This window comes from Bordetella tumulicola, from assembly GCF_054779135.1.
On the sequence record NZ_BAAGYU010000011.1, the window covers coordinates 1 to 57,671 of the forward strand.

Genomic DNA, 57,671 nt, shown 5'->3' on the forward strand with positions numbered 1-57,671 from the left:
CAGTCGCCGTGCTCACCGTCTCGTGGCCTGAGGTCTCCAACGCCCACACCCTGTGGCGCTCAAACCTCACTGCTATCTCCATCCCCGATCTTGCGTCTTTGTGCGGTAAGATTGGCTAAATCTATTCGATGGAGCGGTTATTGTGAGCGATCCCCAGATCTCGTCCTCTAATACTTCGCTGGACCTGCGTACGCTGACCCATGTGGCCTATGGCCTTTTTGCATTGGGTTTTGTGACCAGCGGGTTCTTGGGTATTGCGACATTGGCAGCGGTCGTGCTGATGTATCTCAAGCGCACGGACGCCGCGGGCACCATGTATGCCGCGCATTTTGATTGGCTGTTGCGCACCTTCTGGTGGGCTTTGCTGTGGCTGGCGATCAGCGCTATAGGCACGCTGATTTTCATTGGCTGGCTAGGTGTTGTTGCCACCGTGATTTGGACGCTCTACCGGCTTATTAAGGGCTGGCTGGCGCTCCTGAGTGGTGCTGCCCCTACCCCGTATGCCTAAGCGCGCTACGGTCGCCTCAGGGCGGCCGTGTGCCTGCGATAAACCCCCTCCTAGTCTTGGGTGTGGGCAGGGCGGCTGGGTAAATACAAATCCAGGATAAAAAACAAAATAAAAACGGCTGACTTTCGTCAGCCGTTTTTATTTGGGCTCGCATCCATAAATGCACGCCATGATAAATGCATGCCAAGCGTAGCAAGCCCAGGGCGTATGGGCCGGGAAAACGGCCCATTGGGCAAGAAGGGGTTGGGACGTACGGCGTACGTGCCCAGCTCCTGCTTACTTCAGATGGACGTTGACCAGCTTGGTCAGTTCGAACATCGTGACCTGGTCTTTGCCGAAAATCGGGCGCAGCTTGGCGTCAGCATTGATGTTGCGCCGGTTGCTGGCATCTTGCAGATCATGCTTTTTGATGTATTCCCAGATCTTTTTGGTGACCTCGGTACGCGGCACTGCGTCGGCACCGATGACAGCGGCCAGTTCGGGACTGGGGGTCAGGGGCTTCATGAATGCCGCATTCGGCTTGCGTGCGGTCGCGGGTTTGGAGGTTGTAGCCATGCGGCGCTCCTTCTCTGGCTGTTAGAAAAATTGTCCTGCGGGCGGAGCATAACGTGTCTCTCTCTCAAAGACAAAGTCATTTATGCTCTGTAGCAACTAAAATAGGGACTTGACCCCCTTAATGTACAAGGTGCGTAACGTCTTATGTACGCAAGATCAGCACTAGATTCTATACGGCTATTCCACGACGAGTTGACGGCAATCCGTCGAGATTTACATGCGCATCCTGAATTGGGCTTCGAAGAGGTGCGTACGTCGGGCATTGTGGCGGGTTCGCTAGAGGCCTTGGGCATAGAGGTTCATCGCGGTATTGGCAAGACCGGGGTCGTGGGTGTGATACGCGGCAAACGCTGTGATAGCGGACGCATGATCGGCCTGCGCGCCGACATGGATGCGTTGCCTATGACCGAGGATAACAATTTTTCGTACAAATCCAATAAATCCGGGCTGATGCATGGTTGTGGTCACGACGGGCACACGACGATTTTGCTCGGCGCGGCACGCTATTTGGCGCAGACGCGTAACTTTGACGGAACCGCCGTCTTGATTTTTCAGCCGGCCGAAGAGGGCCGCGGTGGCGCGAAGGCCATGCTGGAAGACGGATTGTTTGATACTTTCCCGTGTGATGCGATTTATGCGTTGCACAACTGGCCCGGCCTCAAGCCGGGCACCATTGGCATTAATCCGGGCCCCATGATGGCGGCGGCAGATCGTTTTGAAATTGTTATCACCGGCCGGGGTGGGCATGGGGCGCATCCGTATCAGACCATTGATCCCGTGACGATCGCCGGGCACGTCATTACGGCGCTGCAAACCATCGTTTCGCGCAATGTGAACCCGCTGGATTCCGCCGTGTTGTCCATCGGTTCGATGCAGGCGGGTCATCCGGGTGCGATGAGTGTGATTCCGCGCGAGGCCCGGCTGGTCGGCACGGTTCGTACGTTTCGCAAATCCGTGCAAGAGATGGTCGAGACGCGTATGCGCGAACTGGTCACCGCGGTGGCGGGTGGCTTTGGAGCCACGGCACAGGTGGATTATCAGCGCATTTATCCCGCCACCCTGAACACGCCGCAACATGCAAATTTGGTCGCTGATATTGCGACCGATATGGTGGGCCGAGAAAACGTGGTGCGCGATCTGGTGCCGTCAATGGGCTCCGAAGATTTTTCTTTCATGTTGCAGACACGGCCGGGGGCCTATTTTCGGTTGGGCCAGGGCGGCGCCGAATCTGGCTGCGTGCTGCATAATTCCCACTTCGACTTTAACGATGCTGTGATTCCGCTAGGTAGCGCCATGTTTTGCGCCCTGGCCGAGCGCGGCATGCCTTTGGCTGACTAGGCCGGTTGCACTCATGTCTGATCAAAATATTACTGAGCTTACGATTACCCGGCCGGATGACTGGCATTTGCACTTGCGTGATGGCGTGGCGCTTCAGGCGGTGGTGGGCCATACGGCGCGTCAATTCGCGCGCGCCATCATCATGCCGAATCTGCGCCCGCCGGTGACGACCACGGAGCAGGCGTTGGCGTATCGGCAGCGGATCGAAGACGCTTTGCGTCAACACGATGACTTACCTCTCTTTACCCCGCTGATGACGTTGTATCTGACCGATAACACCTCGGCGGACGAGATCGTGCGCGCGCACGAGTCCGGCCAAGTGTATGCGGTCAAGCTGTATCCCGCCGGGGCGACGACCAATTCCGATGCGGGCGTGACGGATTTGCTGGGCAAGTGTGGGCCGGCGTTGCAGGCGCTGGAGCGCTGTGGCATGCCTTTGTTGGTGCATGGCGAGGTCACGGATCCCGAGATCGATGTGTTTGATCGCGAAGCCGTCTTCATCGACCGCGTCATGCGTCCTCTGCGCCAGGCGTACCCGGGCTTGAAGGTAGTGTTCGAGCACATCACGACCAAGGACGGTGCGGAATATGTACGCGATGCCGAAGGGCCGATCGCCGCGACTATTACACCGCAACATTTGCTGTACAACCGTAATGCGATTTTTCAGGGAGGGGTTCGGCCGCATTGGTATTGTCTGCCGATCCTCAAGCGTGAAATCCATCGCCAGGCGCTGCTGGATGCGGCGACTAGCGGCAACTCGCGTTTTTTCCTGGGCACGGACAGCGCACCTCATGCGCGTGGCCTGAAGGAACATGCCTGTGGCTGTGCGGGTTGCTACAGCGCGCTGCATGCCATGGAGCTATACGCCACGGCCTTCGAGCGCGCCGGGCGTCTGGATCGCCTCGAGGGGTTTGCCAGTTTTCATGGGGCGGCTTTTTATGGTTTGCCGCGCAACACCGATACGTTGACGCTGCGCCGCGAGTCCTACACGATTCCCGCCGACGTGCCATTTGGGGACACGTCCCTTGTGCCTTTGGCCGCTGGCGAGTCGCTGGACTGGCGCGCTGAGTAAATATCGGTGGGGGGCAACACTGCTGCTTGCGACAAGCAGCAGTGTTGCCCGCTTCGCGATCAGGGGTTGCCGCGTCGCGCTTCCAGTAATTCCCAGCGCGCGAATTTTTCTTCGAGCTGGGTATCCAGCGTCGCCAGTTCGGCGTTGATTCGTTCGACTTCATCAGGCGCGTCGCGATATAGCGCGCCGTCGGCCAGTCGTGCCGAGAGCGCAGCCTGGCGCGCTTCGATCGTGGCGATCGTATCGGGCAGCTCCTGCAATTCGCGTTGTTCCCAAGAACTGAGCTTGGCGACTCGCGCGGGTTTGGCTGGTGGGGCCAGGGCGGCGGATTCGCTCGACGGATTGGTGGGGCGCACGGATTTGTTTGCCTCGGATGACGGGGTAGGCGCGGCAGGGCGTTGAGCGACCCACTCATCGTAGCCCCCCACGTAGTCGCGCCACTGGCCGTCGCCCTCGCTGGCAATGGTCTGGGTGACGACGTTATTCAGAAAGGCGCGATCGTGGCTGACGAGCAGCACGGTACCGGTGTATTCCTGCAACAGCTCTTCCAATAACTCCAGCGTTTCGATGTCGAGATCGTTGGTCGGCTCGTCGAGTACCAGCACATTGGTGGGGCGCGCAAACAGGCGGGCCAACAAGAGACGCGCGCGTTCGCCGCCGGACAGGCTGCTGACTGGCGACCCAGCACGTGCGGGCGAAAATAGGAAGTCGCCCAGATAGCTCATCACGTGTTTGCGGGTGCCACCGATTTCTATCCATTCGCTGCCAGGGTTGATGATGTCAACCAGGGTAGCGTTCTCGTCGAGTTGCGCTCGCATCTGATCAAAGTAGGCGACGGAGACGTTGGTCCCCATGCGGACGGTGCCTGAATCCGGTGCCAGTTCGCCCAGCATGATTTTCAGCAGCGTTGTTTTGCCGGCGCCGTTGGGGCCAATGATGCCGATGCGATCACCGCGCATCAGTGTCGTGCTGTACTCGCGAATCACGACGCGTTCGCCAAAGGCTTTTGAGACGTTTTCCAGCTCGGCGACCAACTTGCCCGAGCGTTTTCCCTCGGCAATGGCCAGGCTGACATTGCCCAGCCGGTCACGGCGTTCTGCGCGATCTACGCGCAGTTGCTCGAGGCGGCGCACCCGGCCTTCGTTACGGGTACGACGGGCTTCGACGCCTTTGCGTATCCAGACTTCTTCTTGGGCGAGCAGTTTGTCAAAGCGGGCGTTTTCCAGGCGCTCGGACTCGAGCCATTGCGCCTTGCGTTCTTGCCACTGGGAGAAATTCCCAGGAAAGCTCAGCAATTTGCCGCGATCGAGTTCAACAATACGCGTGGTGATGGCGTCCAGGAAGCGGCGGTCATGGGTGATGATGATGGCCGCGCCGCGCCAATTGCGCAGCAGGTCTTCCAGCCAGGCAATACCGTTGAAGTCGAGATGGTTGGTGGGCTCGTCCAGCAACAACAAGTCGGGCTCGTTGGCCAGGGCGCGAGCCAAGGCCACGCGCTTGCGCATACCGCCCGAGAGCTCGGAGATGCGTGCGTCGCCGGGCAGGCCCAGGCGTTCGAGTAAAGATTGGACAAGTGATGGCCGCTGCCAGTCTTCGTGATCGTCGTCACGGTCGAGCACGACTTCGAATACGGTGGCGTCCTCGTCCAGCTCGGGCTCTTGTTCGACGGTGGCGACTGTTAGGCCGGAGTTGCGCGCGATATCACCGTCGTCGGGGACGTTGCGACCATCGAGCAAGCGTAGCAGTGAGCTTTTGCCGGCGCCGTTGCGGCCGATCAGTCCGATGCGTTCGCCTTCTTGGATGACGAAGTCAGCGTGGTCCAGCAACGGATGGTGGCCGTACGCGAGTTGTACGTCCGTCAGGGTAATCAGAGTGTTGTTGGCCATGGGGTCTACAAAATTGCGGAGATTTGCTGCGATGACGCTATTGTCGCAGGTCGCGGCGGCGACGATCCCGATCCTGTGCCGTACAATGGCGCCCGCAAGGCAGATCGGGCAATCGCGGTGGATGCAAATCCATCGAGGAAGGTCCGGACTCCACAGGGCAGGGTAGCGGCTAACAGCCGTCCGGCCGCCCCGGGCTTATGTCCGGTCAGCGGTTGAGGAATAGGGCCACAGAGACGAGTCTGCGGCGCGGGCATGTTTCGGCATGCACCGATACGGCCATCTCCGTATTGCGTCCGTCGGCAACGGCGAGCGGCGCGGCAGGGTGAAACGCGGCAACCTCTATCCGGAGCAACACCAAATAGGCATGCGTACGGCTTTCGGGCCTGAAGGGCGGCTCGCTCTAGCATGCGGGTAGGTGGCTACAGCGGCTCAGCAATGATCCGCGCAGAGGAATGATTGCCCGCCGGGGTGACTCGGCGTACAGAATCCGGCCTATAGATCTGTCTTGCAGCTGAATACAGACGGCGTGGCCGGTCCTGCTCAGGCAGGGCCGAACGTAAAACATTGAAAGGGCGCTCTATTTGCCTCACTCCTGACGAAGGACTTTTAGTTGTTACTGCAACCCCCTGATTTATCAGGGGGTTTTTATTTTGGCTTTCCTGATAGGTGCTCTAAGTCCTTGTTGTGATTGAAAAAATTGCAACCGTGCGCTTGACCGGGTTAATCCATTACCGTAGAGTGGGAAAAAGTAGGAATTTGTGCAATTAAGTGGGGTAAATGTGGTGTTTCAAGGAAGCAACGCGCTGACGCTGGATGCGAAGGGACGGATCTCGATTCCGACCCGGCATCGTGACGCGCTCGTTGCGCAGGCCGAAGGCCGGTTGACCCTGACTCGCCACCCTGACGGTTGTCTGTTGGTGTATCCGCGACAAGAGTGGGAAAAAAAGCGCGAGCAGATCGCTGCGTTCCCCATGTCGGCGCGCGCGCTGCAGCGGCTGTTGTTGGGCAACGCCCAGGACGTCGAACTCGACGGTTCCGGCCGTGTGCTCATTGCGCCTGAACTGCGCAACGCTTCCGGTATGACGCGCGATGTGATGCTGCTCGGTATGGGCGCGCACTTCGAGCTCTGGGATGCCGCTTCCCTGGCCCGCCGCGAGGCGGAGGATCTTGCTCAGGGGATGCCGGACGTGTTGAACCAGTTTTCGTTCTGAAACCGAGTATGGAATTCGAACATCGGCCCGTGCTGCTGGCGCCGACGGTGGATGCGTTATTGCAGGCCAATTTTGGCGGCAAGGGCGCGACGCGGTCGGCTCAGGCGGATGACGAGTTGGTCGAGGTGCAAGCTCAGGCGCGCGCACAGTGCGGCGTGTTTGTCGATGGCACCTTTGGGCGCGGTGGACATAGCCGCGAGCTGCTCAGCCGCCTGGGGCCTGACGCCCGGCTGGTGGTGTTCGACAAGGATCCCCAGGCGATTGCGGTAGCGACTGAGTTGGCCGCTCGCGATCGCCGGGTGACGGTGGTGCATGACGGCTTTGCCACCATGCGCGACGCGTTGGCAGGACACGGTATCGAGAAAATCGATGGCGTGATGTTGGATCTTGGGGTGTCTTCGCCCCAATTGGATGATGCCGGACGAGGTTTTTCGTTTATGCGCGAAGGCCCGCTCGACATGCGAATGGATACGACCCGCGGCCCTACGGTAGCGGAATGGCTGGCGCAAGCCAGCATAGATGAGATGCGGGAGGTCATAGCAGATTATGGCGAAGAACGGTTTGCTTTTCAGGTTGCAAAGGCGATTGCTGCTCGCCGCGCAACACGGCCGCTGTGCACCACGCTCGAGCTTGCCGAGTGCGTCGCCAGCGCCGTCCGCACGCGCGAAAAAGGTCAACATCCGGCCACACGCACCTTTCAGGCTTTACGGATTTACATCAATCGGGAACTCGAAGAGCTCGCGCGCGCCCTCGCGTCAGCTTTAGGACTGCTTGCCCCAGGGGGGAGGTTGGCGGTGATCAGCTTTCATTCGCTCGAAGATCGGATGGTTAAACAATGCATCGCGGCGGCGGCCAGGCCGGCCGTCGCGCATGCGCGTTTGCCTTTGCGCGAGAGCGAAATGCCTCGGCCCCTCATGCGTTCGTTAGGGCGTGTGCTGGCCAGTGACGAAGAGATCGCCGGCAACGCGCGGTCGCGTTCGGCCGTGTTGCGGGTGGCCGAGCGTACAAGCACACCTTTGGGTGCGGATGGTGCCGAGGGCTTTGTGCCGGCCATGCGAGTGCCGGGCGAAGCGCAGCCTGCCCGGCGCGGTGGCAAGCGGAGGGCACGCTGATGGCACGCATGAGCCTCTTCTTTGCGATGCTGTTGATGCTGTCCGCGATTTCGCTGGTGACCAGCCGCTATCATTCTCGCCAGCTATTTATAGAGTTAGACCGCAGCAACACCTTGGCCAACACGCTGGATACGGATTGGCGCCGCCTGCAGCTTGAGCGCGCCGAGTTGGCGCGCAATGCACGGATTGACCACGCGGCGCGCGAGGATCTGAAAATGATCCCCGTCGTGCCTGATCGCACGCTGTACCTGCATCAGGCGCCGATTCCAGCTGTCGGGGGTGCCCAATGAGGCACGTGCCGTTCTTCGACAACCCAGTCTTGCGTGGGCAACTGCCGACCTGGCGGGCGCGGCTCGTGTTGGTCTTGTTGTTGGCCTCGTTTGTCGTGCTGGCCGGTCGTGCCCTGTTTTTACAGGGGCTTTCTACCGAATTTCTGCAGCAGCAGGGCGAGCGTCGCTACGAGCGTACCCTGACGCTGGCCGCGACGCGTGGCAAGATTTTTGACCGTAATGGCGTGGTGCTGGCATCGAGTGTGCCGGCGCGCGCGATTTGGACAATCCCCGAGGACACCAAGCCCGCGACGGCCGACCAGCTCAAGAAGCTCGCCGAGCTGCTGGGCTTGTCGATCGCAGATCTGCGTGCCCGCTTGGCCGACGTGGATCGCAATTTTGTCTATCTGAAACGCCAAGTGCCGATGGATATCGCCGAGCAGATCAAGAAGCTCGAGATCCCGGGCATTCATCAGCAAGCGGAATCCCGTCGGTACTACCCCGATGGTGGGGTCACGGCACATTTGTTGGGTTTCACCAGCGTCGAAGACACCGGCCAAGAGGGCGTTGAGCTGACTTTCGACAAGCTGCTTTCAGGTACGCCGGGCAGCCGTCGCGTGATCAAGGATCGTCTGGGGCGCGTGATTGAGGATGTGCAGGCCGTGACCGAGCCGGTCAACGGCCGTGACCTCAGCTTGTCTATCGATGCGCGCTTGCAGTATCTGTTGTACCGCGAGTTGAGCGAGGCGGTGGTGCGTCACAAGGCCGCTGCGGCCAGCGCCATCATCATGGACGTGCGTACAGGCGAGATCCTGGCCTTGAGCAGCCTGCCGACGTTCGATCCGAATCGTCGCGAGACGTTTCACCCGCCCAATCTGCGTAATCGCGCGATTACCGATACGTTTGAGCCGGGTTCGATCATGAAGCCCTTCACCGCCGCGTTGGCACTGGATTTGGGGCGCATCAATACCAATACTCAGTTTCAGACGGGTAATGGGTCATTTCGCTACCAGGGCAACACCATCCATGACGTGAGCCGCAACGGCACACTGAATGTGGCGGGGGTATTGCGCCGGTCCAGCAATATTGGCATGACCATGATCGCCGAAAAGCTGCAAGCCCGCGAGATGTGGGAACGCTTTACCGAACTGGGCTTGGGCCGTGCACCGCAACTGGGTTTCCCAGGCGCGGCGCCTGGCCGCCTGCGTCCCTGGGATCGGTGGCGTCTGATTGAAAAGGCCACGATGGCTTATGGCTATGGTCTGTCAGTTTCGCTGTTGCAGGTTGCGCGTGCGTACACCGTCTTTGCCCGCAATGGCGACATGGTGGCACCGACCCTGATCAAACGCGATAGCGATCCGACCAGCGTCAAGGTCTATAGCCCGCAAGTGGCGCAACTGGTTCGCGGCATGCTCGAAGCCGCCGCCGGTCCCGAAGGCACGAAGGCTGCCCAGGTGCAGGGCTATCGGGTTGCCGGCAAGAGCGGTACTGCGCGCAAGATCGTCGATGGCAAGTACAGCACCAAGCGCTACCGGAGCTCGTATGTCGGGTTTGCGCCCGTTTCGGATCCGCGTATTGTGGTCGCAGTGTCGATTGACGAACCCACGGCGGGGGGGTACTACGGTGGTGCGGTCGCCGCACCGATTTTCTCCACCATTGTGGGGGGTAGCCTGCGCCTGATGGGCGTGCAGCCGGATGCACCCTTCGAGTCGACGATTGTGGCGGGTGTACGGGAGGGGGCGCAATGAATACGACGCGTCCTTTGTCCGCTGAGGCCGTCGAGGCCTTGCGCTGGTTGCGTGAGCAGGCCACGATGGGCGCCGACTTGCGACTGGATTCGCGTGAGATCGTCACCGGCGATGTATTTGTGGCGTGCCCGGGCGGTTCGACGGATGGCCGACGTTACATTGGCCAAGCGATCACGCAGGGCGCTTCGGCCGTGCTGTGCGAAACACCCGTTCCGGCCGAGTTCCAAGAAGACGCTCGAGTGCTGGCAGTGCCGGCGTTGCGAGGGTTGCTGGGCGAGCTGGCTGACGACTGGTACGGGCAGCCGTCGGCGGCCCTGAGCGTGGTGGCCATTACGGGTACCAACGGCAAGACGTCTTGCGTGCAATGGATTTCGCAGGCGCTGACCGATGCCGGAAAGCCCTGCGGCAGTATCGGCACGCTCGGTGCGTTGTTGCCGGATGGCCGTTCCCTGGGCGGCAGCCTGACGACACCTGATGTATTGACGGTGCACCGCGTGCTGGCGCTCATGCACCAGGCGGGCGCCCAGGCAGTGGCACTCGAAGCCTCGTCGATCGGTCTGGAGCAAGGCCGCCTGGATGGTGTCCGTATCGAGGTGGCGGGATTCACGAACCTGACGCGCGATCATCTGGATTATCACGGCTCGATGGAGCAATATGAGCGAGCCAAGGCCCGCTTGTTCCAGTGGCCCGGTCTGGCCGCCGCCATTATCAATGCCGACGATGCGGCGGGCGAGCGACTCCTGCAGTCATTGCCCGACACGCTCGCGCTGGGCTATACCCAGCAGGATACGCCGGCGGCTTTCCGGGTGCAGGATTTGCAGGCCACCTCGCACGGACAAGTCTTTACCTTGCTCTCGCCCGCAGGCGGGGCACAGATCGTGACCTCGCTTCTGGGCCGTCATAACGTATCGAATCTGCTGTTGGTGGCCGGCGTGCTGTCCAAGCTCGGTTGGCCTTTGTCCCAGATTGCTCGCGCGTTGGCTGCGACGCGACCAGTGGACGGTCGTCTGCAAGTCGTGGAGCCCCTGGCCTTGACGAATGCCGTGACGGCTGGACGCGGGCCATTGGTCGTGGTGGATTATTCCCATACGCCGGACTCGCTGGCGCGTGCCTTGACCGCATTGCGCCCGATGGCGGATGCGCGAGGCGGACGCCTGGTGTGCTTGTTTGGTTGCGGCGGCGAGCGCGACTCGGGCAAACGACCGGAGATGGGGCGCGTTGCCGCGGACCTGGCCGACAAAATTACGGTCTCTAGCGACAACCCGCGCGGCGAAGATCCCGACGCCATCATTGCGCAGATTCTGCCTGGCATCCCGCGTGGTGCCCGCCTGACGGTCGAAGTCGATCGCGCCGGGGCGATCATGCACACGATCTGGGCGGCCGAGCCCGATGATGTCATCTTGCTGGCGGGCAAGGGGCACGAAACCTATCAGGAAGTCGCCGGCGCCAAACAGCCTTTTGATGATCGTGAATGGGCAAAACTTGCCTTGCTCTTGCCCCATGTCGCGGCCTTGTCGACGGATACCCGGCGTGTCGGCGCGAATGAAATTTTTCTGGCGCTAGTCGGTGAGCAGTTCGACGGTCATGATTACTTGTTGCAGGCTCAGCAAGGCGGCGCGTGCGCGGCCGTCGTGGCTCACCCGGTCCCGGGAATGTCGCCGCCGCAACTGGTACTGGGCGATACCCGTCTAGCCCTGATGCGGATTGGTGCGGCATGGCGGGCACAGTTTTCGTTGCCCGTGATTGGTGTTGCGGGCAGCAACGGCAAGACCACCACAAAAGAAATGATTTCCGCGATCCTGGCCGATTGGCAGGGCGAGGCGGGTCGGCTGGCGACGGCTGGCAACTTTAATAACGATATCGGCGTGCCGCTGACCTTGCTGCGCCTGCGCGCGCAACATCGCGCCGCCGTGTTCGAGTTAGGGATGAATCATCCGGGAGAAATCGCGGTGCTGGCCGTGATGGCCGCGCCGTCGGTGGCATTGATCACCAATGCGCAACGCGAACACCAGGAGTTCATGCATTCGGTCGAGGCGGTCGCTCAAGAAAACGGCGCCGTGATCGAGGCATTGCCCGAGGATGGTGTCGCAGTATTCCCCGGTGATGATCCGCATTGCGGTGTCTGGGAGGCCCAGGCCGGTGCGCGACGCGTGTTGCGCTTTGGTTTGCAGCCTGGGCTCGATGTCTATGCTGAACGCATCACGGCGACCGAGCAGGGCACCGCGTGCCATGTGGTGACGCCCGCCGGTAGCGTGGACCTGATGCTGCCGGTTCCGGGTCTGCACAACGTCCGAAATGCCCTGGCGTCTATCGCCGCGACGCTGGCCGCCGGGGCATCGTTGGCTGCCGCCGTCCGCGCACTGGCGTCATTCAGCGCTGTGGCCGGACGTATGCAGCGCAACGTATTGGCCGACGGGACGATATTGATCGACGATACCTATAACGCGAATCCAGATTCGGTGCGTGTGGCCGTCGACGTGTTGTCGCAACTGCCCGGCCCGCGCGTCCTGGTGTTGGGCGACATGGGCGAAGTGGGTGACAACGGCCCCGAAATGCATCGCGAGGTTGGCGCCTATGCGCGCGAGCATGGTATCGAAGCGCTCTACACGCTGGGCCAAGCCTGCCGCGATGCCGTAGCAGCCTTCGGAGACGGAGCCCTGGCGTGCGAATCGGTAGACGAGATTGTGGCGGCGCTGCATCGCATGCGTGCGGCGAGTGTATTAGTAAAAGGATCGCGCTTTATGCGCATGGAGCGGGTGGTGAAAGAGCTGTCTACTAACAATAACAATACGACGGCCGAACGCCAGGGAGATTCTCATGCTGCTTGAGATCGCCCGCTGGTTGTCTGACGATGTGAGCGCCATTGGCGTTCTGGAGTACATCACCATGCGCGCCGTGCTGGCATGCGCGACGGCCTTGCTCATTGGCCTGGTGGCGGGACCGCGCGTGATCCGCAAGCTGACCGAACTGAAGATCGGTCAGGCCGTGCGCGCTTACGGTCCGGAATCGCACCTGGTGAAAAACGGTACGCCGACGATGGGTGGAGCGCTCATTCTGATTTCTATCGCTATCAGCACCTTGATGTGGGCCGACTGGACCAACCGCTTTGTTTGGGTGGTGTTGATGGTGACCTTCGGCTTTGGCTGGATCGGCTGGATGGATGACTATCGCAAAGTCGTTCATCGCGATCCCGAAGGCATGCCCGCCCGGCAGAAATTCTTTTGGCAAGCCACCATTGGGTTGGTGGCTGCCGTGTACCTGGCCTTTGCTGTTTCAGCGCCCGCCAACACCGAGTTGTGGCCCTTGTTCAAGGAGTGGGTCGGCAGCGGTTTCAGCATGCCTCTGCCGACGCGGGCCGACCTGATCGTCCCGTTCTTTAAATCCGTGAGCTATCCGCTGGGGGTGGTGGGTTTTGTGGCACTGACCTGGGCCGTGATTGTGGGCACGAGCAATGCGGTGAACCTGACCGACGGACTGGATGGCCTGGCGATCATGCCCACCGTGATGGTGGGCAGCGCACTGGGCATTTTTGCCTACGTGGTGGGTCGGGTCGACTATTCCAAGTATCTGCTGTTTCCGTATATTCCCGGCGCTGCCGAGTTGATGGTGCTGTGCGCGGCGATCGCGGGGGCCGGGTTGGCGTTCTTGTGGTTCAACGCGTATCCGGCGCAAGTATTCATGGGCGACGTCGGGGCGCTGGCTTTGGGCGGCGCGCTGGGCACGATCGCCGTGATCGTCCGTCAGGAAATCGTGCTCTTCATCATGGGGGGCGTGTTCGTTGTCGAAACACTGTCCGTGATGATGCAGGTGACCTGGTTCAAGTACACCAAACGCAAATACGGGCAGGGGCGGCGGATTTTCCGGATGGCACCCCTACACCACCATTTTGAAGTCGGCGGCTGGAAAGAAACCCAAGTCGTCGTGCGGTTCTGGATTATCAGCATGATGCTGGTGCTGATCGGCCTTTCCACCTTGAAATTGCGATGACGAGTTCCGAAACCCTCCGTGCTGATGCACCGCTCGTCCTGATCCTCGGATTGGGCGAGACGGGCGTGGCTGCGGCTCGCTGGTGCGCTCGGCAGGGAGCGGCGTTGCGGGTGGCTGATACTCGCGTCGAGCCGGGTGGCCTGGCTGGGCTGCGTACCGCGTTGGAGGCCGATGGGATCGACGTCGATTACCGTCTTGGTTGCGGCGATGCGTTTGATCCTGCACTGCTGGATGGCGTGTCGCAGCTCGTACTCAGCCCCGGACTGTCTCCCATCGACGCGCCCGCACAGGCGTTGTTGCACCTGGCCGCCGAACGCGGTATCGAAGTGGTGGGTGAAATCGAATTGTTTGCCCGGGCGCTGGCGGATTTAGCGGTGTCGCGGGAATACCGTCCGCACGTCTTTGGGGTGACGGGCACCAACGGCAAGACCACGGTGACGGTGATGGCGCGGCAACTGGTCGAGGCTGGAGGCTTTAGCGCGCGGGCCGCGGGCAACATCAGTCCGGCGGCCCTGACCGCCTTGATCGACGCGCTGGATGCCGATGATCTGCCTCAGGTGTGGGTCCTGGAGCTGTCCAGTTTTCAGCTGGAAACCACGCATAGCCTGGCGCTCGATGCGGCGGTGGTGCTGAACGTGACGCAAGATCACCTGGACTGGCACGGTGACATGGAGGCCTACGCGCAGGCCAAGGCACGCTTATTCAAGCAGGCTCGAGTTTGCATCGTAAATCGCGACGATCCGCGGGTTGTCGCGATGGTGGATGCCCTGCCGGATATGAACGTACGCAGTTTTGGTCGTGACCTGCCTGAGTTGGTCGGCGACATGGGCGTCGACCTGGGTCAGGGCATGGCATGGCTGGTCGCTTGCGAATCGACGGGTTTCGACGATCAGGCCCCACCGGTCAAGCGCAAGAAAAATGCGCCGCCGCCGCAGCGCGAAACCGGACGCATGAGTCGACTGATGCCTTTGGATGCTTTGCGGATTCGGGGTCTGCACAATGGCTTGAATGCACTGGCCGCCTTGCAGTTGGCGCGTATGCTGAATATCGGCTGGGGCCCCATGCTGCGTGCTCTGCAGGACTACGCGGGCGAGCCGCACCGCGCGGCATTTGTTCGCAGCATTGGCGCAGTGGATTACATCAACGACAGCAAAGGCACCAATGTCGGTGCTACGGTCGCCGCGCTGGAAGGCCTAGGCCAACCGGTCGTGTTGATCGCGGGTGGCCTGGGCAAGGGTCAGGATTTCTCGCCCTTGGTGCCGGTGGTCGCACGTTACGCGCGGGCGGTGGTGCTGATCGGCACCGATGGTCCCGAAATTGGTCGAGTACTAGCCGAAACTGGTGTGCCCTGCGTGGCCGCACATGATATGCGTGAGGCGGTTCGGCGTGGCGCCGAGTTGGCCGAGCCGGGCGACGCCGTACTGTTGTCGCCGGCGTGCGCCAGCATGGACATGTTCCGCAATTACCCCCACCGTGGTGTGGTGTTCGTCGAAGAGGTCGAGGACCTCGCGCGTGATCAAGGAGAGGTGTGACATGAGTCTCTTCGCCGATCTCACGACCAGTGTCAACGCCGTTCGCCCGGGGCGTACCCGCATGCGCAACTACGATGCGCCGCTGGTGTTGGCGGCCGTGACCTTGTTGCTACTTGGCCTGCTGATGGTCTATTCGGCCTCGATCGCACTGGCCGACGGTCCGCGCTATGCCTCGTATGGTAGTTACTATTTTGTCATCCGCCATGCGCTTTTCCTGGTCGCCGGCTTGATGGCGGGCGCGGTGGCGATTTCGTTGCCCATGCGCTTCTGGCAACGGATGGCTGTGCCCATTTTTATGGTGGCATTAGCACTCTTGCTGGCCGTGCTCATTCCCGGTATCGGCCGAGAGGTTAATGGCGCACATCGCTGGATTCCGTTTGGACCGCTGAGTTTCCAGCCATCGGAGTTGATGAAACTTGCCGCTCTGTTGTATGCGGCGGATTACGCCGTACGCAAGCAGGAGTACATGCAGTCGTTCTCGCGCGGCTTTTTGCCGATGGCGTTCGCCCTGGGCGGGGTCGGGATGTTGTTGCTGCTTGAGCCCGACCTGGGCGCGTTCATCGTGATCGTTGCGATCGCGATGGGCATTCTGTTTGTCGGCGGTATTAACGGCAAGTACTTCAGCAGCCTGCTCGGCGTGTTGATGGGAACCTTCCTGGCACTGATCTGGTTGTCACCGTGGCGGCGTGCGCGCTTGTTCGCCTATCTGGATCCATGGGACGACGCCAATGCCTATGGCAGCGCCTATCAGTTGTCGCACTCTCTGATCGCACTGGGCCGTGGCGAATGGTTGGGCGTGGGCTTGGGCGCCAGCGTCGAAAAACTGCATTACTTGCCCGAAGCACACACTGATTTTCTGATGGCAGTCGTTGGCGAGGAACTTGGTTTTGCCGGCGTGTTACTGGTGCTGGGACTTTTCGCCGTCATTATTTATCGGGGTTTCGACATTGGCCGGCAGGCTATCGCGATGGAACGCACCTTCGCTGGTCTGGTGGCGCAGGGTGTCGCGATCTGGATTGGTGTGCAGGCATTTATCAATATGGGCGTTTGTCTGGGATTGCTGCCGACCAAAGGGCTGACACTGCCGTTGATGAGCTACGGCGGTTCGGGCATCGTGATGAATCTTTGCGCGTTGGCCATTCTGTTGCGCGTGGATATCGAGAATCGCATCATGATGAGAGGGGGGCGCGCATGACGACGCCGACCATTCTGATCATGGCGGGCGGCACCGGCGGGCACATCATGCCAGGGCTGGCCGTGGCGCAGGTGCTGCGTGAACGCGGCTGGCGCGTGCTCTGGTTGGGCAATCCCGACAAAATGGAAGGCCGATTGGTGCCCCAGCGCGGCATTGAATTGGTGCCTATGCACTTCCAGGGGGTGCGAGGGCGTGGGGTGGCGGCGTTATTGAAACTGCCATTCCTGTTGGCGCGCGCCTGCGTGCAAGCCTGGCAGCGCCTGTCGCAAGTCCGACCCGATGTGGTGCTGGGGATGGGCGGTTATGTGGCCTTTCCGGGGGGCATGATGGCGACATTGCGCGGCATGCCCTTGGTCGTGCACGAGCAAAATGCGGTGGCGGGTACAGCCAACCGTTGGTTGGCCAAGCGCGCGCGGCGTGTGCTGAGCGGTTTTCCTGGTGTGTTGCCCAGAGCCGAGGTCCTGGGCAATCCCGTGCGCCTTGATTTGTGTGATTTGCCTAAGCCAGCCGTTCGCTATGGCGAACGCAGCGGGCCGTTGCGTATCCTGGTCGTAGGCGGCAGTCTGGGCGCGCAAGCGCTGAATACCGTGTTGCCACGTGCGCTGGCGCTGATGGCGCCCGAGACGCGTCCGCAGATTACCCACCAATCCGGTGAGCAGCATCTACAAGCGCTGCGCCAGGCCTATGCCGAGGCCGGAGTACCAGCGGATTGTCGCGATTTTATTGATGACATGTCGGCCGCGATGGCACAGGCCGACGTGTTGGTCTGCCGGGCCGGTGCGATGACGGTGGCCGAAGTTGCCGCTGCTGGCGTGGCCGCGTTGTTCGTGCCTTTCCCGCACGCCATCGATGATCACCAGACGGCCAATGCCCGCTTTTTGAGCGATGAGCAGGCCGCTTGGTTGTGCCCCCAAACCGAATTCACGCCTGAATGGCTGGCCGATTGGCTGGGCCAGCGCACGCGTCCTGACCTCCAGTCCGTGGCAGAGCGCGCGCATCAACACGCGCGTCCGCAAGCCGCGACAGATATCGCCGATGTCTGCGTACAAGCAGCGAGGCGCTCAACATGAAACACAGAATCCAGCATATTCATTTCGTCGGTATCGGCGGTTCAGGCATGAGCGGCATCGCCGAGGTCCTGCTGAACCTGGGCTATACCATCAGCGGATCCGACTTGAGTGAGACCGCCGTGACCCGGCGGCTTGCCACGCAAGGCGCCAACGTCGCGATCGGCCATACGGCCTCGAACGTGGTCGGCGCTGACGCCATTGTGACGTCCACCGCCGTGGCCGGGGACAATCCCGAGGTGATCGCCGCTCGCGCCGCCGGTATCCCTGTCGTGCCGCGCGCCATCATGCTGGCAGAGTTGATGCGCTTAAAGCGCGGCATCGCCGTCGCCGGCACCCACGGCAAGACCACGACCACCAGTCTGATCGCCAGCGTGTTGGCAGCCGGCGATCTGGACCCGACCTTCGTGATCGGCGGTCGCCTGAATTCGGCGGGGGCGAACGCCCGGCTGGGTCAGGGCGAATACATCGTGGTCGAGGCCGATGAGTCAGATGCTTCGTTTCTGAATCTGCTGCCGGTGATGGCGGTGGTGACCAACATCGATGCTGACCATATGGATACCTACGGTCACGATGTGGCACGACTCAAGAGTGCTTTTATCGAGTTCACGCAGCGTCTACCCTTCTATGGCAGCGCTGTGCTGTGCGCCGATGATGCCAACGTGCGCGAGATCATGCCGTTCGTGTCGCGCCCGATTACTACCTACGGGTTGAGTGCCGACGCGCAGGTGCGTGGTGAAAACGTGCAGGCCGATGGCACCCGTATGCGCTTTACGGTGCAGCGCAAAGATCGTGATAGCACGTTGCCGTCGCTGGATGTGGAGTTGAATTTGCCCGGGCTGCACAATGTGCGCAATGCCTTGGCGACAGTGGCCATCGCCACGGAACTGGGTGTCTCCGACGATGCGATTTGCCAGGCGCTGGCCTCGTTTACCGGCGTCGGACGTCGATTTACGCAAACCGGCGACTTTGCGGTGCCGGCGGTTCACGGCGGCGGCACATTTACGTTGATCGACGACTACGGTCACCATCCCGTCGAAATGGCCGCCACATTGGACGCGGCTCGCGGGGCGTGGCCGCAGCGCCGTATCGTGCTGGCGTTTCAGCCGCACCGCTATACCCGCACACGCGACTGTTTCGAAGATTTCGTTCGCGTGCTGGGCAACGCCGATGCGGTGCTGTTGACCGAGGTCTATGCCGCGGGCGAATCCCCATTGGTCGCCGCGGACGGGCGTGCATTGGCCCGGGCCCTACGTGTGGCGGGCCGTGTCGAGCCGCTCTTTGTCGAAGACGTGACCGAGCTACCGCAAGCGATTTTGAATTTCGTACGTGACGGTGATGTCGTCGTTGTGATGGGAGCCGGTTCGATCAGCAAAGTGCCAGGTCAAGTAGGAGAACTTGTATGAACCAGACGACACAGCAACCTCTCCCCGATGTGAAGGCCTTTGGCAAGGTCGGCGTGTTGTATGGCGGCCGTTCAGCGGAACGCGAAGTGTCGATACAGTCCGGCAATGGCGTGCACCAGGCATTGTTGACGATGGGTGTGGATGCCCATTTGTTCGATACCGGTGAGCGCTCGCTGGCCGACTTGGCCCAGGCAGGTTTTGATCGCGTCTTCATCGCGCTGCATGGCCGCTATGGTGAGGACGGCACCTTGCAGGGGGCGTTGGAGTTGCTGGGCTTGCCCTATACAGGGAGCGGTCCCATGGCGTCGAGCCTGGCCATGGACAAGACCATGACCAAACGCGTTTGGTTGCAGCATGGATTGCCCACGCCGGATTTTGAGTTGCTGGATGCGCAGTCCGAGTTGCGCACCGTGCCTGATCGGCTGGGATTGCCCTTGATCTTGAAGCCGCCGCATGAGGGTTCCACGGTTGGTGTGGCCAAGGTAATCGGCTATTCCGACATGAAGGAAGGCTATGCGCAGGCATCGATTTTTGATGACGAAGTGTTGGCCGAGCAATTTATCGCCGGTCGCGAACTGACTGTCGCGGTGCTGGGCGAGGGGCGTGCGGCGCGCGCGCTGCCGGTCATCGAAATCGTGGCGCCCGACGGCAACTACGACTACGAGCACAAGTACATCTCTAACGATACCCAGTATTTTTGCCCGGCAGCGCTGCCCGAAGACGTCTCGAACCAGATCACCGATATCGCCGTGCGGGCCTATCGCGCGCTGGACTGCGCGGGCTGGGGTCGAATTGATTTCATGCTGGATGCCAACAATCAGCCGTGGTTGCTCGAGGCCAATACCTCGCCGGGCATGACCAGCCATTCGCTGGTGCCGATGGCGGCCAAGGCGGTCGGAATGAGCTATGCCGAATTGTGTGTGTCCATTTTATCCGGGGCTGCGTGCAAGGTGCACAGCCCTCCGCGTAACTCTTAATAGCAACTGGATCGGAATCATCCGTGTGGAACGACGCTCGCACCACCAACCTGATAGCCAACACGCTAGCCGTGCTGGCCGTGGTGGCTATTCTCATCGCAGGCCTGGTGTGGATGGCGCATCGTCCGTATTTTTTGCTGTCGAGCATCGAGTTGGTGCCCGCGCCCGATACCGAGTTGCACTACGTGTCGCCCGAATCCGTGCGCGCGGTGATCGCCAATCGTTTCGACGGGAATTTCTTCACAGTGGACCTCAACGAAGCCCGCGAAGTGTTCGAGTCGGTGCCCTGGGTGCGGCGTGCGTCGATCCGGCGTATCTGGCCCGGGACACTACGCGTGCAGCTCGAAGAAGAGCAGCCGCTGGCTTTGTGGAACGAAAACCAGATGATCAACACCTGGGGCGAGGCGTTCACGGCCAACACGGGCGAGCTGGACGACGATATGGTGCTGCCGCAGTTCTCCGGTCCGGAGGGTACGGAAGGGTTGGTCGTGCAGCGCTACGCCGAGTTGGCTCGCTGGTTTGCACCGCTGGATTTGCAGGTGCGCGAACTGAATCTCAGCCCTCGCTATGCCTGGAAGGCCACGCTCTCGAACGATCTCGTGCTGGACTTGGGGCGCGATCCGGGAGCGGACGCTCCCGATCCGCACGGCGTGCCTGGCGCCTTGCCGTTCGCCGCGCGTATTCAACGGTTTGTACAAGCTTGGCCGGCCGTCGTCAGCCGGCTGGAAGGCCGCAGTGTGACCCAGGCCGACCTGCGTTATCCCAACGGATTTGCCTTGGCTCTGGCACCGCTGCCAGAAGGGCAATCGAAATCTTCATCCACATCTTCAAGAAAGCGTTAACGCCATGACCCGTGACATCAAGGACCTCATCGTCGCCCTCGATATCGGCACCAGCAAAGTGGTTGCCGTGGTCGCCGAAATCCTGCCGGAGGGGCGTTTCGAAGTGCTCGGCCTCGGGCAGCACGAATCGCGCGGCATGCGCAAAGGCGTGGTCGTCAACATCGAAACCACCGTCAACTCCATTCAGCGCGCGCTCGAAGAGGCGGAGCTGATGGCAGATTGCAAAATCCGCGACGTCTATACCGGCATCGCGGGCAGCCATATCCGCAGCTTCAACTCCAGCGGCATGGTGGCAGTCAAGGACAAGGAGGTTACCGCGACCGACGTGGCGCGCGTGATCGAGACGGCCAAGGCGGTGAATATCCCGACAGATCAACAAGTCCTGCACGTGTTGACCCAGGAGTTCATCGTCGATGGCCAGGAAGACATTCGCGAACCCATTGGCATGAGTGGACTGCGCCTGGAAGTGCGCGTGCATATCGTCACGGGGGCCGTGAGCGCGGCGCAGAACATCGTCAAATGCGTGCGCCGCTGTGGCCTCGAGGTGCAAGACCTGATCCTGCAACCGCTGGCATCCAGCCTGTCGTGCCTGACGGCAGACGAAAAGGAGCTCGGTGTCGTCTTGGTGGATATCGGCGGTGGCACGACCGATGTGGCGATCTATACCGGTGGCGCTATTCGGCACACGGCGGTCGTGCCTATTGCGGGCGACCAGATCACCAATGACATCGCCGCCATGCTGCGCACGCCCACACCGGATGCCGAAGAAATCAAGCTGCGCTATGGCGTGGCCAAGCAGGTGCTGGCGCGCGCGGACGAGTCAGTAGAAGTACCCGGGCTGGGCGATCGTGGCCCACGCCAAGTCAAGCGCCAGGCATTGGGCGCGGTGATCGAACCGCGAGTCGAAGAACTGTTCACCCTGGTGCAGCAAGTGGTCCGCGAATCGGGCTACGAGGACTTGCTGGCCTCAGGGGTGGTGCTGACGGGCGGTTCCGCTCAGATGCCCGGCATGATCGAGTTGGCCGAAGACGTATTCCTCAAGCCCGTGCGCGTGGCGATGCCCGAGTACGAAGGCAGCCTGTCTGATGTGATGCGTAATCCGCGTTTCTCGACAGTGATGGGGTTGTTGCAAGAAGCGCGTATGCAACGGGTGCGGGGCCGCAAGGTTGCCGCGCAGACGGGCAATTTCAAGAGCCTGCTCACGCGCATGAAGGAATGGTTTATGAACTGATCAAGGGGCAGAACGGGGCCTGCTCCTGGCCTGATTCGTCGCAAGACGGCGCAGGCCGAATAGGGGAGACGTTTCAAACCCGTTGCGGATCATCCGATCGGCGGCGATTTTGAAGCGATTCACAAATATAAGTTGTTGGGGAATGATTTTGTCGAGTAGCCGCTTTCCAGTACGACGTTGCGGCGAGGGGACAAAAAATTTTGTGATTTGCGTATCCAGACTTGTGAGGGAGTCATCATGATGAATTTCGAAATGCTTGAGAACAACACCAAAGGGACCGTTATCAAGGTCGTGGGTGTTGGGGGTGCTGGCGGCAATGCCGTTGCGCACATGATCCGTAGCGGCGTCAATGGCGTGGATTTTATCTGCGCCAATACCGACGCCCAGGCACTGGCGGCAACTAATGCGCCGGTGCAAATTCGTCTGGGCCGTACCGGCCTGGGCGCGGGCGCCAAGCCCGAGCAAGGCCGCGCGTCGGCGGAAACCGCACGCGAGGAAATCCGTTCCGCACTGAATGGTGCGCACATGGTGTTCATCACTGCCGGTATGGGTGGTGGCACGGGTACGGGCGCGGGTCCGGTGGTAGCGGAAGTCGCCAAAGAGCTGGGCATTCTGACCGTGGGCGTGGTGACCAAGCCCTTTACCTTCGAAGGCAACAAGCGCCTGAAGATGGCTGAAGACGGTATCGGCGAGCTGGCCAAACACGTTCATTCCCTCATCGTGGTGCTCAACGAGAACCTCTATGAGTTGATGGACGAAGACGCCACGCAAGACGAGTGCTTCAAGTCCGCCGACGATATCCTGCACAACGCGTGCGCCGGTATCGCCGAGATCATCAACGTCGAAGGCAACGTTAACGTTGACTTCGAAGACGTCAAGACGATCATGGGCGAGCAAGGCCAGGCCATGATGGGTACCGCTACGGCCGGCGGCGCAGATCGTGCCCGCGTCGCTGCGGAGCAAGCCATTGCGTGCCCGCTGCTCGAGGGTGTGGACCTGAACGGTGCTCGTGGCGTATTGGTCAACATCACTGCCAGCCGCACACTGAAGATGCGCGAAACGCGCGAAATCATGGAAACGATCCGCAGCTATGCTTCGGACGACGCGACCGTGATCTTCGGTACCGCCTACGACGAATCCATGGGCGACAACCTGCGTGTGACGGTGGTGGCAACGGGCCTGGGTCGTCAAATGGCTGCGCCGAGGCTGGTGGAAACCATGGCCGAAAGCCTGCGTACCGGCACGGACAACATGCCGGTCATGGGCCACATGGCTCAGGGTGATTACCGCAACCTGGATACGCCGTCGGTGATGCGCAACCCGCGCACGCAGGCGTCGGCCCAAGTGCGTGCACTGGAAAGCTCGGGTATGGATCACTTCGATATTCCGGCTTTCTTGCGCAAGCAAGCGGATTGACGTTGCAGTAAACGGGCCGGGGAACTGGCCCGACTCCCTCAGTGCCGGCTCGTTCTCCCCGAACGAGCCGGGCACATGGGGCGGTTTTCGTCTGATCAGGCGCATCGTTTGCGCTCGATAACATCGACGATAGATGTCGGCAAATGTATCAAACGCGTGACGCCGGCCATTCGCCGAGGTTACAATATGCCCTTATGCTGGTGAAATTATCGTTTTTTACCGGCAAGTTCACATACAAAGACCATGTTTCGACAGCGTAGCATCCAGAATCTCGTCCGTACTACTGGCGTAGGCGTCCATTCAGGACGTCGGGTCGAGCTCACCCTGCGTCCTGCCGAAGCCAACACTGGCATTATTTTTCACCGTGTCGATCTGCCGCAGGTCGTTGACCTGCCCGCGCAGGCCAATGGTGTGGGCGATACGCGCATGGCGTCCGTGCTGCAGCAGGGCGACGTCCGTGTTTCCACGGTCGAGCACCTGATGTCCGCGCTGGCGGGTCTGGGTATCGACAATCTGCATGTCGACCTGACCGCCGAAGAAGTGCCCATCATGGATGGTAGCGCCGCGACCTTCGTCTATCTATTGCGGTCGGCCGGCATCGTGGAGCAAAACGCGCCCAAGCAATTTATTCGCGTGACCAAGCCCATCGAAATCCGCGAGGGCGAAGGCCGCAGCCTGAAATGGGCGCGCCTCGAACCGCACGAGGGTTTCTCTCTGGCGTTTTCCATCGATTTTCGTCATCCCGCCATCGACTCCACGGCGAACTTTGCCGAAATCGACTTTGCCACGCATTCGTACGTCCGCGAAATCGCACGAGCACGCACCTTCGGGTTCGTCAACGAAGTCGAGGCATTGCGCTCCATGGGTCTCGCCCGAGGCGGTAGTCTGGACAACGCCATTGTCATGGACGAGTACCGGGTGCTCAATAGCGATGGTCTGCGTTACGACGACGAGTTCGTCAAACACAAGATTCTGGACGCGATCGGTGACCTCTACCTGATCGGCAAGCCGTTGGTCGCGCGCTATGTCGCCTGCAAATCAGGCCATGCCCTCAACAACCAGTTGGCGCGCGCGCTGCTGGCCCGGCAAGACGCCTGGGAGCTCGTGTCCTACGAGTCCCAAGCCGCAGCGCCGCAGGCTTTCCGCCACGAGTGGAAACTCGCCTGATTCAGATCAGGCGGCGGGTTTTTTGCCGCCGGGCCGCCCCAAGGTAAAAAAGCCCCTTTGGGGCTTTTCCCGCTACTTGTCCTTGTGATGGGCCAGCAATTTGGCCACGGCATCTGCCAGTGGCCCGGGGCGCAAATTCCCCTGTAATGTCTCGAACGCATCCAGGGCGGTATCTCCCAGAGGTTGTGCTTCTTTTGGGGGACGGGGTGCTTTTGCACCAGGACGAGGCATCCCTGCTTGAACCTTGACCGCAATTTCGTTAAGGTTCCAACCTTGGGTATTGAGTGCTTGTGCAATCCGCGGGGCCAACTGACGCAGTTTGGCCGCGTGCGCCGCACTAGGTACCGCGACTTGCAGCCTGGGGGTTTCCAGCTTTGCCACGACACAAACGGCGCCTAGCGCCGGTGGCAACACGGCTGCGATCGCATGTTGTATTTGCAGATGCACGCGCGCCGTGGCCAGTACGCCAGCGCCGCGTGTATCGTGACCCAGCCAGTTCAGCGGAGTTTCACCTCGCCGGCTGCTAGACGAACGAGAGCGGTTTGAAGCAGGTCTGTTCATGCCAGCTCAGTAACAGGATTAGGTACTTTGAAAATAGTCATTATGCACGCCCGCGAGGGCCAGCCCGGACAGTCGGTCCTGGGCGGCTTTCGTCTTGGGTTGATGCTGGTCGCCTTGTTAGCCACGGCAGCGCTCATTGGCGCCACTGTACAACGTTACCTTACTCCTGTTGCGCCGCCGGCGTATGCCGTTGACTGGGCATCTTTCTCCCCAGGTAGCCAACCAGAGCGCGATGCCGCGTTCCTGCGGGAGAACGTAGGTTTGCTGGCCGCTAAAGTCGGCGAGTTGCAGGCCAAATTGGTGGGCATAGATGGCGTAGGGCGGCGTGTGGCCCGGGTGGCTGGCGTAGCCTACACCGATCCCGAGTTGGCGGCGGGGCTCAATACACCTGCAAAGGCCGACGAGGTCATGGACAATCTCTTTACCGATCGCCAGCCCCCCGAGCAGACGTCCGCCGAGGAACTGGGGCGGCAGCTTGATGCGCTGCAATCCCGTTTGATTCAGCAGACCGAAAATCTCCGCATGCTGGACGTGACACTGACGCGTCGCTCGGCCGACCAGGCCCGTCTGCCGTCGAGCATGCCGATCAGCGACTATCCCTTTTTGAGTTCCTCCTATGGCTGGCGTCGCAATCCGGTGACCCATCGCTATGCCATGCACGAGGGGTTGGATTTCGCGGCGCCGAACGGCACGCCGATCCTGGCGGCCTCGGGGGGCGTGGTGCTGGAATCGCGCTATATGCCGGGTTATGGCAACGCCGTCGAGATCGATCATGGCGACGGCATGATCACGCGTTACGCGCATGCCTCCAAATTACTGGTCAAACCAGGCGAGTTGGTCAGCCGTGGCCAAGAGATCGCCAAGGTGGGTTCCACCGGCCAATCTACCGGCCCTCACTTGCACTTCGAAGTGCGTTTGGCGGGTCAACCACTCGATCCGCGCCTGTTTCTGCAGTCACCCAGTGCGACGCCGCCTGTAGTGGCACAGGTCTCCGACGGGGTGTTGCATACGCGCGGTGATGCAGGGCCGTCGTCCGACGCCGTGGCCCGTGCTCCTAGTACGACGACCGGCCATTCCGTGACGCGTTGAGACGTCCGCACCCTGCGACGGCGGCTCGTTTTGTCTCCGGGCGGGCCGATAGGCTTCAGGTGCGTTAAACTCGATTGTTTCCCAGCGGGATTACTCCGCTCAACCACGTAACAATCCGCGCCGCGCGGGGCTTGGCCTTTACAGGGCAGGGGCCGTCGGCGCCGCCAACGACACGCATGGTTTCTCTGCTCAAAAAACTCATAGGTAGCCGCAACGACCGGTTGCTTAAGCAGTATCGCAAGCTGGTTACCCAGATCAACGCACTGGAATCCAAAATCGTCGCGCTTTCCGACGAAGAGCTCTCGGCCAAGACCGACGAGTTCCGCAGCCGGCACGCCCAGGGCGAGTCGCTGGACGATCTGCTGCCCGAGGCTTTCGCCGTGGTGCGCGAGGCCGGCAAGCGCGTCTTTGGCATGCGCCACTTCGACGTGCAATTGCTTGGCGGCATTGCCCTGCATAACGGCAAGATCGCCGAAATGCGCACTGGCGAAGGCAAGACGCTGATGGCGACGCTGCCGGTCTACTTGAACGCGGTTGCGGGCAAGGGCGTGCACGTTGTGACGGTCAACGATTACCTGGCCCGTCGTGATGCCGAATGGATGGGGCGCCTGTATCGTTTCCTGGGTATGAGCACCGGCGTGGTCGTGCCGCAGCAGCCCAACGACGAGAAAATCGCCGCGTACGCTGCCGATATCACCTACGGTACCAACAACGAATTCGGTTTCGACTACCTGCGCGACAACATGGAGTACCGTGTCGAAGATCGCCGCCAGCGTCAGTTGGCCTACGCGATCGTCGACGAGGTCGACTCCATCCTGATCGACGAGGCGCGTACCCCGCTGATCATCTCGGGCCAGGCCGAAGACCATACCGAACTCTACATTCGCATGAATGCCGTGCCGCCGTTGCTGACGCGCATGGCATCCGAGCCCAAGCAGCACGAGCCTGAGCCCGAGGGCGATTTCTGGCTCGACGAAAAATCCCAGCAAGTCTACTTGTCCGAACAGGGACACGAAACGGCCGAACGCCTGCTCTCGCAGCAGGGTTTGCTGCCCGAAGGCGAGTCGCTGTATGACCCGCGTCATATCTCGCTCATGCACCACTTGATGGTTGCATTGCGCGCCAACACGCTGTTCTTCCGTGATCAGCAGTATGTCGTGCAGGACGGCGAGGTCGTCATCGTTGACGAGTTCACGGGTCGCCTGATGGTGGGCCGTCGTTGGTCCGATGGTCTGCATCAGGCCGTCGAGGCCAAAGAGGGCGTCAAGATCCAGCACGAAAATCAGACGCTGGCATCGATCACGTTCCAAAATTACTTCCGCATGTACGGCAAGCTGTCAGGCATGACGGGGACGGCCGATACCGAGGCCTACGAGTTCCAGGAGATCTACAGCCTGGAAACCGTCATCATTCCGACCAACAAGCCGATGATCCGCAAGGATCAAAACGACCAGGTCTTCAAGACCGCGCAAGAAAAATTCAACGCAATCCTGAATGACATTCGCGATTGCCACGAACGGGGTCAGCCCGTTCTGGTGGGTACGACCAGCATCGAAAACTCCGAGCTGCTGTCCGGGTTGCTGCAACAAGCCAAGCTGCCCCACGAAGTCCTGAACGCCAAGCAGCACGCCCGTGAGGCCGAGATCGTGGCCGAGGCCGGCATGCCCGGGCACATCACGATCGCGACCAACATGGCCGGTCGTGGTACCGACATCGTGCTTGGTGGCAGCATCGAAAAGCAAATCGGCCTGATCCAGACGGACGAGACACTGTCCGATACGGAAAAAGACGCCCGCGTCGAAAAAATCCGCGCCGACTGGAAACCCGCCAACGAGCAGGTAAAGGCCGCCGGCGGATTGCGCATCATTGGTACCGAGCGTCACGAATCGCGCCGTATCGACAATCAGTTGCGTGGCCGGGCAGGCCGTCAGGGCGATCCCGGTTCGTCGCGCTTTTACCTGTCGCTCGAAGACCCGCTGATGCGGATTTTCGCGGGTGATCGCGTGCGCAGCATCATGGAGCGCCTCAAGCTCCCCGAAGGCGAGCCCATCGAAGCCGGCATGGTGACGCGTTCCATCGAAACCGCGCAGCGCAAGGTCGAGGGTCGCAACTTCGATATTCGCAAGCAATTGCTCGAATACGATGACGTCTCCAACGATCAGCGCAAGGTGTTGTACGCGCAGCGTAACGACGTGCTTGAGTCGTCGTCGATCCGGCCTTCCGTTGAAAACCTCAGCGAAGCCGCCGCCGCCGATCTGGTGCGCCAGTACATTCCCGCCGATTCTGTCGAAGAACAATGGGACGTCAATGGCCTCGAAAAAGCACTGGCTGCCGATTGGCAAGTAGAACTGTCGTTGACCGAGATGCTGGAAAAAGAATCCAGCCTGACGGATGACGATATCCTGACGCGTGTGACCGAAGGGGTTCGTGGCATCTATGCCGGCAAGATCGCGCTGGTTGGCGAAGAGCCCTGGGCCCAATTCGAGCGTTCGATCATGTTGCAGGCGATCGATACGCATTGGCGCGAACACTTGTCGGCGCTGGATCACTTGCGTCAGGGCATTCATTTGCGTGGCTATGCGCAAAAGAACCCCAAACAGGAATACAAGCGCGAGGCGTTCGAACTGTTTTCGGGCATGCTCGACCGCATCCGTGATGATGTGGTGCGTGTCCTGTTGACGGTGCGCGTACAGTCGCCCGAGCAGGTCGAGCAAGCCGAAGCCGAGACCAATCAGTCGCATGTCGAGAATGTGCAGTATCACCATTCCGACTACGACGAGGCCCTGGCCAATGCGGATGCGGCGACGCCAGACGCAGCAGAACAGCAGCCGGTGCGTAATGCCATGCCCAAGGTCGGACGCAACGACCCATGCCCTTGCGGGAGTGGCAAAAAATACAAGCACTGCCACGGCAAGCTGGCTTAACACACGGGGGATGGTAAATTGCCATCCCCTTTGTTTTTTAAGGCAGGCGCTATCATGTTACATCCCTCTGACGAGACCGAATTCGATCATGCGGTGATCATGGTGCGCGATCGGCTTGATGCACTCGCACCGCATTTCGAGGGGCAGGGGTTTTTATTGAGTGAGACCTCGGTTCACAACCTGGGCTCGTGCAATCGTCTCATCCCACTGGACGGCACGTACATGGAGCTGCTGGGTTGGCCACCTGGGGCGCCACCGGCCCGCAAAGAGATCGCCGACTCCCCCTTTGGGCTGGAGGCACTCGTATTTCGTACCTATGACGCCGACGCGACGTATGCACGTCTACGCGAAGAGGGCTTCGAGGTCAATCCGGTACAACTGCTTAGCCGTCCGGTGCAGATCGACGGTCACGAGAAGCAGGCGAGCTTTCAGACGGTGCGCTTTGCCGAGCAGCCCATTGCGGGCATCCGGATGTATTTTTGCCAACATCTGACGCCCGAGTGCGTATGGCGTCCATCACTGATGGCGCACCCCAACGGGGTGTTGCGTATCCATCAGATCGAAATACTAACGACGGATGTGCAACAAGTCGCATGGCGACTGGGTGTGGTAGCTGACGCACGAGTCGAAGAATCCGCATCCGGCTGGGACGTCGTGCTGGGCAATCTGCGATTGCACGTTGTGCACGACGATACGGCTCTCGTGCCTCGCCTGGGTCGGCTAGCCATAGAATACAAAGACGGAATACGAGAGCTCGACGTTGGCGTGTAATGGTCAATGCAGGGGCCTGGCGCGGCGGCATTCGCGCCCCTGAAAAATAAAGCGGATGTGTGGCGGAGAGTACGCATGAAAGTGGCTGTGCTGGGGGCAGGCGTCGCCGGGGTCGCGGCGGCCTATTACTTGTGGCGGGATGGCCACCAAGTGGTGGTGTTGGATCGCCAAAGCGGCGCGGCGCTCGAGACCAGTTTTGGCAATGCGGGCGGCCTGTGCCCCAGTTTTGCGGGCCCTTGGGCCGCACCGGGCATGATAGGCAAGGTCCTGAAAATGGCCTTGCAGCGCGAGGCGCCGATCCGGTTTTCCCTTTCGCCTAATCCCCGCAAACTGATCTGGCTGGCGCGCTGGATCGGAAACTGCAATGCCGAGCGTTTTCGGGCGAACAAGCTGCGCATGCAGCGCGTGGCGCATTTCAGCAGCGCCTGCTTGCAGTCCCTGGCGGATTCGGGATTGCCCATCGAGTTCGACTATCACCAAGATGGCACCCTGCAGCTCTTTCGCCATCAGTCCGACCTGAAAGTCGTCGCGGGCATTACGCGGGCGCTGGACGAGTTCGAGGTGCCATGGCGTTTGCTGGATGGTGACGAGGCCCGCCGTCTGGAGCCCGCGCTGGCGGCGTCTCGTGCGCCGATTGCTGGCGCTTTGTTCCTGCCGCGCGATGGTTCGGGCGATAGTCACAAGTTTGCGACGGGATTGGCCGCGTATTTGGTGCAACAGGGGGTGGCGTTTCGCTACGGCACGGCCATCACCGCGTTGGTAAAAGCCGGAGATCGCATCCAGGGCGTACAAATCGACGGCCAGGCGGCGTTGATCAGCGCGGATGCTTACGTGGTCGCCCTGGGGCAGCAAACCCCGTTCTTGCTGCGTCCGTTGGGGCTCTCGTTGCCGATCTATCCACTGAAGGGGTATTCCATCACGGCGCGTGTCGACGATCCAGGCCGCGCCCCCCGGGCCGCGCTCATGGACGAATACAACAAGGTCATGATTTCGCGCTTGGGTGGCCGGGTGCGAGCGGCAGGTATGGCCGAACTAAAAGGCTATAGCCTCGCGGTGGACCCCGGTCGTGTGGCCTTTTTAAAGAAGGTGGTGCGGGAGTGGTTTCCCGAGGGCGTCGGCATTGACGATGCGCAGGCCTGGGCGGGCCTGCGCCCAATGACGCCAGATGGCCCGGCGATCCTGGGCAAGACCCATTACGCCAATCTCTACTTGAACTGTGGACACGGATCGAACGGGTGGACGCAGGCGTGCGGCACTGGGAAGATCGTCGCTGATATCGTGTCGGGCCGCCCGCCTGAGGTTGATCTGGAAGGTCTGACGGCAGATCGTTACGCCTGAGTCGCGACGGGCGCCTTACAGCAGAAAGATCGTCGCCAATCCCAGGAAAATAAAGAAACCGAGCGAGTCGGTCGCGAATGTCAGCAACACCGACGAGCCAATGGCGGGGTCTTTGCCAAAGCGCGCCCGTAGCATGGGCACCATGACGCCGAACGACGTGCCGACGAGCATGTTGCAGATCATCGAGGCCATCATCACGATGGCGATGGCGATAGAGTCGGAGATCGCCCAGGCAAACAGCGCAGCGACCAAGCTGCCGCACAGGCCGACCAGCAGCGTGACCAGCATTTCGCGTTTGACCAATTGCCAGAGATTGCGTCCGGTAATGCGGCCCATGGCCAGTGCACGGATGATCATGGTCATGGTCTGATTGCCCGAGTTGCCGCCAATGCCTGCGACAATTGACATCAAGAACGCCAGGATCACGATATGGCTGACTGTGTCTTCGAATCGCGAGGCCACGAACGATGCCGTCGCGGCCGTACACAGGTTGAACAGCAGCCAAGGTGCGCGGTTGCGCAAGGCCATGGCGACCGGGGCAAAGATGTCTTCTTCTTGCATCCCCGCGCGCGACAGGGCTTGCTCTTGCGAGTCTTCGCGCATCACGTCGACCACGTCGGCGATGGTGACCCGGCCAATCAGGCGGCCCTGGTCGTCCATGACGGGCGCAGACACCAGATCGTAGCGCTCAAAGGCGCCTGCCGCGTCCGCATCGGAGTCGAGTGGGTTGAGCGTCAGGAAATCCGTGCTCATGACCGTGCTCACGTCGGTCTCGGGTTCGCTGACCAACAAGCGCGACAGGGGCAGGATTCCCAGTAGTTTGTCCTGTCGATCAACCACGAATATCTGGTCGGTATGATCGGGCAGTTCGTGCAGGCGACGCAGATATCGCAGCACGACCTCGAGCGTGACGTCTTCGCGTACGCGCACCATCTCGAAGTCCATGATGGCGCCCACGCTGTCTTCGGGGTAGCCCATGGCCTCGAGCAACTGCGCGCGCTCTTCTTCGGTCAGGCCTTTCTGGACTTCGGCCACCACATCGGGCGGCAGATCCGGTGCCAGGTCGGCCAGCTCGTCGGCATCCATGCTGCCGGTCGCGGCCACCAGGTCCTGGCGGTCCATGGTTTCGATGAGCGATTCGCGGACCCAGTCCTCGACCTCGAGCAGCACGTCGGCATCATGCTCCGGGCTGACCAGGTGCCAGACGGACTGACGTTCGTCCTTGGGCAGGGACTCCAGGATGAACGCGATGTCGGCCGGATGCAGGGCATCGACAAGCGTTTTGAGCTCGGCTTCGTGCTGGCGATGCACCAGGTCTTCGACCAGCGAGGCTTTACTGTCGCCTTGCTCCTGGCGATGGACGAGTACTTCGACTAATTGCTGCCGGCGCAGGCGCTCCTGGACCTCGGCCAGCGCGTGCTGGGCGTCTTCGGGATCCAGGCGGCGGGGCGTCGCGGGCGGCTTGGTCGCGGCGGCAGGCTGCGTCATAGTTCAGATTACAAAGAGGGCAGGGGGCGACTGCGCCGGGCTTCGTCAGTAGCGACGTAGGTCAGAACGGCCTCGGTGACTTTGACGACCTCCGCGTCCATGCGGTTGCGCTCGGCAAAGACTTCAACCGATACGGTAACCGAAGTCGTACCGGTCTTGACGATGGTCGTGTAGAAACTGAGCAAATCACCCACAAAGACGGGTTGCTTGAATTGAAAGGCGTTGACCGCGACTGTCGCGACACGGCCTGCGGCGCGACGTGCCGCGGGGATGGAGCCCGCAACATCGACTTGGGCCATGATCCACCCGCCAAAAACGTCGCCATGAATGTTGGCGTCGGAGGGCATGGGCATGACCCGGAGGACGGGGTCCCGGCCGGCAGGGAGGGCGCTGGGGGGACTTTTGATGCTAGACATGGGTCCGGCCTCCAATCCTGGATGAAAACGGGCCGATTATGCAGGAAAACGCGACTCCATGCGGCTGCACTCTGTGGAAAATTTGTCCCTGGCTGCCTTTCTGTTGTCGTGACGCAAATTTACATGGCGAGCTTGACGATTCCGTAGCCGCCGAACACCAGCCACACATACAGAATCAGGCCCAATAGCATGACCTTGGGACCCGCCTGGCGTATCTGGCTGAACCGCGTTTCGATGCCGAGCGCCGTCATGGCCATCGTCAAGACAAAGACATCCAGGCGACGGATCGCGGTGATGACATCGGGCGGGAGAACGCCTACCGAGTTGACGATGGCCAATGCCAGAAAGCCTACGGCAAACCAGGGGATGGGCAGGCGGGCTTTGGCCTGGCCCGGTTCCGTGGGCGCTGCGGCGCGACGAAGCCAGAGACCCAATATCAACAGCACGGGCACCAGCAGGGCGACTCGCGTCATTTTGACGATGGTGGCCACTTCGGTGGTGGCCGGGTCGATATTGCTGGCCGCGCCGACGACCTGAGCGACTTCGTGGATGGTGCCGCCGATGTAGAGCCCCAATTCCTGTGTGGTCAATGGCAGCCATCCTGCCTGATAGGCCACGGGGTACAAGAACATGGACAGGGTGCCGAATAGCACTACCGTAGCCACGGCCACGGCACTCTTGTGCGGGGCGGCGCGAAGCGTGGGTTCGAACGCCAGCACAGCGGCGGCGCCGCAGATGCCGCTGCCGGCGGCCGTGAGCATGGCCGTATCGCGGTCCAGGCCGAGCAGGCGCTGGCCGACGGTGGTGCCAATCACCAGGGTGCCCACCACGACGGCAACAGAGACTGCCAGTCCCGGCAAACCGATGGCAGCGATCTGCTGAATACTAATATTCAGGCCGTAAAACGCCACCGCGATGCGCAGCAGGCGGCGGGCCGTGAAATTCACCCCGGTTGCCCAATCGACGGGCATCGTGCCACGCAGGAAATTGCCGTACAACATGCCGCACACAATACCGATGATCAGCGGCGAAAACCCCAGTTTCTGGATGGGAGGCAGGCTCGTTAGCTGCATCACCGCGACGGTCATTAACGCGACAAATAAAACCCCATTTAGCCTGTCGCGCCAGGGGGTGGGCATGGGCAGGGCGGTAGAAGACGACACAGCAGTTCCGGAATAATTAAATAACTAAAAGAAATATTAAATCGGTTCAAGTTATTTGAAAAATCTTTAATTTTTATATTTAATATCTGCAAATACGATAATTGGTTTATCTATCATGACACCAGAACAACTGCTGACGTTTGCCTACGTGGCTGACGCTGGCAATATCAGCCGTGCGGCCGCGCTATTGCATCTCTCGCAACCTGCCGTGTCAGGACAGTTGCGCTTGCTGCAAGACTGGTTTGGCGAGCCCTTGTATCGACGCAGGGGGCACGGCGTGGTGTTGACCACCGCGGGCGAGAGTCTGGCGGAGCAGGCCCGTCAGTTACGGCAGGTTTACATGCAGGCCCAAGCTGTACGTGACGCCTGGAGCGGGCTGGAGACGGGCGTACTGCGTCTGGGAGCGAGCACGACGCCAGCCAGCTATTTGTTACCTGGGTTGGTGGCCGAGTTTCGCCGGCAGTTGCCGTCGATCAGTCTGCATCTGTCCGATGGAAATACCAGCCAGATTGTCGAGCGCCTGCCTACGCTGGATTTGGCCTTTATCGAGGGCGAGGTGCCGACGGGATTGCCGGGTGATACGGAAGTTCATCGTTGGCAGCAGGACGAGGTGGTGGCGATTGCGAGATCCGATCATCCGCTGGCACAGACGGGCGTGGCCCACGCACATGAGTTGGCGGCGTATTCGCTGATCATGCGTGAGCCGGGATCCGGTGTACGGCAATTGGTGGAGCGCGCGTTCGCCAATGCGGGGCTGGCGCCCGCAGTGGGATTGGAATTGGCAGGCGTCGAGGGCGTGAAACAGGCGGTGCGTGCCGGCCTGGGGATTAGTTTTGTATCGAGGATGTCGATGCGACACGAAGACGGTACGTTGGCCGTCATCAGGCTGGCGCCGCAGCCGCTGACGCGCACTCTCAGTATCCTGGTGCCACATGCGCAGGCGTCGGGACGGGCCGCACAACGCTTTCTGCAGGCCTGTCTGGCATTGCAGCCGTCAAAGCACGATTAGTGCCCATACTGCGGTCGCGCCGGGCGATGCACGCATCGTGCACCGCGAACCCGGCGGCGTCAGTCCTCAGGGGGTGATGGGGCGCTAGGGCCGCGCCAGCCATTGGTGCGCCAGTTCTACCCAATAGGTGGCCCCCAACGGCAACAATTCATCATTGAAGTCGTAGCTGCCGTTATGCAACATGCAGGGACCCATGCCGTGTCCCGCTGCACGGTGTGTGCCATCGCCGTTGCCGATCCAGACGTAGCAGCCAGGGACTGCTTGCAGCATGAACGCAAAATCTTCGGCGCCCATGGTGGGCTGGACGTGATCATTGACACTGTCGGCGCCTACGATGCCACGCAAGACGTCCGCACAGAATGCAGACTCGTCGGGATGGTTGATCGTCGGCGGATAGTTGCGATGAAACTCGACGGTTGCTTTGCAATCCAGCGCGGCACACGTATGCTGGGCAATCTCATTCATGCGCCGCTCGATCAGATCCAGCGTTTCGTACGTAAAGGTACGGACGGTGCCTCGCATCGTCGCGACGTTCGGCACCACATTGTCGGCGCTACCCGTATGGATCTGCGTGATGCTGAGCACTGCGGCATCCAGGGGATTGCGATTGCGGGTAATGATGGTCTGCAGCGACTGGGCCAACTGCACCGCCGTCATCACGGGGTCCACCCCCAGATGAGGCATGCCCGCGTGGGTGCCCTTGCCTTCGATAGTGATGATGAATTCGTTGCTCGACGCCATAATGGGGCCGGCCGTCAGGCCGAATTGCCCCACCTGCATGCCGGGCCAGTTGTGCATGCCGAACACCGCTTCCATGGGAAAACGGGTAAACAGGCCGTCATCGATCATGCGCTTGGCGCCACCACCGCCTTCTTCGGCGGGTTGAAAAATCACGTACACCGTGCCCGCGAAATCGCGGTGTTGCGACAGATAACGCGCCGCCGCCAACAGCATGGCCGTGTGGCCATCGTGGCCGCAGGCGTGCATCTTGCCGGCATTCTGGCTGGCATGCTCAAAGGTATTGGCCTCTTGCATGGGCAGCGCATCCATGTCGGCACGCAGGCCGACCGTGCGGGGGCTGTCAATGTTACCGCGGATAACGCCCACGACGCCGGTGCCGCCAAGCCCGCGGTCGATGTCAATGCCCCACTCCTCAAGACGGGCCGCCACCACGTCTGATGTGCGGAATTCTTCGAAACATAACTCCGGGTGCGCATGGATATCGCGCCGGATGCGGGCAATGTCTTGCTGCCATGCAACGATGGGTTCTAACAAGTTCATCGGATGTCTCAATTGAGTTAAGCCAAGGGCAACGAAGGTATTATCAAGCAAAATACCTCATAACAGATACCACGTATGGAGACTCATTATGTCGCGTCCCTGGCTTGCCCACTACCCCGCTGGCGTTCCTGAAGAGATATCCATTGAGCCCTATGCGTCGTTGCCTGCTCTGCTGGACCAGGCCTGCCACAAGCATGCTTCGCGCGTCGCGTGCACGGCCATGGGGGCCGATATCACCTATGCGGAGCTCGACCGTCAGGCGCGCGGGTTTGCGGGCTGGTTACAAAGCCTGGGCCTGGAAAAAGGTGCGCGCGTGGCGTTGATGATGCCCAACGTGCCGGCCTATCTGGTTTGCATGTTGGGAACCTTGCGCGCAGGCCACGTGGTGGTCAATGTCAATCCCCTATATAAATCCGAGGAACTGGAGCGGCAGCTACTCGACAGTGGCGCCGAGGTCATTGTCATTCTGGAAAATTTCGCACACACACTGCAAGCTGTAGGCGATCGCGGGGCGTTGCGGCATGTAGTGGTCACCGGTCCGGGCGATCTGTTGGGCGGATTGAAAGCACCTTTGGTCAATTTCGTGGTTCGTTACGTCAAGCGCATGATCCCCGCCTGGCATATCGATGGCGCGCACCGCTTGCCGCAGGTGTTGTCACAAGGGACGGCGAAGTCTTTCACGCCGCCGACATTGGGGCACGATGATGTGGCGGTGTTGCAGTACACGGGGGGCACGACCGGTGTTCCCAAGGGCGCCATGTTGTCGCATGGCAATCTGATTGCCAACGTGCTGCAGCTCGAAGCCGTCGCTCGTCCCGCGCTGGGTGATGTCCATGATACGCAGCTCACGATCATTAGCGCATTGCCTCTGTATCACGTGTTTGCCATGACGGTGAACGGCCTGTTCGGCATGTACGCTGGCATGCGTAATGTGCTGATCATCAATCCGCGCGACCAGCCCACTTTGATTGCCACGTGGCGCAAGACGGGGATCAATATTTTCCCGGGCGTGAACACCTTGTTCAACGCTTTGGCCAATAACGCGGATTTTGCCCGGCTGGATTTCTCGGGGCTGCGTTTGACGCTGGGCGGCGGCATGGCCGTGCAGCGCCACGTGGCCGAGCGCTGGCTGGAAATCACCGGACATCCTTTGGTCGAGGGGTATGGCCTGTCGGAAACCTCGCCAGTGGCGACGGTGAATCCTACCGATACGACGGCCTACTCGGGTTCCATTGGTTTGCCGCTGCCGTCGACGGACGTGGCGATTTTGGATGACGCCGGCAACCCCGTTCCTATGGGCGAACGTGGCGAAGTATGCATCCGTGGCCCACAAGTCATGTTGGGTTATTGGCAAAAGCCCGACGAAACACGTCAGAGCATGACCGAGGACGGATTTTTTCGCACCGGCGATATCGGCATCATGGATGAGCAGGGCTACACCCGTATCGTCGATCGCAAGAAAGACATGATTGCAGTATCCGGCTTCAAGGTCTATCCGAACGAAGTCGAGGCGGTGATTGCATCACACCCCGGCGTACTCGAGTGCGCCGTGGTGGGGGTGCCTGACGAACACTCCGGCGAAGCCGTCAAAGCATTCGTGGTCAAGAAAGACCAAGCGTTGACGGAACAACAGTTGATTGATTGGTGCCGGGAAAAACTCACGGGCTATAAGCGCCCGCACAGCGTCGAGTTTCGTGACGAGTTGCCCAAGAGCAATGTGGGCAAGATTTTGCGGCGCGAATTACGACCGGAATAGGTCGGGCTAGGGGCGGCAGGCGTCGCGAATCCGCGACGCCTGCCGCCCGCCGTCATGCCGAAATCACTCTTTGTGCAGATGCGGCGCAACCATCTCGTGCAGGGCGTCGACGATGGCCGGGTTGCCGGCCACGACGCGTCCGCCCACGGGCCAGGGGTCATGTTGATGCATATCGTGACAGACCCCGCCGGCCTCGCGCACGATCAACGTGCCCGCAGCCACGTCCCAGGATGCCAGGCCCATTTCCCAATAGCCGTCATAGCGGCCGCAGGCGGTCCAGGCCAGATCCAGCGCCGCGGCACCCATGCGCCGCACACCGCGGGTGGTGCAGATGGCGTCTCTCAGCATGGGCATGTACTGCTCGGCGAACGAAAAATCGCGATACGGAAAGCCCGTGGCCAACACGGCATCATTAAGCGACTGCGTGCGCGAGCAACTGATGCGACGACCATTCAACCATGCGCCAATGCCGTGCACCGCCGTAAATAACTCTTCGCGGCAGGGGTCATACACGACACCGATGACGGGTGTGTCTTCTTGTAGAGGGTCTGCGCCGGGCACCCGGGTGCCCGCATGGGCAACCAGTGCGATCGATACGGCATAGTGAGGAATGCCGTGCAAAAAGTTGGTAGTGCCGTCCAGGGGGTCGATATACCAGGTGGCCGGACCGCCGGGCGTGCCGCCCGTTTCTTCGGCGACGATGCCGAACTCGGGGGTTCGGGCACGCAAGACGTCGAGTATTGCGGCTTCGGCTTCGCGATCGGCTTGCGAGACCAGGTCGTTGTGGGCCTTGCGGTCAATGACCAGGTCGCTGCGATGATGGGCGTACGATTGCAGAATCGCGGCGCCTGTATGAGCCGCCGAAGCGGCGGCATCAATTGCAGCGCCCAAGTCCAGCGCCGCAGGCGCGTTCGTCGTGGTACGTTCGGTCTTCAACATGAGGCCAGTGTAAGCCTTTGAGGCGACGGTTCTACGGATTGTGACTAAATCGCGCCAGTGGGCGTGGCTTTCAGCCAACGTCATGACTTTGTCGCTTTGAGTATGCTGTGCGCCGTGTCGCGATGCGCATCATCGTGTAAATCCGCCTAATCCGCGCAAAATTCAGGCGTAGATGGCCAGTATTTTGGTTTATGTCTTACTCACCACTTATCGCTCCTGACGTTGGTCTGAATGCCAATGGTCACTTCAGTAATGCCTCGTATGGTGATGTTTATCATTCGATTTCTGGCGCGCTTGGGCAGGCGGAACACGTATTTTTGCGTGGCAACGGACTGCCGCGACGGTGGCGAGGTCGGCGCGGTTTTACCGTATGCGAAACGGGTTTTGGGCTGGGGCTGAATTTCCTCGCGCTGTGGCACGCCTGGCGTAGTGACCCAGCGCGTTCCGCGCGACTACACATGCTCTCTATCGAGGCGCATCCGTTTTCGCGCGACGCCTTGACACATTGGTTGCGCCAATTGGCGCCCGAACCGCTGCGGGCATTGGCGGATGAACTGGCCTCTCAATGGCCCACGTGTTTGCCGGGCCTGCATCGAATCGAGTTCGATGACGGCGCGGTGACGTTGACGCTGGCTTTCGGGCGAGCCGCGGCCGTCGTGCCGCAATTGCGCGCGTGCGTCGATGCGTATTTTCTGGACGGCTTTGCGCCTGATCGCAACCCTGACCTGTGGCAGCCTGCATTGATGCGCGATCTGGCGCGCCTGGCGGCACCCGATGCCACGCTGGCGACCTGGGCCAGTGCGGGTGCGGTGCGTCATGCGTTGAGCGAAGCCGGATTTCACGTCAGCAAGCAGCCCGGCTACGGGGGCAAGTGGCACATGACCGTTGGGGTGCGGGCGCCGCAAACGTCGCTTGCATCGCCATGGGGAGCGGCCTGGGCGTCCGCACGCGAGGCGGACGGTGCCAGTAGCGACGAGGTCGTTGTGATCGGTGGTGGCCTTGCGGGGGCGGGGATTGCCCAGGCCCTGGCTTTGCGAGGCCGGTCGGCCGTGGTGATTGATCCGGCCGGCGTGACGGGCGAGATGGCGCATGCCGGTCATGTGGCGGCGGCACTGACACCCGTCATTGCTCGTGACGACAATCCGCGTGCGCGATTGTCGAGAGCCGGCAGCCAGCGCGCGCAAGTGCGCTGGGCTAACCTCACGTCAGCCGCGTCGCCGCACCGTTGTGGCACGGTGCAGCTCGAGCGGGACGAAGGCCGCATGGCCGCACTGGATGAAACCCTCCGGCAACTGCAGTTCCCGACCGAGTGGGTCAGGGCCGTCGATCGCGACGAGGCCTCGTCGTTGGCTGGCGTGCCAGTCGCACGGGGCGGCCTGTTTTTTAGCCAGGGCATGCTGCTGCGGCCCGCCGCGTTGATTCCCGCGTTATTGAGCACCCCCGGCGTGCGCCGAGTCACGGGTCAGGCGACGGCCTTAACCCGCAGCGCATTGGGTTGGCAGGTCAGCGGACCCGACGGTCGCGTGTTGGCCCAATCCGCGACGGTGGTCGTCGCCAACGCGTTTGGGGCGCAGGCGTTGTTACGTCAAAGTGGCTTGTTGGACCCCCTGCCGCGCCTGGCGCAAATGCACGCACTGGCGGGGCAAGTCAGCTTGTTACCGAGCGATAGGGCCAGCGGCGGGCCGCGTTGCATCGTCGGGGGCGAGGGATATCTGTTGCCGGCGGTCGGCGGATGGTGCGTGGCAGGCAGTACCTACGAACATGGCGCCACGACGTCCGAAATCAGCGCCGCGGGTCAACAGACCATTTTGGACAAGGTCGCCGGGCTCTTAGGGGGGCTGCCGTCGGCCTGGGCGTCGCTCACGTCCGGTCAACTGCCGGGCTGGGCGGGGTGGCGTGCCGTGTTGCCGGGGCGGCTGCCCGCGATAGGTCCGTTGGCGCATGCGCCGGGAGTCTGGATTGCGGCCGGTTATGCCTCGCGAGGGTTGAGTTGGTCGGCGCTGAGCGGAGATTTGATCGCCGCCGCGTTGTGTGGCGAGCCCGTGCCATTAGAGGCAGATCTGTTGGCCGCCATCGCGCCGCGTTAGCACCATGATGGCCGTCGTTCGATGCCTGATGCCTTTAATACCCCGATCAAAAGCACCGCATGGGGCGTAAAGTGAGTCATCGCTACCGCACCAACGGCTTGTTTTTCGGGCGATTTTGGCCCGTCTTTTTGGCCTTAAAAAAGGCGCGATTTTATTTCCCCGGCTAAATCCGTCAAAATAGCATCTTTACCGATTTTTTGGCTTAAGCCGGGGGATGCTCTGTGCCGCCCAAGTTCGACTTTGCCCATACTACCCAACTCGATAATCTCGAGTTGCTCTCGTCACGTTCCAGCCGCATCGATTTCGATGCGGGCGACGGGCTGCGCCTGGTAGTCGAGGCGCATGCGCCTGGTGTCTTTCGCCTGCGCTGCGGCCAGGTGAATGTCCTTAATGAAGAGAAGCCCAGCGCGCGCGTACGCGCCGTTGCGGAAATGCTGTTAGCCCGCCAGGAAGCGGTGGGCGAATGCATCGTCACGCCGCATGACGGTGGCCAGGGGTGGCGTATCGCCCAAGGCGACACGTCGATTGATATCCAGACCGATCCCGTGCGTATTGCGCTGTATCGTGGCGAGACGCAGGTGTTTGCCTCTGATGTGTCAGAGCATGAGCCTGCGTTTGGCTACAACGCGCTGGATGAGGCGGATAACGCCGTCTGGAGTGCCGCGTTCGCGCTAGAGGAGGGCGAACGCCTCTATGGTCTGGGCGAGACCGACGGCGATTTGAATCGCCGCGAAGAATCCATCGTGTCTGACGATCCTGCCCATCGTGCGCTGCCATTGGCCTGGAGCCCGCGCGGCTGGGGGCTCTATGTCAATACGATGCGTCGCGCACATCACGATCTGGGTGTCGCGCCCACGGATTCCGCCTACACGCTCAGCGTCGAAGACACCGTCCTGGATGTGTTCTTTTTCGCGGGCGAGCCCGCCGAAATCCTGAATCAATACACGGCGCTGACGGGTCGCGCTGGCCAGCCCGTGTTATGGGCCATGGGTGCCTGGCTACAACAAGCCGAAGGCGAGATGGCCACCGATACGGCGGCGTTGGTCGCCCGCATGCGCGAGCTGCAGTTGCCGCTGGATGCGGTGAAGTTCGCTACGCCGTCCGCGTGGGGGTTTCAGGCGGACAAGGCCGTATTCGAATGGGATGCCCAGCGGTTTCCCGATGCCAAGCAGATGTTGGCGCTGTTTCACAAGCACAATGTCCATGTCGCCGCGACCGGGTTCCCGGGCGTCATTCAGTCCAGCCCTTTGTTCGAGGAACTCGAAGATCGCGGTTGGCTGCTGACGCGCGACGACGGTAGCGCACAGGTTTTTGACGGCAACGCCGCCACTGCTGGCCGGCCCTATGGTTTGCTGGATCTGACCTATCGCGACGTCTATAACCTGTGGATCGAACGGCATCGCCAATTGCTCGAAGACGGTCTCGACGCGCCTGTCTGTGACGCGCAGATCGCCATCCCCGATGACGTCAACGCGCGTAACGGCGATAGCGGCGCCACCTTGCGGTTCATGTACCCGCTGTTGGCGCGCCGGGCATTGTTTGATGCGGTGGCGGGGCATAAAGTCCCACCCGAAGGCGTCGTGCCCAGTACCGATCTGTTCCCGGCGGCGCAGCGTCTGCCGTGGCAGCTTGGCCCGCAAGTCACCAATGATTGGACCGGACTGGAGCACACATTGCGCACAGCCCTGTCGATCGGCGCCAGTGGCGTGCCGGTGCAAGTGCACAACATCGGCTGCGCTACGGCGCCTCTGGACAGCATGAACGCCGAGCTCTACCTGCGCTGGTTGACGGTGGGGGTGTTCTCGGCCAACTTCTGCTTCCAAGGCACGTCTGCTCTGCTGCCGTGGGCATTTGGCGACGCGGCGCTCGAGCAGGCCCGCACTTGGTTGCAATGGCGTTACCGCCTGATTCCGTATGTGCTGGGTGCGATCGAAGACTCTGCGCGTACCGGCCTGCCGGTACAGCGCTCCATGGCGCTGAGCTTTCCGAACGATCCGGATGCGCATGACTGGGATCTGCAATACTTGCTGGGGCCTGCGCTGCTGGTGGCCCCGGTGATGAAGCCCGGAAACAGCGTGACCGTGTATTTGCCCAAGGGCGATGCCTGGTGGGATTTGAACACCGGCTATCGTTACGAGGGCGGCACCACGCTGGCTGTGGAGTGGGGCACCGACAAATACCCTGTTTTCGGTCGCGAAGGGCACATGCTGTGCCTGGGGCCGATTGCCCAGCATGCTGGCGAATTCAACTCCGCCCGCATCCTGGACGAGGTCTGGATGTTCGGCATGCCGGTGCACAACCCGGTGGTCATGCGCAACAAGATTCGCGTCATGCAAATGCAGGGGTCCAGCTATATCAAGGGCCTCGAAGGCTTGCGTATCCTGCCCGCAGAGGGGTTGGAGGTCAAGCGTCGCGGGGCCGAGGTCCGCATTTCGCGCGCCCGATAGCCTCTCCGGGCGCCCACGCTGTCCCCATAAAGCGTGGGCGTTCCGTCTTTCGGTCCAACAGGGTTTCACTTCTTGAGTGATAGAGGTGGGGGCCTGTTGGGCCATCCACTTATATAACTAATAGTTATTAAAAAGAGACGAAACTGTCGTTCTCTTTAGAAACGCGATCCTAGACAATCGCAACGCCATGATTCACATCGAAACTCTATCGAAGACCTACGCCACGCCGCACGGGCGCTTTGACGCATTGCGCGACATCAGCCTGCACATTGAGCCGGGCGAGGTCTTTGGCATCATCGGCCCCAGCGGGGCGGGTAAAAGCACGCTGGTCCAGTGCATCAATCTGCTCGAGCGTCCCGACAGCGGCAAGATCACGATAGGCGGCACCGAGCTTACCGTCCTCGCTGAAACCGAATTGCGTCAACAGCGCCGTCGCATCGGCATGATCTTTCAAGGCTTTAATTTGCTGGCGCGCCGTACGGTGTATGGCAACGTTGCGCTGCCGCTGGAAATCGCCGGCGTGCCGAGCGACCAGATTCCTGCGAAAGTCGAGCGTTTGCTGGCGCTCGTGGGTCTGGAGCTTCTGCGTGACCGGTATCCCAGCCAGATCAGCGGTGGGCAAAAGCAGCGCGTGGGGATTGCCCGCGCCTTGGCGAACGATCCCGACGTATTGTTGAGCGACGAAGCGACGTCGGCGCTCGACCCGGAAACGACGCACACGATTTTGGCGTTACTGCGTGACATCAACCAAAAAACGGGCGTGACCGTCGTGATGATCACGCACCAAATGGAAGTGGTACGCGAAATTTGCGATCGCGTGGCCGTGCTGTCGCACGGCGAAGTCGTCGAATCCGGCCGTACCCAAGACATCTTCGCCACACCTCGTCACGAGGTCACGCGCGCCATGGTGTCCGCGGCGACGGCATCGGACCTGACCGATGCCACCTTGGCCGCCACTCAACAGCGTATTGCCGAATTGACGGCCGCCAAGCCCGGCACCGCCGCGCGGCTGTGGCGTATGAAACTGGCCGGTGGCGCCACGGCCGGCACCGTGTTATCCGATCTGACGCGTCAGCATGCGCTGGACGTCAGCTTGGTGCAGGCCCGCGTCGAAGACATCCAGGGGGTCGCTGTCGGTACCTTGTTTGTACTGGTGCAAGGGACGCCGACGGCAGTCAGCCAGGCCCAGGCCGCCCTGGCTGCATTAGACATTTCAGTAGAAGACATCGCATCATGAGCCAGCAACTGATTGACCTGCTCTTTACATCCCTGCTGGAAACGCTGCTGCTCGTGGGCGTTCCCAGCCTGATCGCCGTCGTCATCGGCATTCCGCTAGGCGTGATCCTGGTCGTGACGGCGCGCGGCGCGATGCTGCAAAACCTGACCGTCAACCGTGTGTTGGGCGCCATCGTCAACATCACCCGCTCGGTGCCCTTCATCATTCTGATGGTGGCCATCATTCCGTTCACGCGCTTTATCGCTCAAACGTCGATTGGTACCACTGCCGCCATCGTCCCGCTCTCGGTAGCGGCCATTCCATTCATGGCGCGCATCGCCGAAAACGCCATGCGCGAAGTTGACACCGGACTGCTGACCGCCGCGCGCGCGATGGGCGCGAGCCCGCTGCAGATCATCGTCAAAGTCCTGTTACCTGAGTCGCTGCCCGGCCTCATCGCCGCCACCATCGTGACCATCATCAGCCTGATTGGGTACTCCGCCATGGCCGGCGCCATTGGCGGCGGCGGCTTGGGTGACGTGGGCATCCGCTACGGTTATCAACGATTCCAGCCCGAAGTCATGCTGGCCGTCGTGGTTGTGCTGGTCGTCCTCGTGCAGTTTGTACAAGGCCTAGGCGACTGGCTCGTACGTCGCATGTCGCATCGCTAATTTTCCTATTCGGAAGCTACATCATGAGCATCAAATTCCTCAAATCATTGGCCGCCCTGGCATTGGGCGCTGCCGTTGTGACCCAGCCCGCACTCGCGCAAGACAAGCCGCTCAAGATCGGCGTCACCGCGGGCCCGCACGCGCAGATCTTCGACGTGGTCAAGCAAGAGGCCGCCAAGCAAGGTCTTGAACTCAAAGTCATTGAGTTCAGCGACTACGTTCAGCCCAACGCCGCCCTGGCCGCAGGCGACCTGGACATGAACGGCTACCAGCATCAGCCTTACCTGGACTCGGCCAACGCCGATCGTGGCTACAAGCTGGTCAGTATCGCCAAAACCGTGATTTTTCCCATTGGCATCTACAGCAAGAAAGTCAAAGACCTGAAGGACCTGAAAGAAGGCGCGCAGATCGGCATCCCCAACGATCCCACCAATGGTGGTCGGGCGCTGCTGTTGCTGCAAGAACAGGGGCTGATCAAGCTGGACCCCAGCGTCGGCCTGAAGGCCACCCCGATCGACGTGGTGGAAAATCCGCGCAACTTGCGTTTCGTCGAGCTTGACGCGGCACAACTGCCGCGCTCGCTTGATGACACTGACGCCTCCGCCGTGAACACCAACTTTGCCATGGAAGCCGGCCTGGATCCCAACAAGGACGCCATCGTGCGCGAATCATCCGAGTCGCCCTACGCCAACGTGCTGGTCGTGCGTGAACAAGACAAGGCCCGCCCGGATCTGCTGAAACTGGTCAGCATCTACCAAAGCCCGGCAGTCAAGGCCTTCATCGCCGAGAAGTTCAAAGGGGCCGTGGTTGCCGCCTGGTAATTGAGCATTTTTCCGCCCTTCGTTTGACGGAACGGTCAAAATAGGTCATAATTTCGCGCTTCGGTCGGGCCTTTAGCTCAGTCGGTAGAGCAGCGGACTTTTAATCCGTTGGTCGCGAGTTCGAGTCTCGCAGGGCCCACCACCAGAATCAAGATAACGCCAATCCTTCGGGGTTGGCGTTGTTTTGTATCTGCCCATCTTTCTCTGTGCGTTCTTCGCTGCGGTTCGTGTTCAGGGACCGCTGACATTGCCAAGAAGGCCAGATCACAAAAGTCCAAACGCTATCGCAGCGCAGCCTGAATGCGCTGCAGATCGTGTTCGGCCTGAATACGCATCAGGCTGAGCAGGTCACGGGCATTACTCGATAGCGGCTTACCCGGCCGAAACACGAGTAGTGAGCGGAACGTCGTATCGACGGCCAGCCGCTTGATGATCAATCCGCGCGGTAGATAGTCGACGGCCGTCATCGGGTGAATCAGGCCGATTCCCATCCCCTGCAATATCAATTCGCATACGGAAAAGGCATATGGTGTTTCCAGCACCGGACGCAAATTCAATCCTCGGGCGGTCAATGCGGCCTCCAGGCGTCGGCGGCTGGCGTCTTCGGGGTTGAGCGCGATGAAATCCTGATCGACGAGATCCTCTAGCTCTATGATTTTGTGCTTGGCCAAAGGATGGTCGGGACGCATCGCGATCACACCGGGGATTTCGATAAAGGGCGAATGCTCCAGGCCAACGATGGTGATTTCATCGGCCATCAGTCCGAAATCCAGTTGTCCCGCGCTGACCTGCTGCAGCACTTCGCGCGAGCTCATGATCTGAAACGACATCTGTATGCGGCGCGAGGTCGGCGAAAAAGCGGCAATGGCGCGCGGCATGAATCCCACGCCCAACGCGGGCAGCGATCCGATGGCCATGCGGCCGACGCCAAAGGATTTCAAGCTACGAATCCGATGCTCGATCTGCTCGAATCCCGCAAAGCAGCGGTCCACCTCTATCAATAATGCATCGGCCTCTTGTGTTGGCACCAGGCGATTACGCACCCGATCAAAGAGGCGCAGGTCGGCGTCGGTCTCCAGCCGTCTGATGGCCTGACTGACCGCCGGCTGGGAAATTTCCAGCACTAGCGCCGCCTTGCTCGTCGTCCCCGCTCGCATGACGGCGCGGAAAATCTGGATATCGCGCATTTCCATATCTATAAGTACCGCTTTTAGAATGAGTAATAGTAATTGTTGAAATAATAGTAGCTAGCGCCCAAACTGAGCCATTACACAACTCACAACACCGCCCGCGCGGTCTATTGCTGATGGCAACTCCTGACAACACCACCGGTCCTGACCAGCCCTTCGCCAGTTTGTCTCCCGCGGTTTGGCGCGGTTCGACGGTGGTTTTCGACTCGCTGGACGATTTTTCCGAACGCAGACATCGCCAGCCGGATGGCTATAGCTACGGCGTGACGGGTACGCCTACGGCTCGTCTGCTCGAGAGTCGTATTGCCGCGCTGGAGAACGGCGCGCATTGCGTCATCGCGCCGTCTGGGGCCGCGGCCTTGATGATGGTGGTCATGGCGTACGTGCGCACTGGTGATCATGTCTTGCTGTCGGCGGCCAGTTACGGATCACTGGTGTCGTTGGCGAACCAGTGGCTGACCAGACTGGGCGTGGAGGTAGAGTACTACTTGCCGGTTGCATCGGCCGACGAGATCGAGCGCTTGATCCGGCCCAATACGCGCATGATTTGTCTTGAGTCACCGGGCACGGTGACCATGGAAATGAGTGACGTCCCCGCGATCGCCGCCGTGGCGCAGCGTCGCGGTGTCCTGACCATGATGGACAACACGTGGGCGAGCCCGCTGGGCTTTCGGCCGCTGGATCATGGCGTGGATTTCAGTGTCGAGGCGGCGACGAAGTTCTTCAGCGGACACTCCGACGTGCTGATGGGCAGCGTCACGACGAACGATTCCGAACACTACGCTGTTTTGCGAGAGGCACAGGGCACGCTGGGCCAGCAGGTCAGCCCCGATGATTGTTTTCTGGTGCTGCGCGGCCTGGAAACCTTCCCGCTGCGTTTGGCGGCACAAGGGGAGTCAACGTTGCGCATTGCGACCTGGCTGGAGCGTCAGCCGTTGGTCGAGCGCGTGTGGTATCCGCCCCTGCCGTCGGATCCCGGCCATGCCTTGTGGCAGCGTGATATCCGCAGCAAAGGTTGCCTGTTCTCGGTGCAGTTGCTCCCTGGCGATGCTGATGCTTACCGCGCGTTCTTCAACGTGCTGCAGCGGTTTTCTATCGGTGCCAGCTGGGGCGGCGTTCATAGTCTGGCGGCGTTCTACCCCGCCGAACTGCAAAGCAGTCGCCAATTTCCCGCTACCGATCAGCCGCTGATCCGGTTGGCGATAGGCGTAGAGGATCCCGAGTTGTTGCTGGCTGAGCTTCAGGCTGCTTTGTCAGCCTATGGTGCCCAGCGAGGCTGACCGGTATCGAGCAGGGCCGTGAAGGGCACTTCGCGGAAAAAAAATGACATATCAAGAGGAAAAATTATGCTCACCAACTTGTTCAAAAGTGCCGCTGCCGCGGCCATGACGACTGTCTTGCTGGGCGCGCTACCCGCCGCCCATGCAGACACAAAAGACACCATCCTGGAAAATAAAAAAGTCACCATCGGCATTCACAACCGTCAGCCTTGGGGCTTTCGCGCAGAAGATGGCGCAGCGACAGGATTTCACCCTGACTTGATCCGTGCCGCGTTCGAGCGCCTGGGCGTCAAGCAAGTGGATTTCGTGATCACCGAGTTCGGTGCGTTGATTCCCGGCCTTAACGCGGGACGTTTTGATATGGTTGCTTCGGGGATCGCCATTACCCCCGAGCGCTGCAAGGTCATCATCTTCAGCGAGCCCGATCTTGCCGTTGGCGATAGCTTGATCGTCAAGAAGGGCAATCCGCTGAAAATCCACAGCTATGCCGACATCGTGGCCAATCCCAAGATACGCCTGAGCGGTGGACGAGGCACGCTTAACTCCAAGAACGCCATCGACGCGGGTGTGCCGACATCGCAGATGACTTATCTGGGCGATGTCCAGGCCATGCTGTCCGCGTTGCTGGCCGATCGCGTCGATGCCGTCACGTTGTCCGCGCCCAGCGTCGTCGGGCTGCTGGACGATCCCAAGTTGCAGGGAGTGGAACGCGCGAAGCCGTTCACGGGTCTGGTTCGCGACGGCGTGCCGGCCATGATGTACACGGCCATTGCATTTCGTACAGACGATACCTCGTTGCGCGACGCCTATAACGAACAATTAAAAGCGCTGAAAGCTGAAGGCGTCGTCGACAAACTGCGCGATACATATGGATTCACCGACGATGACAAGGTTGACGACGCGGTGACTACCGAGAAAGTGTGCGCCGGTAAGTATTAACCGTAAACGAGAAGCGTGGCCATGGAAGGGTTCGACATTCTTGCGGGCATTTTCGAAGGGTTCCGCGTCACCGCGCTGGTCACGCTATATGGCATGCTCTGGGCGGTGCCCTTTGCTTTGATCACGGGCGTATTGCAGCACTTTACGCATGGCGTGACGCGGTTCGCCGTGACCTGCTTGATCGAGTTCTGGCGCAGTTCGCCCGTCCTCATCCTGCTGTTCGTGCTGTATTACGCGCTGCCCGATTTCGGCGTGCGATTGTCGAGCATGACCGTGGGGGCCATGGCGCTGGGCCTGAATATCGGCGGTTATGGCAGCCAGGCGGTGCGTGCCGCGCTGCAATCGTTGGATCGTGGTCAGGTTGAAGCGGGCCGCGCCCTGGGATTGCATCGTTTGCACATCCTATGCCTGATCGAATTGCCGCAGGCCATATCCGCCATGATGCCCACTTTCGTCAACCAGTTCATTCAACTGGTCAAAGGGACGGCCATCGTCTCGCTGATTACGCTGACGGATATGACGTTTCGCGCCAAACAGATTGCCGAGCTGCAGTACAACCCCGTTGGTGTCTACACGTCGCTGATGCTGGCCTACTTGATCGTGTGCTACCCCGCCACGCTCTTTGGCCGCTATCTGGAGCGTCGGGTGAAAATCCAGGGTCGAGGTAGCCGTGAGATTTGATCCCGAATTTGCGATCTCCGTCGTCCCCATGATTTTGGCGGGACTGGGCACGACGCTCTGGATCACCGTGGCCGCGTCGATCGGCGCCGCCGTGTTGGGGTTCGTGCTGGAGATTTTGCGACGCAGTAACCGCTGGGTGGGTTACGTGATGCGTTTCATCATTGATGTAATCCGTTCGACGCCGGTGCTGGTGCAGTTGTATTTCATTTACTTCGTCCTGCCGGTCTACGGGTTGACGTTGCCCGCAACCCTGTCGGGTGTGCTGGGACTATCGATCTATTACAGCGGCTATCTGGCCGAGGTCTTTAAGGGCGGCATCGACAGTATCGATGCGGGCCAGTTCGAGGCGGGTAAGGCATTGGGATTGCGTCGTTCAGACGTGATTGTGTCGGTGATCTTGCCGCAGATGCTGCGCAATGTTGCCGCCCCGATGGGCAACTACTTTGTCTCAGCGCTGAAGGCCACGCCTTATCTGGCCGTGATCGCGGTCCCGGAAATGCTGGGTCTGGCGATGGAAGTCGGCGCAAACTCCTTCCGTTATGCGGAACCTATGGTCGCCGTGGGCATTATCTTTCTGATCCTGGCGCTGGGTATCAATCTGATCGTACGCAAGCTTGAGCATCGGCTCCAGGTTGCGCATCAGCGTTAATTAGCCCGGCAAAGACAAAAACACTATGGATTCCGTTTTGAACTCACCGGCCGTGCAGATCGAGGGTCTGCAGAAATGGTATGGCAACTTTCAGGTCCTGTATGACGTGGATCTCACGGTGCAAACTAATGAGCGCATCGTTATTTGCGGCCCATCGGGCTCCGGCAAGTCCACGTTGATCCGTTGCGTGAATCAGCTAGAGACGCATCAGGGCGGCATCATCGAAGTCAACGGCCAGCGGGTCAGTCAATCCACGCCGAATATGCACTTGATACGGCGCGATATCGGCATGGTCTTTCAGCACTTTAATCTGTTCCCGCATCTGACCGTGCTCGAAAACTGCATGCTTGCGTTGCGCAAGGCGCGCGGCATGACGCGCGACGAGACCCAAGAGGTCGCACGGCATTATCTGAAGCGGGTGCGTATCCCCGAGCAGCAAGACAAGTATCCCGGCCAACTCTCCGGAGGACAGCAGCAGCGCGTGGCCATTGCGCGCGCCCTATGCATGAACCCCAAGGTCATGTTGTTCGATGAGCCTACCTCGGCGCTCGACCCTGAAATGATCAAGGAAGTGCTGGACGTGATGACGGATTTGGCGCGCGAGGGGATGACCATGATTTGTGTCACGCACGAAATGAATTTCGCCCGCACTGTCGCCGATCGCGTGGTATTCATGGATGCCGGCCGCATCGTCGAGCAAGCCGATCCAGAGACCTTTTTCAGCGCCCCCACGCATCCGCGCGCAAAGCAGTTTCTGAGCCAAATTTTGTAAGTCAGCACCGACCGAGGATTCTCATCATGGCCGAAAGCTCCCGCATCTGGACCCACATCGATTTCAATAAAGAGGGCAAGCAGGTCGGCAATCTGCACGTCCCGCATTCGGTGGACCTGTCAGCCTACGCGATGATCCAGATCCCCATCGTCTGCATCGGTCATGGCGAGGGGCCGACCGCTTTGTTGACCGCCGGCAATCATGGCGACGAGTACGAGGGGCAGATTGCCTTGCGCAATCTTGCGCGGCTGCTGTCGCCCGAAGACGTCCACGGCCGCGTCATCATCATTCCATCCTTGAACTATCCCGCCGTCGAGAGTGGCCGTCGCGTGTCGCCGGTCGACGAGGGCAACCTGAATCGCTTGTTTCCTGGACGTGCCAACGGATCGGCTACGGAGATGATCGCGCATTATGTCGATAGCGTTCTGTTTGAGCTGGCCGACGTGGTGATCGACGTGCATTCTGGCGGACGGTCGCTGGATTATGCCCATACGGCGCTCGCGCAGCGCGTCGCCGACAAAGCGCAAGATCAGGCGTTGCGAGAGCTCTTGACGGTATTCGGGGCGCCGCACAGCGTGTTGACCACCGGTTCGGGCGGAGGGGGCGCCACCACGCTCTACGCTGCCGCGGCAAAACGCGGCATTCCCGCTCTGACCACGGAATTAGGGAGCGGCGCGACGCTTAGCCCGCAGGGGCTCGCCATTGCCGAACAAGGCGTACGTCGTGTGCTGCGCCATTACGGTATTGCCCCCAACATCGAATGTGTGCCCGCGCCCGCCACGCAGCTCCTGAGCTCGCTGGGGCCGAGACACGCCATCTACGCCCCGCGCGCTGGCCTGATGGAGCCACTGGCCGAGGTAGGAGAGGCCGTGCGCGCGGGGCAGCCCGCCCTGCGCCTGTACGAGCTGGAGGATCCGCTGGCGCCACCCCTGACGCTCAACTTCGGGGCCGATGGGATCGTCTCGTGCCGACGGTTTCCCACCCTTTGCGCACGCGGCGACGGCTTGTTTCATTTGGCCGCGCCGCTATAAGCGGAAATGGGCGAAAAAGCCCTCCGATTGCCTGACGCTAGGGATGCAATTCAAAGACTTTCCTGAGGCAATTCTCTAAAGAGCAGGAAGGCGTTGCGGCCTTCCTTCGCTGTTGCAGACGGATCAGCCTCAGGCTTCAGTGCCCATTGCCGGATCGCTAACGGAGTGCTCACCGGTTTCTACGCGGCCCGCGAAACGGCGCACGAATGTGACATCGCTGTCGCATTTGACCTGGAAATCATACCAACGGCCGCTGTCGGCCAATTCCCAATGCAGGGATTCCTGGGCGCCCGCCGTGACCGTGATTGTCCATGGCCCATCCTCTCGATAGGCCAAGGGGCTGATGGTGAACGTACAGTCTGCAGTACCTGCGTTGATCAGTTCCGCATACACATTACCGTTGGCGATGTCATAGCAGACGCGGATTTCTGGCTGCGCGCCGCCGTCGGCGAGACGTCCGGTATCGCCGACGAAGTGACGGTGATAGCCGTTGGGGCCCAGCACCCATAGATCGTAGTGGCCCAGATTGTCCAGGCCCGCGTTCCAAGTATCGTCCAGGGTTTTTCCGGCCTCTAGCGTGTAGCGGCGCGGGATACGATCCAGATGGTGACGGTCATAGACGTGAAATACGGCGGCCTGAGTCCCCGTGTTGGAGAACAGCAGTTGGACCTGGCCGTCAGCGTTGCTGCGCGCGCTGGTGTGCAATTCGTACGGCAGCGCGCGCGATGGGCGCGTGCCGCTGGCTTGTAGAGGTATCTGCAGATCGGCGGGCAGCGGTACTGGGGGCAACGCGGCCTGAGCGTCGCGCAACTGATCCGCGTCGGCGCGCGTGAGACGGCCGTTCAGGGCAGGCAGTACCTCTTCGTTTGGTGTGGCGAAGTTGAACGCACTGGTCAGGTCGCCGCAGACGGCACGGCGGAACGGACTGATGTGAGGCGCCTTGACGCCAAAACGGGTTTCCAGGAAGCGCAGCACCGAGGTGTGGTCGAACACTTGCGAGTTGACCCAGCCGCCGCGGCTCCAGGGTGAAATCACGAACATGGGAACACGGGGGCCTGGGCCGAAGACGCGGCCATCGGCGTCGGGCTGACCAGCGCTGCCTTCCGGTGGGATCTGCGTATAGTATTCGTACGCCATATCGTCGTCTGATAGCGTTGTCTTGCCGGCCAGGCTGCCGTCGCTATTGGGCGACGGCGCGGACGGCGATGGCACATGGTCAAAGAATCCGTCGTTCTCGTCAAAATTGATCAGCAGTACGGTTTTGCTCCAGACGTCCGGGTTGGCGGTGAGCGCGTCCAGGATCTCTTGAATGAACCAGGCGCCTTGCACAGGGCTGGAAGGTCCGGGGTGCTCGCAATAGATAGAAGGCGCATTCACCCAGGATACTTGCGGCAAGTTGCCCTGCTGCACATCGCGCCGGAAGGCATCCAGATACGTATCGGGCGCAGTGCCGGGTAGCGTGTTGGCGATGCCCTTGTATAGCGGATTGCCTGGGTTATCCGTGGTCGCGTCATAGGCGTGATAGGGCAGTGCCTGGCCGGTTTCGGCATAAGGCGAATTCGGTTCGCCGCCGCTGGAAACAGGAAAGTCCGAGGCGAGATTGGCCGCGCGGAATTGGCGAAACGCGCCCAGCATGTTGTCGCCCCATTCGTCGGGCATGTTCTGGTAACAGATCCAACTGACGCCGGCGTCTTCCAGATTCTCGGCATAGGTTTTCCAGGTGTAGCCGGTCTCATCATTGCCCGCAGTGCCGGCGATCCAATCCCACTCGTTGTTCACATACGCGACGTTCTGCGCGGTCGGGCCGTTGGTGCCCGTCAGGTGAAAAGAGCGGTTGGCGTCGGTACCCGTGTGCATGCTGCAGTGATAGCTATCACAGAGCGTGAACGCATTGGCCAGCGCGAATTGAAACGGGACTTCCTGTTCCTTGTAATACCCCATGGATTGGTCCTGCTTGTAGCGGGGCCATTGTGTGATGCGACCGTTATCCCAGGCCTCCTGGCTGTCGACCCATGTGTGGTTTGTGCCTGCCACGCGCTGGGCGTTGTTGGCCGTGCTATCCAGATGGTAGGGGGTCAAGAGCGCACCGTTGCCGCGTTCCTGCTGCCAGACCTTGCGGTCGTTGATCATGGGGATAGTGAACCGGTCGCCGAAACCGCGCACGCCCTTGAGCGTCCCGAAGTAGTGGTCGAACGAACGATTTTCTTGCATCAGGATGACGACGTGTTCGACGTCCTTGATCGTGCCCGTCTTGTTGTTGGCGGGAATGGCCAACGCTTTGCGGATGCTGGGCGGAAATGTCGCGAGGACGGCGGCGGCGAGGCCTGCGCCCGTAGTGGTTTGCAGGAATTGGCGACGAGAGGTCATGGGAATCCGTGAGGCAGTCATGGGGCGGATGGCGGGCGTTACGGCGCGCAGCGCAACTGGGGTTGCGCCGGCTGTTCGGTACCGGGATCGGTGGGCGTGGACGGCGAGTCGTCGTCATCGCCGCTGCCACAGGCCGTCAGCAGAATGGCCATCGCCAGAGACGCGGCCAATAGGCGTGCAGAGAAAAGGGTGGGCATAAGCTCAGGTTTGCGAAGGATGAAAAACGATCTGACGAGATCAAGCGTCAAGCCGATGCAAGCCTAAGGGGGAGAAGTGACAACAGAGTGAAAGTTGCGGGGAGTCTGTAACAAATTGAGGTGCTGACTGGAAATATCAGACCGGTGGTTGCGACGTTGGCGAGATGCATGTACACCCGCAAGCGAATGGCTCGGGCGAACAAGATAGTGCGTTACAGGGGGGCAATCGCGACAGGCCCGATACAGAGCAACAATAGTGTGGCCGCTATCGTTGTGTGGCAATGAGTGCAGTGTCGGTTTTCATAAGGCGTGCGTGGCGGCATTCCTTCATGCGGCTTTGCGTTGATGACGCAGCGATTCCCAGCCCAGCATGGCGAGTCCAATGGACTTGGGCATAGGCTTTGTCCCGCTGCGGTAATACGCGAGCATTCGGCGGCTGATGCCTAGTGCTTGAAAAGATGACGCCGCGCCGCCATTCATCAAGTGCTGCCTTGGCAAAGAGCTTGCGGTCAGACAGGCGAGCCAAAGGTGGACACTTGGCGATCAAGCCTGACAGATCCACCTCGGCACGGTATCCGTCCGCAAAAGTCAGGCCCAATCGTTGCGGACCGGCGATGGATATATGGGTAATAACGAATTGAGGTTGATTCACGGGTTTAGCTCCTGCCATTTTTGTCTCAACACGGTGCGATTGCTATGAGCCCAAATAAGAACCTCAGCCAACTCGTATGGCTTGATTGAGCCGGACAGTACGGTCAGGTTGTTGATGACACGTTGCACTAGGGAATCAAAGATCCTCAAGCCTATTGGACTTAATGTAGAAGGCTGTTTGTTTGTACAGTATTTTGGCGAAACCAGACGAATCCTGGCCCTGATATCCCTGCTTTTCCTTTCCCGCATACGCGCAGAGTTTTCTTATGGCCGATTGCAGGTACCCGACAAAGCTACAATCGACATAAATTTGGACAAATCAAGCACAAAACGGCGTCTTGACGCCCTGGCTAAGGTGATTTAGCGGTGGTAACCCGTTGAGGTAACAGTGGCAGCGCTGATACTTTACCTATTTCACTCACGGCCCGAGCGTGCTGAATAATCAAGGATTTCCATGGCTCTGCAATGCGGCATCGTCGGCCTGCCCAACGTCGGCAAATCGACCCTTTTTAACGCACTCACCAAGGCCGGCATAGCCGCCGAGAACTACCCTTTCTGCACGATCGAGCCCAACGTGGGCGTGGTCGAGGTGCCGGACCCGCGTCTGGCCCAGTTGGCCGAGATCGTCAAGCCCGAGCGCGTTGTGCCCGCCGTGGTCGAGTTCGTCGACATCGCGGGCCTGGTGGCGGGCGCGAGCCAGGGTGAAGGCCTGGGCAACCAGTTTTTGTCGCACATCCGTGAAACGGACGCCATCGTCAACGTGGTGCGCTGCTTCGAAGACTCTAACGTGATACACGTGGCCGGCAAGGTCGATCCTATTGCCGATATCGAGGTCATTTCCACCGAGCTGGCGCTGGCCGATCTGCAAACCGTCGAAAAAGCTGTTCACCGCAACAACAAGTTGGCCCGCTCGGGTGACAAGGAAGCCGCCAAGCTGGTCGCGCTGCTGGAACGCTGCCAGAAGCAGCTGGATGCTGCTCAACCCATTCGCGCCATGGGCCTGGATGCCGAGGAACTGTTCTCGCTGAAATCGTTCGGCTTCATCACCGCCAAGCCCGCCATGTTCGTGGCGAACGTCAGCGACAGTGGTTTCGAGAACAATCCGCTGCTGGACCGTCTGACGGAATACGCCAAAGCGCAGAACGCGCCCGTGGTCGCCATCTGCGCCGCCATCGAGTCCGAGATCGCCGAGCTTGACGATGCCGACAAGTCGGTTTTCCTGGACGACATGGGCATGCAAGAGCCGGGCCTGGATCGCCTGATCCGCGCCGCCTTCCGCCTGCTGGGCCTGCAGACGTATTTCACCGCGGGTGTTAAAGAAGTCCGTGCCTGGACCGTCAAGGTCGGCGCCACCGCGCCTCAGGCTGCGGGTGTCATTCACACGGACTTTGAGCGTGGTTTTATTCGCGCGCAGACGA

The 57,671-nt window shown here is 60.7% G+C and carries 47 protein-coding genes, 1 tRNA gene, 1 other RNA gene and 1 pseudogene (1 of these 50 running past the window's edge); 38 read left to right on the top strand and 12 right to left on the bottom strand.

Features of this window, described 5'->3' with window-relative positions; translation table 11 throughout:
• The first annotated feature begins 142 nt into the window (after nucleotides 1-142).
• On the top strand, nucleotides 143-508 hold the full coding sequence (locus ACYVDM_RS22195) for a DUF4870 family protein (protein ID WP_415789670.1): 366 nt from the start codon (nucleotides 143-145) through the stop codon (nucleotides 506-508).
• A gap of 276 nt (nucleotides 509-784) precedes the next feature.
• Here ACYVDM_RS22195 and ACYVDM_RS22200 read toward each other — a convergent pair whose 3' ends face one another.
• Nucleotides 785-1,063 (bottom strand): SWIB/MDM2 domain-containing protein, encoded by a 279-nt coding sequence (locus ACYVDM_RS22200; RefSeq protein WP_415789672.1) that lies wholly within the window; start codon nucleotides 1,061-1,063, stop codon nucleotides 785-787.
• A 144-nt stretch (nucleotides 1,064-1,207) separates the two neighbouring features.
• Between ACYVDM_RS22200 and ACYVDM_RS22205 the strand changes: the two genes are divergently transcribed.
• Both ACYVDM_RS22205 and pyrC read left to right on the top strand, forming a co-directional pair.
• Complete coding sequence (locus tag ACYVDM_RS22205) at nucleotides 1,208-2,401, top strand: M20 aminoacylase family protein (RefSeq protein ID WP_415789674.1); 1,194 nt, start codon at nucleotides 1,208-1,210, stop codon at nucleotides 2,399-2,401.
• Nucleotides 2,402-2,414: 13 nt separating this feature from the next.
• Nucleotides 2,415-3,473, top strand: a complete 1,059-nt coding sequence (gene pyrC, locus ACYVDM_RS22210; protein ID WP_415789676.1) for a dihydroorotase — start codon at nucleotides 2,415-2,417, stop codon at nucleotides 3,471-3,473.
• A gap of 59 nt (nucleotides 3,474-3,532) precedes the next feature.
• Here the strand turns inward: pyrC and ACYVDM_RS22215 are convergent, their stop codons facing one another.
• Nucleotides 3,533-5,359 (bottom strand): ATP-binding cassette domain-containing protein, encoded by a 1,827-nt coding sequence (locus ACYVDM_RS22215; RefSeq protein ID WP_415789678.1) that lies wholly within the window; start codon nucleotides 5,357-5,359, stop codon nucleotides 3,533-3,535.
• A gap of 96 nt (nucleotides 5,360-5,455) precedes the next feature.
• Here ACYVDM_RS22215 and rnpB point away from each other — a divergent pair.
• The 16 genes from rnpB to lpxC all read left to right on the top strand — a co-directional run bounded on the left by rnpB (nucleotide 5,456) and on the right by lpxC (nucleotide 24,519).
• Nucleotides 5,456-5,870: RNase P RNA component class A (gene rnpB / locus ACYVDM_RS22220), an RNA gene on the top strand.
• 271 nt (nucleotides 5,871-6,141) lie between these two features.
• Nucleotides 6,142-6,570 carry a division/cell wall cluster transcriptional repressor MraZ gene (mraZ, locus tag ACYVDM_RS22225; protein WP_415789680.1) on the top strand — a complete coding sequence of 143 codons (429 nt, stop codon included), beginning with the start codon at nucleotides 6,142-6,144 and terminating at the stop codon, nucleotides 6,568-6,570.
• 8 nt (nucleotides 6,571-6,578) lie between these two features.
• Nucleotides 6,579-7,682, top strand: a complete 1,104-nt coding sequence (rsmH, locus tag ACYVDM_RS22230) for a 16S rRNA (cytosine(1402)-N(4))-methyltransferase RsmH (RefSeq protein WP_415789682.1) — start codon at nucleotides 6,579-6,581, stop codon at nucleotides 7,680-7,682.
• Nucleotides 7,682-7,972, top strand: a complete 291-nt coding sequence (gene ftsL / locus ACYVDM_RS22235; RefSeq protein WP_415789684.1) for a cell division protein FtsL — start codon at nucleotides 7,682-7,684, stop codon at nucleotides 7,970-7,972. Before rsmH ends, ftsL begins: the two co-directional genes overlap by 1 nt.
• Entirely contained in the window at nucleotides 7,969-9,699 is a 1,731-nt protein-coding gene (locus tag ACYVDM_RS22240) for a peptidoglycan D,D-transpeptidase FtsI family protein (RefSeq protein ID WP_415789686.1), read from the top strand. Before ftsL ends, ACYVDM_RS22240 begins: the two co-directional genes overlap by 4 nt.
• Nucleotides 9,696-12,527: a bifunctional UDP-N-acetylmuramoyl-L-alanyl-D-glutamate--2,6-diaminopimelate ligase MurE/UDP-N-acetylmuramoyl-tripeptide--D-alanyl-D-alanine ligase MurF gene (murF, locus tag ACYVDM_RS22245; protein WP_415789689.1), complete on the top strand. Its 2,832-nt coding sequence runs from the start codon at nucleotides 9,696-9,698 to the stop codon at nucleotides 12,525-12,527. The genes ACYVDM_RS22240 and murF overlap by 4 nt, the downstream gene beginning before the upstream one ends.
• Nucleotides 12,517-13,686: a phospho-N-acetylmuramoyl-pentapeptide-transferase gene (mraY, locus tag ACYVDM_RS22250; RefSeq protein WP_415789691.1), complete on the top strand. Its 1,170-nt coding sequence runs from the start codon at nucleotides 12,517-12,519 to the stop codon at nucleotides 13,684-13,686. The genes murF and mraY overlap by 11 nt, the downstream gene beginning before the upstream one ends.
• On the top strand, nucleotides 13,683-15,218 hold the full coding sequence (gene murD, locus ACYVDM_RS22255; RefSeq protein ID WP_415789693.1) for a UDP-N-acetylmuramoyl-L-alanine--D-glutamate ligase: 1,536 nt from the start codon (nucleotides 13,683-13,685) through the stop codon (nucleotides 15,216-15,218). The genes mraY and murD overlap by 4 nt, the downstream gene beginning before the upstream one ends.
• A gap of 1 nt (nucleotide 15,219) precedes the next feature.
• Nucleotides 15,220-16,413: a putative lipid II flippase FtsW gene (gene ftsW / locus ACYVDM_RS22260; RefSeq protein ID WP_415789695.1), complete on the top strand. Its 1,194-nt coding sequence runs from the start codon at nucleotides 15,220-15,222 to the stop codon at nucleotides 16,411-16,413.
• The gene (gene murG, locus ACYVDM_RS22265) at nucleotides 16,410-17,483 is read left to right on the top strand and encodes an undecaprenyldiphospho-muramoylpentapeptide beta-N-acetylglucosaminyltransferase (RefSeq protein WP_415789697.1); all 1,074 of its coding nucleotides are present in this window, start codon (nucleotides 16,410-16,412) and stop codon (nucleotides 17,481-17,483) included. Before ftsW ends, murG begins: the two co-directional genes overlap by 4 nt.
• Nucleotides 17,480-18,886 (top strand): UDP-N-acetylmuramate--L-alanine ligase, encoded by a 1,407-nt coding sequence (gene murC, locus ACYVDM_RS22270; protein ID WP_415789699.1) that lies wholly within the window; start codon nucleotides 17,480-17,482, stop codon nucleotides 18,884-18,886. Before murG ends, murC begins: the two co-directional genes overlap by 4 nt.
• Nucleotides 18,883-19,863 (top strand): D-alanine--D-alanine ligase, encoded by a 981-nt coding sequence (locus ACYVDM_RS22275; protein ID WP_415789701.1) that lies wholly within the window; start codon nucleotides 18,883-18,885, stop codon nucleotides 19,861-19,863. The genes murC and ACYVDM_RS22275 overlap by 4 nt, the downstream gene beginning before the upstream one ends.
• Nucleotides 19,864-19,886: 23 nt before the next feature.
• Nucleotides 19,887-20,705, top strand: a complete 819-nt coding sequence (locus ACYVDM_RS22280) for a cell division protein FtsQ/DivIB (RefSeq protein ID WP_415789703.1) — start codon at nucleotides 19,887-19,889, stop codon at nucleotides 20,703-20,705.
• A gap of 4 nt (nucleotides 20,706-20,709) precedes the next feature.
• Nucleotides 20,710-21,936: a cell division protein FtsA gene (ftsA, locus tag ACYVDM_RS22285; protein WP_415789705.1), complete on the top strand. Its 1,227-nt coding sequence runs from the start codon at nucleotides 20,710-20,712 to the stop codon at nucleotides 21,934-21,936.
• A gap of 237 nt (nucleotides 21,937-22,173) precedes the next feature.
• Nucleotides 22,174-23,352 carry a cell division protein FtsZ gene (ftsZ, locus tag ACYVDM_RS22290; protein ID WP_415789708.1) on the top strand — a complete coding sequence of 393 codons (1,179 nt, stop codon included), beginning with the start codon at nucleotides 22,174-22,176 and terminating at the stop codon, nucleotides 23,350-23,352.
• A gap of 243 nt (nucleotides 23,353-23,595) precedes the next feature.
• Nucleotides 23,596-24,519: a UDP-3-O-acyl-N-acetylglucosamine deacetylase gene (lpxC, locus tag ACYVDM_RS22295; RefSeq protein WP_415789710.1), complete on the top strand. Its 924-nt coding sequence runs from the start codon at nucleotides 23,596-23,598 to the stop codon at nucleotides 24,517-24,519.
• 72 nt (nucleotides 24,520-24,591) lie between these two features.
• Here the strand turns inward: lpxC and ACYVDM_RS22300 are convergent, their stop codons facing one another.
• On the bottom strand, nucleotides 24,592-25,080 hold the full coding sequence (locus ACYVDM_RS22300; protein WP_415789712.1) for a DciA family protein: 489 nt from the start codon (nucleotides 25,078-25,080) through the stop codon (nucleotides 24,592-24,594).
• Nucleotides 25,081-25,122: 42 nt separating this feature from the next.
• Here ACYVDM_RS22300 and ACYVDM_RS22305 point away from each other — a divergent pair, with 42 nt between their 5' ends.
• The 4 genes from ACYVDM_RS22305 (at nucleotide 25,123) to ACYVDM_RS22320 (ending at nucleotide 31,202) form a co-directional block, all read left to right on the top strand.
• Nucleotides 25,123-26,169: a M23 family metallopeptidase gene (locus tag ACYVDM_RS22305; protein WP_415790312.1), complete on the top strand. Its 1,047-nt coding sequence runs from the start codon at nucleotides 25,123-25,125 to the stop codon at nucleotides 26,167-26,169.
• 176 nt (nucleotides 26,170-26,345) lie between these two features.
• A complete protein-coding gene (gene secA / locus ACYVDM_RS22310) occupies nucleotides 26,346-29,093 on the top strand; it encodes a preprotein translocase subunit SecA (protein WP_415789714.1) in 2,748 nt (915 codons plus the stop codon).
• Nucleotides 29,094-29,147: 54 nt separating this feature from the next.
• Complete coding sequence (locus ACYVDM_RS22315; RefSeq protein WP_415789716.1) at nucleotides 29,148-29,864, top strand: VOC family protein; 717 nt, start codon at nucleotides 29,148-29,150, stop codon at nucleotides 29,862-29,864.
• A gap of 75 nt (nucleotides 29,865-29,939) precedes the next feature.
• Complete coding sequence (locus tag ACYVDM_RS22320) at nucleotides 29,940-31,202, top strand: D-amino acid dehydrogenase (protein ID WP_415789719.1); 1,263 nt, start codon at nucleotides 29,940-29,942, stop codon at nucleotides 31,200-31,202.
• A gap of 15 nt (nucleotides 31,203-31,217) precedes the next feature.
• Here the strand turns inward: ACYVDM_RS22320 and mgtE are convergent, their stop codons facing one another.
• From mgtE to ACYVDM_RS22335, 3 genes are all read right to left on the bottom strand, one after another.
• On the bottom strand, nucleotides 31,218-32,690 hold the full coding sequence (mgtE, locus tag ACYVDM_RS22325; protein WP_415789721.1) for a magnesium transporter: 1,473 nt from the start codon (nucleotides 32,688-32,690) through the stop codon (nucleotides 31,218-31,220).
• An 8-nt stretch (nucleotides 32,691-32,698) separates the two neighbouring features.
• Nucleotides 32,699-33,106, bottom strand: a complete 408-nt coding sequence (locus tag ACYVDM_RS22330; protein ID WP_415789723.1) for an acyl-CoA thioesterase — start codon at nucleotides 33,104-33,106, stop codon at nucleotides 32,699-32,701.
• Nucleotides 33,107-33,225: 119 nt separating this feature from the next.
• The gene (locus ACYVDM_RS22335; RefSeq protein WP_415790314.1) at nucleotides 33,226-34,245 is read right to left on the bottom strand and encodes a YeiH family protein; all 1,020 of its coding nucleotides are present in this window, start codon (nucleotides 34,243-34,245) and stop codon (nucleotides 33,226-33,228) included.
• Between the two features lie 139 nt (nucleotides 34,246-34,384).
• Between ACYVDM_RS22335 and ACYVDM_RS22340 the strand changes: the two genes are divergently transcribed.
• A complete protein-coding gene (locus ACYVDM_RS22340) occupies nucleotides 34,385-35,278 on the top strand; it encodes a LysR family transcriptional regulator (protein WP_415789725.1) in 894 nt (297 codons plus the stop codon).
• Nucleotides 35,279-35,362: 84 nt separating this feature from the next.
• Here the strand turns inward: ACYVDM_RS22340 and ACYVDM_RS22345 are convergent, their stop codons facing one another.
• A complete protein-coding gene (locus ACYVDM_RS22345) occupies nucleotides 35,363-36,559 on the bottom strand; it encodes a M20 aminoacylase family protein (protein WP_415789727.1) in 1,197 nt (398 codons plus the stop codon).
• A gap of 88 nt (nucleotides 36,560-36,647) precedes the next feature.
• Here ACYVDM_RS22345 and ACYVDM_RS22350 point away from each other — a divergent pair, with 88 nt between their 5' ends.
• Entirely contained in the window at nucleotides 36,648-38,315 is a 1,668-nt protein-coding gene (locus tag ACYVDM_RS22350) for an AMP-binding protein (protein WP_415789729.1), read from the top strand.
• A 63-nt stretch (nucleotides 38,316-38,378) separates the two neighbouring features.
• On the opposite strand, the gene ACYVDM_RS22355 is transcribed toward ACYVDM_RS22350, so the two are convergent.
• Nucleotides 38,379-39,254, bottom strand: coding sequence for an inositol monophosphatase family protein (locus ACYVDM_RS22355; RefSeq protein ID WP_415789731.1), 876 nt, complete (start codon nucleotides 39,252-39,254; stop codon nucleotides 38,379-38,381).
• Nucleotides 39,255-39,445: 191 nt separating this feature from the next.
• Between ACYVDM_RS22355 and mnmC the strand changes: the two genes are divergently transcribed.
• From mnmC to ACYVDM_RS22385, 6 genes and pseudogenes are all read left to right on the top strand, one after another.
• A complete protein-coding gene (gene mnmC, locus ACYVDM_RS22360; RefSeq protein WP_415789733.1) occupies nucleotides 39,446-41,341 on the top strand; it encodes a bifunctional tRNA (5-methylaminomethyl-2-thiouridine)(34)-methyltransferase MnmC2/FAD-dependent 5-carboxymethylaminomethyl-2-thiouridine(34) oxidoreductase MnmC1 in 1,896 nt (631 codons plus the stop codon).
• A 221-nt stretch (nucleotides 41,342-41,562) separates the two neighbouring features.
• Entirely contained in the window at nucleotides 41,563-43,788 is a 2,226-nt protein-coding gene (locus ACYVDM_RS22365) for a glycoside hydrolase family 31 protein (RefSeq protein ID WP_415789735.1), read from the top strand.
• A 187-nt stretch (nucleotides 43,789-43,975) separates the two neighbouring features.
• Nucleotides 43,976-45,041, top strand: a pseudogene (locus ACYVDM_RS22370) (methionine ABC transporter ATP-binding protein).
• Nucleotides 45,022-45,675 (top strand): methionine ABC transporter permease, encoded by a 654-nt coding sequence (locus tag ACYVDM_RS22375; RefSeq protein WP_415789737.1) that lies wholly within the window; start codon nucleotides 45,022-45,024, stop codon nucleotides 45,673-45,675. The pseudogene ACYVDM_RS22370 and the gene ACYVDM_RS22375 overlap by 20 nt, the downstream one beginning before the upstream one ends.
• Nucleotides 45,676-45,698: 23 nt before the next feature.
• Nucleotides 45,699-46,496, top strand: coding sequence for a MetQ/NlpA family ABC transporter substrate-binding protein (locus ACYVDM_RS22380; protein ID WP_415789739.1), 798 nt, complete (start codon nucleotides 45,699-45,701; stop codon nucleotides 46,494-46,496).
• A gap of 66 nt (nucleotides 46,497-46,562) precedes the next feature.
• Nucleotides 46,563-46,638, top strand: a tRNA-Lys gene (locus ACYVDM_RS22385).
• A 139-nt stretch (nucleotides 46,639-46,777) separates the two neighbouring features.
• Here the strand turns inward: ACYVDM_RS22385 and ACYVDM_RS22390 are convergent.
• On the bottom strand, nucleotides 46,778-47,689 hold the full coding sequence (locus ACYVDM_RS22390; protein ID WP_415789741.1) for a LysR substrate-binding domain-containing protein: 912 nt from the start codon (nucleotides 47,687-47,689) through the stop codon (nucleotides 46,778-46,780).
• Between the two features lie 113 nt (nucleotides 47,690-47,802).
• On the opposite strand from ACYVDM_RS22390, the gene metC reads away from it, so the two are divergent.
• The 6 genes from metC (at nucleotide 47,803) to ACYVDM_RS22420 (ending at nucleotide 53,038) form a co-directional block, all read left to right on the top strand.
• Nucleotides 47,803-48,966, top strand: a complete 1,164-nt coding sequence (gene metC, locus ACYVDM_RS22395) for a cystathionine beta-lyase (protein WP_415789743.1) — start codon at nucleotides 47,803-47,805, stop codon at nucleotides 48,964-48,966.
• Nucleotides 48,967-49,032: 66 nt separating this feature from the next.
• Complete coding sequence (gene ehuB, locus ACYVDM_RS22400) at nucleotides 49,033-49,905, top strand: ectoine/hydroxyectoine ABC transporter substrate-binding protein EhuB (RefSeq protein WP_415789745.1); 873 nt, start codon at nucleotides 49,033-49,035, stop codon at nucleotides 49,903-49,905.
• A gap of 21 nt (nucleotides 49,906-49,926) precedes the next feature.
• Nucleotides 49,927-50,586, top strand: a complete 660-nt coding sequence (locus tag ACYVDM_RS22405) for an amino acid ABC transporter permease (protein ID WP_415789747.1) — start codon at nucleotides 49,927-49,929, stop codon at nucleotides 50,584-50,586.
• Nucleotides 50,576-51,235 (top strand): ectoine/hydroxyectoine ABC transporter permease subunit EhuD, encoded by a 660-nt coding sequence (ehuD, locus tag ACYVDM_RS22410; RefSeq protein ID WP_415789749.1) that lies wholly within the window; start codon nucleotides 50,576-50,578, stop codon nucleotides 51,233-51,235. Before ACYVDM_RS22405 ends, ehuD begins: the two co-directional genes overlap by 11 nt.
• Before the next feature lie 25 nt (nucleotides 51,236-51,260).
• Nucleotides 51,261-52,007: an amino acid ABC transporter ATP-binding protein gene (locus tag ACYVDM_RS22415; protein ID WP_415789751.1), complete on the top strand. Its 747-nt coding sequence runs from the start codon at nucleotides 51,261-51,263 to the stop codon at nucleotides 52,005-52,007.
• Nucleotides 52,008-52,033: 26 nt separating this feature from the next.
• Nucleotides 52,034-53,038 carry a succinylglutamate desuccinylase/aspartoacylase family protein gene (locus ACYVDM_RS22420; RefSeq protein ID WP_415789753.1) on the top strand — a complete coding sequence of 335 codons (1,005 nt, stop codon included), beginning with the start codon at nucleotides 52,034-52,036 and terminating at the stop codon, nucleotides 53,036-53,038.
• A 129-nt stretch (nucleotides 53,039-53,167) separates the two neighbouring features.
• Here the strand turns inward: ACYVDM_RS22420 and ACYVDM_RS22425 are convergent, their stop codons facing one another.
• From ACYVDM_RS22425 to ACYVDM_RS22435, 3 genes are all read right to left on the bottom strand, one after another.
• Nucleotides 53,168-55,405, bottom strand: a complete 2,238-nt coding sequence (locus ACYVDM_RS22425) for a phosphocholine-specific phospholipase C (RefSeq protein WP_415789755.1) — start codon at nucleotides 55,403-55,405, stop codon at nucleotides 53,168-53,170.
• Nucleotides 55,406-55,443: 38 nt separating this feature from the next.
• Nucleotides 55,444-55,602 carry a hypothetical protein gene (locus tag ACYVDM_RS22430; RefSeq protein WP_415789757.1) on the bottom strand — a complete coding sequence of 53 codons (159 nt, stop codon included), beginning with the start codon at nucleotides 55,600-55,602 and terminating at the stop codon, nucleotides 55,444-55,446.
• Between the two features lie 265 nt (nucleotides 55,603-55,867).
• Complete coding sequence (locus ACYVDM_RS22435; protein WP_415789759.1) at nucleotides 55,868-56,254, bottom strand: hypothetical protein; 387 nt, start codon at nucleotides 56,252-56,254, stop codon at nucleotides 55,868-55,870.
• Between the two features lie 453 nt (nucleotides 56,255-56,707).
• On the opposite strand from ACYVDM_RS22435, the gene ychF reads away from it, so the two are divergent.
• On the top strand, nucleotides 56,708-57,671 hold the 5' portion of the coding sequence (gene ychF, locus ACYVDM_RS22440; protein ID WP_415789761.1) for a redox-regulated ATPase YchF. It continues 128 nt past the right edge of the window; only the first 964 of its 1,092 coding nucleotides appear in the window; it begins with the start codon at nucleotides 56,708-56,710; its stop codon lies off the right edge, out of view.

Excerpts from the sequence above, each read along its gene's own strand:
- ACYVDM_RS22275 (WP_415789701.1), top strand. The coding sequence starts at position 18,883 with ATGAACCAGACGACACAGCAACCTCTCCCCGATGTGAAGGCCTTTGGC.
- ehuB (WP_415789745.1), top strand. The coding sequence starts at position 49,033 with ATGCTCACCAACTTGTTCAAAAGTGCCGCTGCCGCGGCCATGACGACT.
- murD (WP_415789693.1), top strand. The coding sequence starts at position 13,683 with ATGACGAGTTCCGAAACCCTCCGTGCTGATGCACCGCTCGTCCTGATC.
- ACYVDM_RS22390 (WP_415789741.1), bottom strand. The coding sequence starts at position 47,689 with ATGGAAATGCGCGATATCCAGATTTTCCGCGCCGTCATGCGAGCGGGG.
- ACYVDM_RS22340 (WP_415789725.1), top strand. The coding sequence starts at position 34,385 with ATGACACCAGAACAACTGCTGACGTTTGCCTACGTGGCTGACGCTGGC.
- ACYVDM_RS22425 (WP_415789755.1), bottom strand. The coding sequence starts at position 55,405 with ATGACCTCTCGTCGCCAATTCCTGCAAACCACTACGGGCGCAGGCCTC.
- metC (WP_415789743.1), top strand. The coding sequence starts at position 47,803 with ATGGCAACTCCTGACAACACCACCGGTCCTGACCAGCCCTTCGCCAGT.
- ACYVDM_RS22300 (WP_415789712.1), bottom strand. The coding sequence starts at position 25,080 with ATGAACAGACCTGCTTCAAACCGCTCTCGTTCGTCTAGCAGCCGGCGA.
- mnmC (WP_415789733.1), top strand. The coding sequence starts at position 39,446 with ATGTCTTACTCACCACTTATCGCTCCTGACGTTGGTCTGAATGCCAAT.
- ACYVDM_RS22200 (WP_415789672.1), bottom strand. The coding sequence starts at position 1,063 with ATGGCTACAACCTCCAAACCCGCGACCGCACGCAAGCCGAATGCGGCA.
- ACYVDM_RS22305 (WP_415790312.1), top strand. The coding sequence starts at position 25,123 with ATGCACGCCCGCGAGGGCCAGCCCGGACAGTCGGTCCTGGGCGGCTTT.
- ftsA (WP_415789705.1), top strand. The coding sequence starts at position 20,710 with ATGACCCGTGACATCAAGGACCTCATCGTCGCCCTCGATATCGGCACC.
- ACYVDM_RS22335 (WP_415790314.1), bottom strand. The coding sequence starts at position 34,245 with ATGCCCACCCCCTGGCGCGACAGGCTAAATGGGGTTTTATTTGTCGCG.
- ACYVDM_RS22320 (WP_415789719.1), top strand. The coding sequence starts at position 29,940 with ATGAAAGTGGCTGTGCTGGGGGCAGGCGTCGCCGGGGTCGCGGCGGCC.
- lpxC (WP_415789710.1), top strand. The coding sequence starts at position 23,596 with ATGTTTCGACAGCGTAGCATCCAGAATCTCGTCCGTACTACTGGCGTA.
- ACYVDM_RS22380 (WP_415789739.1), top strand. The coding sequence starts at position 45,699 with ATGAGCATCAAATTCCTCAAATCATTGGCCGCCCTGGCATTGGGCGCT.
- ACYVDM_RS22215 (WP_415789678.1), bottom strand. The coding sequence starts at position 5,359 with ATGGCCAACAACACTCTGATTACCCTGACGGACGTACAACTCGCGTAC.
- ACYVDM_RS22345 (WP_415789727.1), bottom strand. The coding sequence starts at position 36,559 with ATGAACTTGTTAGAACCCATCGTTGCATGGCAGCAAGACATTGCCCGC.
- pyrC (WP_415789676.1), top strand. The coding sequence starts at position 2,415 with ATGTCTGATCAAAATATTACTGAGCTTACGATTACCCGGCCGGATGAC.
- secA (WP_415789714.1), top strand. The coding sequence starts at position 26,346 with ATGGTTTCTCTGCTCAAAAAACTCATAGGTAGCCGCAACGACCGGTTG.
- murC (WP_415789699.1), top strand. The coding sequence starts at position 17,480 with ATGAAACACAGAATCCAGCATATTCATTTCGTCGGTATCGGCGGTTCA.
- murF (WP_415789689.1), top strand. The coding sequence starts at position 9,696 with ATGAATACGACGCGTCCTTTGTCCGCTGAGGCCGTCGAGGCCTTGCGC.
- ACYVDM_RS22315 (WP_415789716.1), top strand. The coding sequence starts at position 29,148 with ATGTTACATCCCTCTGACGAGACCGAATTCGATCATGCGGTGATCATG.
- ACYVDM_RS22355 (WP_415789731.1), bottom strand. The coding sequence starts at position 39,254 with ATGTTGAAGACCGAACGTACCACGACGAACGCGCCTGCGGCGCTGGAC.
- ACYVDM_RS22205 (WP_415789674.1), top strand. The coding sequence starts at position 1,208 with ATGTACGCAAGATCAGCACTAGATTCTATACGGCTATTCCACGACGAG.
- ftsL (WP_415789684.1), top strand. The coding sequence starts at position 7,682 with ATGGCACGCATGAGCCTCTTCTTTGCGATGCTGTTGATGCTGTCCGCG.
- ACYVDM_RS22420 (WP_415789753.1), top strand. The coding sequence starts at position 52,034 with ATGGCCGAAAGCTCCCGCATCTGGACCCACATCGATTTCAATAAAGAG.
- ACYVDM_RS22415 (WP_415789751.1), top strand. The coding sequence starts at position 51,261 with ATGGATTCCGTTTTGAACTCACCGGCCGTGCAGATCGAGGGTCTGCAG.
- rsmH (WP_415789682.1), top strand. The coding sequence starts at position 6,579 with ATGGAATTCGAACATCGGCCCGTGCTGCTGGCGCCGACGGTGGATGCG.
- ftsZ (WP_415789708.1), top strand. The coding sequence starts at position 22,174 with ATGATGAATTTCGAAATGCTTGAGAACAACACCAAAGGGACCGTTATC.
- ACYVDM_RS22240 (WP_415789686.1), top strand. The coding sequence starts at position 7,969 with ATGAGGCACGTGCCGTTCTTCGACAACCCAGTCTTGCGTGGGCAACTG.
- ftsW (WP_415789695.1), top strand. The coding sequence starts at position 15,220 with ATGAGTCTCTTCGCCGATCTCACGACCAGTGTCAACGCCGTTCGCCCG.
- murG (WP_415789697.1), top strand. The coding sequence starts at position 16,410 with ATGACGACGCCGACCATTCTGATCATGGCGGGCGGCACCGGCGGGCAC.
- ACYVDM_RS22405 (WP_415789747.1), top strand. The coding sequence starts at position 49,927 with ATGGAAGGGTTCGACATTCTTGCGGGCATTTTCGAAGGGTTCCGCGTC.
- ACYVDM_RS22350 (WP_415789729.1), top strand. The coding sequence starts at position 36,648 with ATGTCGCGTCCCTGGCTTGCCCACTACCCCGCTGGCGTTCCTGAAGAG.
- ACYVDM_RS22375 (WP_415789737.1), top strand. The coding sequence starts at position 45,022 with ATGAGCCAGCAACTGATTGACCTGCTCTTTACATCCCTGCTGGAAACG.
- ACYVDM_RS22330 (WP_415789723.1), bottom strand. The coding sequence starts at position 33,106 with ATGTCTAGCATCAAAAGTCCCCCCAGCGCCCTCCCTGCCGGCCGGGAC.
- mraY (WP_415789691.1), top strand. The coding sequence starts at position 12,517 with ATGCTGCTTGAGATCGCCCGCTGGTTGTCTGACGATGTGAGCGCCATT.
- mgtE (WP_415789721.1), bottom strand. The coding sequence starts at position 32,690 with ATGACGCAGCCTGCCGCCGCGACCAAGCCGCCCGCGACGCCCCGCCGC.
- ACYVDM_RS22430 (WP_415789757.1), bottom strand. The coding sequence starts at position 55,602 with ATGCCCACCCTTTTCTCTGCACGCCTATTGGCCGCGTCTCTGGCGATG.